Origin of the sequence: Arthrobacter sp. SAFR-044, from assembly GCF_051965175.1 — a bacterium.
Taxonomy (GTDB): domain Bacteria; phylum Actinomycetota; class Actinomycetes; order Actinomycetales; family Micrococcaceae; genus Arthrobacter.
Map to the genome: position 1 here is coordinate 114,530 of NZ_JBQCMK010000009.1, position 55,675 is coordinate 170,204.

At 66.6% G+C, this 55,675-nt stretch carries 53 protein-coding genes, 7 tRNA genes and 1 riboswitch (2 of these 61 cut by a window edge); of the genes, 22 read left to right on the top strand and 38 right to left on the bottom strand.

The features are described from left to right. Positions 1-676, bottom strand: partial view of a hypothetical protein gene (locus tag ACTHQS_RS14910; RefSeq protein WP_440170393.1) — the 5' portion only. It extends 362 nt beyond the left edge of the window; 676 of the gene's 1,038 nt are visible here — the first part of the coding sequence; its start codon is at positions 674-676; its stop codon lies beyond the left edge, outside the window. Beyond that, a complete protein-coding gene (locus tag ACTHQS_RS14915) occupies positions 673-1,161 on the bottom strand; it encodes a hypothetical protein (RefSeq protein WP_440170395.1) in 489 nt (162 codons plus the stop codon). Before ACTHQS_RS14915 ends, ACTHQS_RS14910 begins: the two co-directional genes overlap by 4 nt. Positions 1,162-1,396: 235 nt before the next feature. On the opposite strand from ACTHQS_RS14915, the gene ACTHQS_RS14920 reads away from it, so the two are divergent. Further along, positions 1,397-2,503, top strand: coding sequence for an alpha/beta hydrolase family protein (locus ACTHQS_RS14920; protein WP_440170397.1), 1,107 nt, complete (start codon positions 1,397-1,399; stop codon positions 2,501-2,503). 38 nt (positions 2,504-2,541) lie between these two features. Here the strand turns inward: ACTHQS_RS14920 and ACTHQS_RS14925 are convergent, their stop codons facing one another. From ACTHQS_RS14925 to ACTHQS_RS14945, 5 genes are all read right to left on the bottom strand, one after another. Beyond that, on the bottom strand, positions 2,542-2,826 hold the full coding sequence (locus ACTHQS_RS14925; protein ID WP_440170399.1) for a hypothetical protein: 285 nt from the start codon (positions 2,824-2,826) through the stop codon (positions 2,542-2,544). Positions 2,827-2,925: 99 nt separating this feature from the next. Next, positions 2,926-3,636, bottom strand: coding sequence for an HNH endonuclease family protein (locus tag ACTHQS_RS14930; RefSeq protein WP_440170401.1), 711 nt, complete (start codon positions 3,634-3,636; stop codon positions 2,926-2,928). Between the two features lie 125 nt (positions 3,637-3,761). Next, complete coding sequence (locus ACTHQS_RS14935; RefSeq protein WP_440170403.1) at positions 3,762-4,037, bottom strand: hypothetical protein; 276 nt, start codon at positions 4,035-4,037, stop codon at positions 3,762-3,764. Positions 4,038-4,110: 73 nt separating this feature from the next. Continuing rightward, positions 4,111-5,241 (bottom strand): tyrosine-type recombinase/integrase, encoded by a 1,131-nt coding sequence (locus tag ACTHQS_RS14940; protein ID WP_440170405.1) that lies wholly within the window; start codon positions 5,239-5,241, stop codon positions 4,111-4,113. An 87-nt stretch (positions 5,242-5,328) separates the two neighbouring features. Further along, positions 5,329-5,410: transfer RNA gene (locus ACTHQS_RS14945), tRNA-Leu, on the bottom strand. Between the two features lie 202 nt (positions 5,411-5,612). Between ACTHQS_RS14945 and ACTHQS_RS14950 the strand changes: the two genes are divergently transcribed. Then, a complete protein-coding gene (locus ACTHQS_RS14950) occupies positions 5,613-6,218 on the top strand; it encodes an ANTAR domain-containing response regulator (protein ID WP_009358190.1) in 606 nt (201 codons plus the stop codon). Positions 6,219-6,357: 139 nt separating this feature from the next. Here the strand turns inward: ACTHQS_RS14950 and pyk are convergent, their stop codons facing one another. The 11 genes from pyk to hisI all read right to left on the bottom strand — a co-directional run bounded on the left by pyk (position 6,358) and on the right by hisI (position 21,719). After that, positions 6,358-7,866, bottom strand: a complete 1,509-nt coding sequence (pyk, locus tag ACTHQS_RS14955; RefSeq protein ID WP_440170408.1) for a pyruvate kinase — start codon at positions 7,864-7,866, stop codon at positions 6,358-6,360. A gap of 77 nt (positions 7,867-7,943) precedes the next feature. Next, on the bottom strand, positions 7,944-9,401 hold the full coding sequence (locus ACTHQS_RS14960) for a glutamate synthase subunit beta (RefSeq protein ID WP_440170410.1): 1,458 nt from the start codon (positions 9,399-9,401) through the stop codon (positions 7,944-7,946). Further along, a complete protein-coding gene (gene gltB, locus ACTHQS_RS14965) occupies positions 9,394-14,007 on the bottom strand; it encodes a glutamate synthase large subunit (RefSeq protein ID WP_440170413.1) in 4,614 nt (1,537 codons plus the stop codon). The genes ACTHQS_RS14960 and gltB overlap by 8 nt, the downstream gene beginning before the upstream one ends. Positions 14,008-14,268: 261 nt before the next feature. Next, on the bottom strand, positions 14,269-15,435 hold the full coding sequence (gene lgt, locus ACTHQS_RS14970; RefSeq protein ID WP_440170415.1) for a prolipoprotein diacylglyceryl transferase: 1,167 nt from the start codon (positions 15,433-15,435) through the stop codon (positions 14,269-14,271). Positions 15,436-15,437: 2 nt separating this feature from the next. After that, positions 15,438-16,286 carry a tryptophan synthase subunit alpha gene (gene trpA / locus ACTHQS_RS14975; protein WP_440170417.1) on the bottom strand — a complete coding sequence of 283 codons (849 nt, stop codon included), beginning with the start codon at positions 16,284-16,286 and terminating at the stop codon, positions 15,438-15,440. After that, positions 16,283-17,602, bottom strand: coding sequence for a tryptophan synthase subunit beta (gene trpB, locus ACTHQS_RS14980; RefSeq protein ID WP_440170419.1), 1,320 nt, complete (start codon positions 17,600-17,602; stop codon positions 16,283-16,285). The genes trpA and trpB overlap by 4 nt, the downstream gene beginning before the upstream one ends. 121 nt (positions 17,603-17,723) lie before the next feature. Beyond that, positions 17,724-18,545: an indole-3-glycerol phosphate synthase TrpC gene (gene trpC / locus ACTHQS_RS14985; protein ID WP_440170421.1), complete on the bottom strand. Its 822-nt coding sequence runs from the start codon at positions 18,543-18,545 to the stop codon at positions 17,724-17,726. Then, complete coding sequence (locus tag ACTHQS_RS14990; RefSeq protein WP_056333411.1) at positions 18,545-18,832, bottom strand: HGxxPAAW family protein; 288 nt, start codon at positions 18,830-18,832, stop codon at positions 18,545-18,547. Before ACTHQS_RS14990 ends, trpC begins: the two co-directional genes overlap by 1 nt. A gap of 104 nt (positions 18,833-18,936) precedes the next feature. After that, entirely contained in the window at positions 18,937-19,590 is a 654-nt protein-coding gene (locus tag ACTHQS_RS14995) for a Trp biosynthesis-associated membrane protein (RefSeq protein WP_440170424.1), read from the bottom strand. Continuing rightward, the gene (locus ACTHQS_RS15000) at positions 19,590-21,152 is read right to left on the bottom strand and encodes an anthranilate synthase component I (RefSeq protein WP_440170427.1); all 1,563 of its coding nucleotides are present in this window, start codon (positions 21,150-21,152) and stop codon (positions 19,590-19,592) included. The genes ACTHQS_RS14995 and ACTHQS_RS15000 overlap by 1 nt, the downstream gene beginning before the upstream one ends. 111 nt (positions 21,153-21,263) lie before the next feature. Continuing rightward, a complete protein-coding gene (hisI, locus tag ACTHQS_RS15005) occupies positions 21,264-21,719 on the bottom strand; it encodes a phosphoribosyl-AMP cyclohydrolase (RefSeq protein ID WP_440170429.1) in 456 nt (151 codons plus the stop codon). A gap of 112 nt (positions 21,720-21,831) precedes the next feature. Between hisI and ACTHQS_RS15010 the strand changes: the two genes are divergently transcribed. Then, positions 21,832-22,476: a TIGR03085 family metal-binding protein gene (locus ACTHQS_RS15010; protein ID WP_110544633.1), complete on the top strand. Its 645-nt coding sequence runs from the start codon at positions 21,832-21,834 to the stop codon at positions 22,474-22,476. 70 nt (positions 22,477-22,546) lie between these two features. On the opposite strand, the gene hisF is transcribed toward ACTHQS_RS15010, so the two are convergent. From hisF to ACTHQS_RS15080, 14 genes are all read right to left on the bottom strand, one after another. Next, complete coding sequence (gene hisF, locus ACTHQS_RS15015) at positions 22,547-23,323, bottom strand: imidazole glycerol phosphate synthase subunit HisF (RefSeq protein WP_440170433.1); 777 nt, start codon at positions 23,321-23,323, stop codon at positions 22,547-22,549. 42 nt (positions 23,324-23,365) lie between these two features. Next, entirely contained in the window at positions 23,366-24,226 is an 861-nt protein-coding gene (gene hisG, locus ACTHQS_RS15020) for an ATP phosphoribosyltransferase (protein ID WP_440170436.1), read from the bottom strand. Positions 24,227-24,312: 86 nt separating this feature from the next. After that, positions 24,313-24,576 carry a phosphoribosyl-ATP diphosphatase gene (locus ACTHQS_RS15025; RefSeq protein ID WP_009358176.1) on the bottom strand — a complete coding sequence of 88 codons (264 nt, stop codon included), beginning with the start codon at positions 24,574-24,576 and terminating at the stop codon, positions 24,313-24,315. A 104-nt stretch (positions 24,577-24,680) separates the two neighbouring features. Beyond that, positions 24,681-25,169, bottom strand: a complete 489-nt coding sequence (gene ribH / locus ACTHQS_RS15030; protein WP_018770776.1) for a 6,7-dimethyl-8-ribityllumazine synthase — start codon at positions 25,167-25,169, stop codon at positions 24,681-24,683. 33 nt (positions 25,170-25,202) lie between these two features. Then, positions 25,203-25,937: a GTP cyclohydrolase II gene (gene ribA, locus ACTHQS_RS15035; RefSeq protein ID WP_440170438.1), complete on the bottom strand. Its 735-nt coding sequence runs from the start codon at positions 25,935-25,937 to the stop codon at positions 25,203-25,205. Continuing rightward, positions 25,934-26,641: a 3,4-dihydroxy-2-butanone-4-phosphate synthase gene (gene ribB / locus ACTHQS_RS15040; protein ID WP_440170440.1), complete on the bottom strand. Its 708-nt coding sequence runs from the start codon at positions 26,639-26,641 to the stop codon at positions 25,934-25,936. Before ribB ends, ribA begins: the two co-directional genes overlap by 4 nt. Beyond that, positions 26,638-27,306: a riboflavin synthase gene (locus ACTHQS_RS15045; protein ID WP_440170443.1), complete on the bottom strand. Its 669-nt coding sequence runs from the start codon at positions 27,304-27,306 to the stop codon at positions 26,638-26,640. The genes ribB and ACTHQS_RS15045 overlap by 4 nt, the downstream gene beginning before the upstream one ends. After that, entirely contained in the window at positions 27,306-28,445 is a 1,140-nt protein-coding gene (gene ribD, locus ACTHQS_RS15050; RefSeq protein ID WP_440170444.1) for a bifunctional diaminohydroxyphosphoribosylaminopyrimidine deaminase/5-amino-6-(5-phosphoribosylamino)uracil reductase RibD, read from the bottom strand. Before ribD ends, ACTHQS_RS15045 begins: the two co-directional genes overlap by 1 nt. A 174-nt stretch (positions 28,446-28,619) precedes the next feature. Then, positions 28,620-28,768, bottom strand: a riboswitch (FMN riboswitch). A gap of 39 nt (positions 28,769-28,807) precedes the next feature. Continuing rightward, positions 28,808-29,485 (bottom strand): ribulose-phosphate 3-epimerase, encoded by a 678-nt coding sequence (gene rpe / locus ACTHQS_RS15055; RefSeq protein ID WP_440170446.1) that lies wholly within the window; start codon positions 29,483-29,485, stop codon positions 28,808-28,810. A gap of 81 nt (positions 29,486-29,566) precedes the next feature. Continuing rightward, complete coding sequence (locus tag ACTHQS_RS15060; RefSeq protein ID WP_440170448.1) at positions 29,567-31,156, bottom strand: RsmB/NOP family class I SAM-dependent RNA methyltransferase; 1,590 nt, start codon at positions 31,154-31,156, stop codon at positions 29,567-29,569. Next, entirely contained in the window at positions 31,153-32,073 is a 921-nt protein-coding gene (gene fmt, locus ACTHQS_RS15065) for a methionyl-tRNA formyltransferase (protein WP_440170450.1), read from the bottom strand. The genes ACTHQS_RS15060 and fmt overlap by 4 nt, the downstream gene beginning before the upstream one ends. Further along, complete coding sequence (gene def / locus ACTHQS_RS15070; protein ID WP_440170452.1) at positions 32,070-32,672, bottom strand: peptide deformylase; 603 nt, start codon at positions 32,670-32,672, stop codon at positions 32,070-32,072. The genes fmt and def overlap by 4 nt, the downstream gene beginning before the upstream one ends. 77 nt (positions 32,673-32,749) lie before the next feature. After that, on the bottom strand, positions 32,750-33,604 hold the full coding sequence (locus tag ACTHQS_RS15075; RefSeq protein WP_440170455.1) for a cytochrome: 855 nt from the start codon (positions 33,602-33,604) through the stop codon (positions 32,750-32,752). Positions 33,605-33,708: 104 nt separating this feature from the next. Further along, positions 33,709-33,780: transfer RNA gene (locus tag ACTHQS_RS15080), tRNA-Val, on the bottom strand. 327 nt (positions 33,781-34,107) lie between these two features. Between ACTHQS_RS15080 and ACTHQS_RS15085 the strand changes: the two genes are divergently transcribed. The 7 genes from ACTHQS_RS15085 (at position 34,108) to ACTHQS_RS15115 (ending at position 36,419) form a co-directional block, all read left to right on the top strand. Beyond that, positions 34,108-34,180: transfer RNA gene (locus ACTHQS_RS15085), tRNA-Gly, on the top strand. 47 nt (positions 34,181-34,227) lie between these two features. Continuing rightward, a tRNA-Cys gene (locus ACTHQS_RS15090) sits at positions 34,228-34,298 on the top strand. 37 nt (positions 34,299-34,335) lie between these two features. Further along, positions 34,336-34,407, top strand: a tRNA-Val gene (locus ACTHQS_RS15095). 57 nt (positions 34,408-34,464) lie between these two features. Then, a tRNA-Gly gene (locus ACTHQS_RS15100) sits at positions 34,465-34,537 on the top strand. A gap of 33 nt (positions 34,538-34,570) precedes the next feature. Beyond that, positions 34,571-34,642: transfer RNA gene (locus ACTHQS_RS15105), tRNA-Val, on the top strand. A gap of 148 nt (positions 34,643-34,790) precedes the next feature. After that, the gene (locus ACTHQS_RS15110) at positions 34,791-35,054 is read left to right on the top strand and encodes an antitoxin (protein ID WP_440170457.1); all 264 of its coding nucleotides are present in this window, start codon (positions 34,791-34,793) and stop codon (positions 35,052-35,054) included. A 141-nt stretch (positions 35,055-35,195) separates the two neighbouring features. Next, complete coding sequence (locus ACTHQS_RS15115) at positions 35,196-36,419, top strand: benzoate/H(+) symporter BenE family transporter (protein WP_440170459.1); 1,224 nt, start codon at positions 35,196-35,198, stop codon at positions 36,417-36,419. Here ACTHQS_RS15115 and zapE read toward each other — a convergent pair. Beyond that, entirely contained in the window at positions 36,416-37,453 is a 1,038-nt protein-coding gene (gene zapE, locus ACTHQS_RS15120) for a cell division protein ZapE (protein ID WP_440170462.1), read from the bottom strand. The genes ACTHQS_RS15115 and zapE overlap by 4 nt on opposite strands. Before the next feature lie 214 nt (positions 37,454-37,667). Here zapE and ACTHQS_RS15125 point away from each other — a divergent pair, with 214 nt between their 5' ends. The 3 genes from ACTHQS_RS15125 to ybaK are packed head-to-tail and all read left to right on the top strand — an operon-like array spanning position 37,668 to position 39,598. Continuing rightward, positions 37,668-38,594 (top strand): sulfurtransferase, encoded by a 927-nt coding sequence (locus tag ACTHQS_RS15125; protein ID WP_440170464.1) that lies wholly within the window; start codon positions 37,668-37,670, stop codon positions 38,592-38,594. Between the two features lie 28 nt (positions 38,595-38,622). Then, on the top strand, positions 38,623-39,075 hold the full coding sequence (locus ACTHQS_RS15130; protein WP_440170467.1) for a SufE family protein: 453 nt from the start codon (positions 38,623-38,625) through the stop codon (positions 39,073-39,075). A gap of 10 nt (positions 39,076-39,085) precedes the next feature. Continuing rightward, a complete protein-coding gene (gene ybaK / locus ACTHQS_RS15135) occupies positions 39,086-39,598 on the top strand; it encodes a Cys-tRNA(Pro) deacylase (RefSeq protein ID WP_440170616.1) in 513 nt (170 codons plus the stop codon). 29 nt (positions 39,599-39,627) lie between these two features. On the opposite strand, the gene ACTHQS_RS15140 is transcribed toward ybaK, so the two are convergent. The 4 genes from ACTHQS_RS15140 to ACTHQS_RS15155 all read right to left on the bottom strand — a co-directional run bounded on the left by ACTHQS_RS15140 (position 39,628) and on the right by ACTHQS_RS15155 (position 45,258). Further along, positions 39,628-41,355: a multicopper oxidase family protein gene (locus ACTHQS_RS15140; RefSeq protein ID WP_440170470.1), complete on the bottom strand. Its 1,728-nt coding sequence runs from the start codon at positions 41,353-41,355 to the stop codon at positions 39,628-39,630. Positions 41,356-41,499: 144 nt separating this feature from the next. Continuing rightward, complete coding sequence (locus tag ACTHQS_RS15145) at positions 41,500-42,333, bottom strand: SDR family oxidoreductase (protein ID WP_440170472.1); 834 nt, start codon at positions 42,331-42,333, stop codon at positions 41,500-41,502. A 32-nt stretch (positions 42,334-42,365) separates the two neighbouring features. Further along, positions 42,366-43,937, bottom strand: coding sequence for a succinic semialdehyde dehydrogenase (locus tag ACTHQS_RS15150; RefSeq protein WP_440170474.1), 1,572 nt, complete (start codon positions 43,935-43,937; stop codon positions 42,366-42,368). A gap of 1 nt (position 43,938) precedes the next feature. Continuing rightward, positions 43,939-45,258, bottom strand: a complete 1,320-nt coding sequence (locus ACTHQS_RS15155; RefSeq protein WP_440170477.1) for an alpha/beta hydrolase family protein — start codon at positions 45,256-45,258, stop codon at positions 43,939-43,941. 185 nt (positions 45,259-45,443) lie between these two features. Here ACTHQS_RS15155 and ACTHQS_RS15160 point away from each other — a divergent pair, with 185 nt between their 5' ends. The 9 genes from ACTHQS_RS15160 (at position 45,444) to ACTHQS_RS15200 (ending at position 55,524) form a co-directional block, all read left to right on the top strand. Then, positions 45,444-45,935, top strand: a complete 492-nt coding sequence (locus ACTHQS_RS15160; protein WP_440170480.1) for a hypothetical protein — start codon at positions 45,444-45,446, stop codon at positions 45,933-45,935. Between the two features lie 14 nt (positions 45,936-45,949). After that, complete coding sequence (gene msrB / locus ACTHQS_RS15165; RefSeq protein ID WP_440170482.1) at positions 45,950-46,468, top strand: peptide-methionine (R)-S-oxide reductase MsrB; 519 nt, start codon at positions 45,950-45,952, stop codon at positions 46,466-46,468. Positions 46,469-46,636: 168 nt separating this feature from the next. Then, positions 46,637-48,004 carry a DUF6421 family protein gene (locus tag ACTHQS_RS15170; protein ID WP_440170484.1) on the top strand — a complete coding sequence of 456 codons (1,368 nt, stop codon included), beginning with the start codon at positions 46,637-46,639 and terminating at the stop codon, positions 48,002-48,004. Further along, positions 48,001-48,720 carry an SDR family oxidoreductase gene (locus ACTHQS_RS15175; protein ID WP_440170485.1) on the top strand — a complete coding sequence of 240 codons (720 nt, stop codon included), beginning with the start codon at positions 48,001-48,003 and terminating at the stop codon, positions 48,718-48,720. The genes ACTHQS_RS15170 and ACTHQS_RS15175 overlap by 4 nt, the downstream gene beginning before the upstream one ends. 43 nt (positions 48,721-48,763) lie before the next feature. Next, positions 48,764-49,861, top strand: a complete 1,098-nt coding sequence (locus ACTHQS_RS15180; protein WP_440170618.1) for a threonine aldolase family protein — start codon at positions 48,764-48,766, stop codon at positions 49,859-49,861. 58 nt (positions 49,862-49,919) lie between these two features. After that, entirely contained in the window at positions 49,920-50,585 is a 666-nt protein-coding gene (locus ACTHQS_RS15185; protein ID WP_440170487.1) for a DUF3000 domain-containing protein, read from the top strand. Positions 50,586-50,624: 39 nt separating this feature from the next. Next, positions 50,625-51,959 carry an HRDC domain-containing protein gene (locus ACTHQS_RS15190; RefSeq protein WP_440170489.1) on the top strand — a complete coding sequence of 445 codons (1,335 nt, stop codon included), beginning with the start codon at positions 50,625-50,627 and terminating at the stop codon, positions 51,957-51,959. Between the two features lie 122 nt (positions 51,960-52,081). Then, complete coding sequence (locus ACTHQS_RS15195) at positions 52,082-53,362, top strand: thiolase family protein (protein WP_440170492.1); 1,281 nt, start codon at positions 52,082-52,084, stop codon at positions 53,360-53,362. Beyond that, positions 53,359-55,524, top strand: coding sequence for a 3-hydroxyacyl-CoA dehydrogenase NAD-binding domain-containing protein (locus ACTHQS_RS15200; protein WP_440170494.1), 2,166 nt, complete (start codon positions 53,359-53,361; stop codon positions 55,522-55,524). Before ACTHQS_RS15195 ends, ACTHQS_RS15200 begins: the two co-directional genes overlap by 4 nt. 12 nt (positions 55,525-55,536) lie before the next feature. On the opposite strand, the gene ACTHQS_RS15205 is transcribed toward ACTHQS_RS15200, so the two are convergent. Next, on the bottom strand, positions 55,537-55,675 hold the 3' portion of the coding sequence (locus tag ACTHQS_RS15205) for an ABC transporter ATP-binding protein (RefSeq protein WP_440170621.1). 1,403 nt of this gene lie beyond the right edge of the window; the window shows 139 of its 1,542 coding nt (coding positions 1,404-1,542); its start codon lies off the right edge, out of view; it ends in the stop codon at positions 55,537-55,539.

The window sequence follows — 55,675 nt, forward strand, 5'->3', positions numbered from 1 at the left end:
AGCCGGCACACAGAAACAGCATCGCCCCGACGAAGCTCACATCGTAGGCGACTGCCAGCCTCTGCATAGTGCCCAAGTCTCCAAGCACGTGGGCAATATCCATCCCCAAAACTGCGAACACGACTACCAGAGCCAGGGTGCAGCCAATGCCGATGAGGGTGAAGGCGAGCCGGAAATGAATGGTGGCCATCCGCCGTCGAAATCTAAAGCAGACGTAGCCCGTCAAGCCCACCACGATACCGATGTAGGCGAACTGGATTGACGAGTACAAGGCAGCCGCGGGCTGGCTTCCATAGTCAAGCATGAACCGGGTCGACGATACCGGTGCTTCAATACTGAAGAAAGCAGCAGCCAGTCCCAGTACTACGAAGCTCAGGATTGTCATTCCAAGACCATCCCGGCGAACCGATGCATCATTAAACTCCGCGGCCCGGAGTATCGCCTGGGAAAGAGAGTAGATACCTACAACCATCAGGACATTCGCGCAGAGATCCAGAAGATTGCGGCCGCCGAGCAGGGCATCGCCCGCGATGTAAATCGGGTCAACGTTCAGTGACAGTGCTGTAGCAATCGCCACCGCTGCGATAAGAATGGTGTGGTCCTTCCTGTTGCGCACACCCGGCAAAATGCACAGAACAAGGCCCCAGATGACAGCAGCCGCGACTACCTGGATCACCCGAAAACCTGCTCGAATGATTTCGGTTCCAGGGCGCTGTCCCGAATCGCCGCGGCGAGGAGATCTGCGAGCGTTTCGGCGGCGGCCTCCATATCGTCCACGAAGCTGCTGCGTGCCAGGGCTCGGGACACCATCTCGCCGTCAAGGTTGGGGAACAGGCTACCCGCGTATTGCGACGAAACGCCCAATTCATCGTGACGCAGGATCATATGCCCAAGCTCATGAAGAATGAACTGCTGCCTGTGTATGAGTGAGTCGGATATCGCGTGCAGGATGATTTCCCGCGACTCGGTCGAGAGCCACAGGCCGCATACCGGCGTCCCGTTGAGGATGTCCGTGGCCTCGATCTCGATGCGGCGGCGGCGCCGAGCCGCCACGATCGCAATGAGCCCATCCAACGTCAGATGGGTGGGGAGCCGCAGAGCTTGAAAGGCTTCCGCCGCCACCTGTTCTGGTCCTGGTCCAATTGTTGTTTGCTGGTCCATACCGCCCCCTTTTGCAGCGGACAGCAAGGGTGGCTGTTGAACCACCGAGGCGCTCCGAGCGCCTCACCGTCAATTGAACGCTTCTGCTCTGGACGTGTCCAGAGCAGAAGCAGCCAAACATCAGGATCCCGCTGCGCTTGTACCTGCAACCATCCCTGACCATCCCCGGCTGGATCGAGGCCCTCGTCACCGACGCCCACGAGCAATCGGAGTGCCGAGGCGCTAGAGTACCGGTGTGAGAACCGCACTGCTGTCTGGTGCCGTGGCCCTGGCATCAGTGGCCATAATCTCTGTACACATCGCACGCACCCTGACCACCCCGTCCGGAGAACGCCTCGAGCGGGTCAAGATCCTAGACACCGGCGCCGGCACGGTCACACTCAAAGCCGATCCGGACACCCTGACACCAGGCGTGTTCAGCCTGTATTGGGGCAATCGGGCCGGGCATGCGCGCATAGGTGCCATCCTCGCCCACGACCCCTCCGGCGAGACCGTCATCCGTATCGTCGAGCAGGTTTACACGGGCAGCCTTGAGCCCGGCACCACCGGCTACTGGTCCGGATACGCATACCCGTCACCGGGCGCCATCGGACTGATAGCCGACGACGTCATCCTGCCTGGCCCTGCTCCCGCCTGGCTGATCCGGGGACGCGACAGCGGCCGATGGGTCATCCATATCCACGGCCTCGGCGGCCGACGGGCCACCGGGGTCAGAACGACCCCACTCTTCGACAGACTCGGCTTCACCCAACTGCTGATTTCCTACCGCGGGGACGGCGACGCCCCCGCAACACCCGATGGCAAGCATCATCTCGGTCACACGGAAATGGACGATGTGGAGGCAGCACTGGAATACGCCGCTTCCAACGGCGCGACCTCCATCATCCTGTCAGGCTGGTCCATGGGCGCCGCCATGGCGCTCGCAGCAACGCACACGTCGCACCACCGCCACCTGATCTCCGGCCTTGTCCTGACGGCTCCCGTCCTGTCCTGGCGCGAAACTCTTGCCTTTAATACCGCCGCAGCCCGACTGCCGGCCTTTCTAGCCGATGTGGCACTGTGGATCCTCCGCAGTCCCCTGCACGGGGTAGCCGGAACCGGGCAGCCTCTTGACCTCCGCCCGCTGGACTTAACCCAGGAGGGGCCCCTTGTTCCCGTTCTCCTCCTGCACAGCGAGGCGGACAGCAGCACCCCGATCAGCATCAGCGCAGCCTATGCAGCCCGGTTCCCGGACCAAGTACAGCTGGTGCCATTTCCGGCCGGCCGGCACACCCAGGAATGGAATGCGGACCCGCGGCTCTGGGAGGACTCTGTCGAGGAATGGCTGAGTGCCCACTCATAGTTCTCTCGCATCGAACCGCCTCTGCCGGTCGGCCGCCGTCAACCAGGCAACGTAAAGTAGCTGGCCGGATCGCCGACGCCAAGCAGCTCGTGGTGGAAGGCGATGGCGTCCACCGGCCGGGTTTCGACGAACAGAACCGCCACCTGGCGGGAGTGGACGACCGTGTATCGCTTGGGCCCGTCCAGCCAGGAATGAATGCCGGTGTATTCCTCGACGAACAACCCGTCAGCGAGCAGGCCCCGCTCCTCGAGCAGTTCGTATACAACATTCCAGGCGAGATCCATGAGTTCATGGATGGCTGCCTCAACCGTTGGAGCTGTCATACTTCCATGGTCCTCCCGGACACGGACAGGCTCCCGGAGTACCGCAAGCGTGTCGCCACGCTCGAGGTGTCAGTCGTCGTGCAGGCTGCATCAGCAGCCCTAATCGCAAGCCTTCAAGACGCCAATGATAGCGTCGTGTTCGGCTTGCGTGACCCAGAGGCTGTACTTGGCTTTAACAGCGGTTTGACGGGCAACGTACTCGCAACGGAAGGCCCGGTTTGGTGGCAGCCATGTGGCCGCATCCTTGTCGCCCTTGGCGCTGTTGGTGGGCCCGTCGGTGGCCATGAGGTTAAGCGGATCGTTGGCCAGTTCCTCGCGCTGTCCCGCGCTGAGCTGCTGGGCGCCCTTCTGCCAGGCGTCACTGAGCGGGACGACGTGGTCGATTTGGACTGCGTTACTCGTGTCCTGGCCCCGGATGAATCTGATCGTTGTTCCGGTGTACTTGTCCGCAAGGGAGCCCGTGGTGACCACGCAGTTATGGGTGCCGGGCTTGAAGGTTTCGTCGGTCAGATCGCGGGCGAGGACGTCATTGCGGGTGTCGCAACCGTTGTGGTCCGTGTCCGACCATGCCGGGCCAAACTCGTCACGGGTATAGCCGGTCTTAGGCGCCCGACCTTTCACCGGAATCCCGTCCAGCTGTTTGAGTGCAGCGGCCGCGTCAACGGCGGCCAGCCCAGTGCCCGCGTCGCCGTGAGCAGACTTTGAGGCCTCTAAAGCGTTGGCCGCCGTGTCACAACCGGCAAGGGAACCTGCCAGAAACAGGGCAGTTATAGCGACAAAAGTCCTGTCGGCGATTCGAGTGAGCTTCATGGTCCTTCTCAGTGCTGCGAAGTCTCTACGCTAGCCTTCAGAGCCGCTTAGATCGTGCATTGCGTGGCGTGGTGCTCCTCACTCGCCTAAGCGTCCTCCAACCGGTCAAAAGAGGAATGGTTGGCTCAATTAGCTGGTGCAAGCCTGACTCTTGCCCGGGTGCCGATGAGCCGTTCCTTGACCGCGGGCCCTTCGCTGACTGGAAGAGGCCTAGCCGCGCTGCCGGGTAGGATCTCGCTCAGCTTCGCAATTTCGAGAATGTGTTCGGAAGTGAAAATGATCTTTCCCTTCCCCCAGCAGGCATGGGGGAAGCGTCCGCTGGTGGCGCCATCGCGGAGCCAGGACTCGGTGCAGCGCATGAGGGCGGCTGCTTCGGCTGGCTCGAAAAATTCGATGTCCACGGAAACCTCCATCGGGAAGAGTTGGTTTCCACTTCCATGCAGGTACGAAGACCCACCGACATGACCGGTTCCATCACCGCTGGAAAGCTGTCACCGAGCGCTCAGTTGCGTCAGCACCGACCTGCAATGCCTCCGGCATCAAGTGTCCGTATACCTGCTCGGTGGTCTTTGTCGAAGCGTGCCCCAGCCGACGCGAGATGGTGAACAAGGGCACGCCATCCTGGATAAGCCAGGAAGCGTGCGTATGGCGGAGATCGTGGATCCTTGGGTTTTTCGTCAGGCCCAAGGCCTGGGCTGTGCGAACTGCAGGGATCCAGTAATCGTCCCAGTAGAGCTTGTGAACAATTCGGCCGCCCTTGGGCGTCGTGAACACTAGGTCCTTGCCAGGCCTGCTCGCCACCAGCGGGATCAGCAGCTCAACCAGCGCCGGGTTCAGACCGATAGTCCTCTTGCCAGCCCCGGTCTTGGTCGGGCCAACGTAGAACTGGTTCTGCCCATCCCGCTTCCACGCCTTGTTGATCCGTGCAGTAGGCGGTTTTGAAAGCAGATCCACGTCGGCCACGGTCAATGCGGTGGCTTCTCCAAAGCGGGTGCCGGTCATGACCAGGAAGTCCGTGAAGGCCTTGTACCGCTCCCCCATTCCCTCCATGATGAGCCTGTACTCGGCATGCGTGAGGAACATGGCCTCATCCTCAGCCTTCTCAATGTTCGGGAGCTGCACGCCACGACAGGGATTGCGGGTGATGTAGCCGAGCATCTCGGCGGTATTCATTGAAGCTGATATGAGGCCGTGGATGTTGTGGATCGTTTTGGGCGCCTTGCCCTTGGCCATCATCGACTTCACCCAATGGGCAATGACGCGGTAGTCGAGCTTGTCCACAGGAACGTGGCCGATGACCGGCCGGATGTGGAGTTCAAGCATGGTCTGGTACGTCTTGACTGTCCCGCTGGACGGGCGGACCAGCAGATCGATATGTTCCTGGATGACTTCCGCCACAGAAGGAGGGCGCTTCTCGTTTGTCAGGATGGCGTGCTGAGCGATCTCGAAGGACTGGCCATTGGCGTCCAGAAGCCTCTTCAGGGTCTCGGCTTCGACGAGACTAGCGACTGTCAGTCCCTGCTGCTCGCGGCTCTTTGGGTCCCGCCACAGCACCATGTAGGACGAGGAACCGTCCTTCTTAGTGCGTTTACGGATGCTTGCCACATCCAAAACGGTACGCCGCTGTCAACACTTTGGGCGTTTTTGTCAACACACAAAGTGGAAAGTGGCCTTCGACCTGCGGAAACACTGTGCCCGAGGTGGGACTCGAACCCACACACCTTTCGATACCGCATTTTGAGTGCGGCGCGTCTGCCAATTCCGCCACTCGGGCGCGGAATACGTGGGAGCGAAAGTACGCCCACAGCTGACTGTGAGCAACGCGATCGCTTCACGTACGCGGAATTACTCTACATGCAGATAGGCTGAATTCCAGAATCGCGCCGCCGTCGCCGCAAACGAACCCTGCAAACCAAGTACAGCCGCGGTGGCACCTAAGATAGTGATGTCCCGCCGTACCTTTTCAAGGAGATCCCGTGACTGAACAGACGGAGTCCAAGCCCACGTCCCAGCCGGCGCGCCGCGTCATTGTGGCAGAGGATGAAACCCTCATCCGCCTCGACATCATCGAGATCCTGCGCGGCGAAGGCTATGACGTCGTGGGCGAGGCGGACAACGGCGAGAAGGCCGTGCAGCTCGCCGAGGAACTGAAGCCTGACCTGGTCCTCATGGACGTGAAGATGCCGGTCATGGACGGCATTTCCGCGGCCGAGAAGATCGTCAAGGCCCGCATCGCCCCCGTGGTACTGCTGACCGCCTTCAGCCAGAAAGAACTGGTGGAGCGCGCCCGCGACGCCGGCGCCATGGCCTACGTAGTCAAGCCTTTCACGCCCGCTGACCTCATCCCGGCGCTGGAAATCGCACTTTCCCGCCACGAGGAAATCAAGGCCCTCGAAAGTGAGGTGTCCGATCTCCAGGAGCAGTTCGCCACCCGCAAGCTCGTCGAACGTGCCAAGAGCCTGCTGACCACCAAGATGGGCCTGACGGAACCCGAAGCCTTCCGCTGGATCCAGAAGACCTCCATGGACCGCCGCCTCAGCATGCGCGAGGTCGCCGAAACCATCATCAACCAGGTCAACTAGCGCCATTGGCCGGGCCCGGAGAGATTACGACGACGGCCCGGCCACCAAAAAGCAACGGTCACCGACCGACCGGTCACCATAGAAACAGCACAGCGAAAAGGACCCCCGCCAACCGGCAGGGGTCCTTTTCGTTTGAAGCCTAGTCCTGGGGGGACTGGTTCTTCTTCTTCTTTTCCGGCCAGGGGCCGAGCTTTTCGCGGTTGCTGCCGGGCTCTCCACCCTGGCTGCCGGCGTCGGCGAGGTCGCCCACCTTGTGGACCTTCAGCATGTTCGTGGAGCCGGCCTTTCCGGGAGGGGAACCGGCGGCAATGACCACCAGGTCGCCATCGTCCACCAGGTCCATTTCCAGCAGGCTGCGGTCAACCTGGGAGGTCATTTCGTCGGTGTGACCCACCATGGGGACCAGCACCGGCTGGATGCCCCAGGTCAGTGCGAGCTGGTTCCACACGTGCTCCACCGGAGTGAAGGCGAACACGGCCTTGATGGGCCGCAGGCGGGAGAGGCGGCGGGCGGAGTCGCCGGACTGGGTGAAGGTACAGATGTACTTCGCATCCAGCTGGTCGGCGATTTCGACGGCGGCACGCGTGATGGCGCCACCACGGGTCTTGGGCTTGGTCCCCAGCGGGGGAACGCGCTCCAGGCCATGAACCTCGGTGGACTCGATGATCCGGGCCATGGTCTTGACCGTCTCGATGGGATACTTGCCCACGCTGGTCTCACCGGACAGCATGACTGCGTCGGCACCGTCCAGCACGGCGTTGGCGCAGTCGGACGCCTCTGCACGGGTGGGGCGCGGGTTGTCGATCATGGACTCCAGCACCTGGGTGGCCACGATGACCGGCTTCGCCCAACGGCGTGCCAGTTCCACGGCGCGCTTCTGGACAATCGGCACTTCCTCGAGCGGCAGTTCCACGCCGAGGTCGCCACGGGCCACCATGATCGCATCGAACGCGTCGATGATCTCCGGCAGCTGCTCCACGGCCTGCGGCTTTTCGATCTTGGCGATGACCGGCACGCGGCGGCCTTCCTCGTCCATGATCTCGTGCACACGGGCAATGTCCGAAGCGTCGCGGACGAACGAGAGCGCCACCAGGTCAACACCCCGGCGGATCGCCCAGCGCAGGTCGTCCTCGTCTTTTTCGCTCAGCGCGGGAACGTTGACTGCCACGCCGGGGAGGTTGATGCCCTTGTTGTTGGACACCATGCCGCCCACGGTCACCTCGGCGACAACCTTGACGTCGTCGACCTCGATGGCGCGAAGTGCCACCTTGCCGTCGTCGATCAGCAGCGCGTCACCCACGTTGACGTCCTCAGTGAGGCTCTTCAGCGTGGTGGAGCAGATGTCCTTGGTGCCGGGAACATCCTCGGTGGTGATGGTGAAGATGTCACCAACGGCCAGGGCGTGCGGGCCGTCAACGAAGCGGCCCAGGCGGATCTTGGGACCCTGCAGATCGGCCATGATGGCCACGGCCTTGCTCAGGTCGGACGCGGCCTTGCGGACGTTCTCGTAGGTGTTGTCATGCACGGTGTAGTCGCCGTGGCTCATGTTCATGCGGGCGACGTCAACGCCGGCTTCCAGCACCGCGAGCGTGTTTTCGTAGCTGGCAATTGCCGGGCCGAACGTAGCCACAATTTTTGCGCGTCTCATATACCTACCCTATTGGTCTCTTGCATTGGTTAAGTTGTCTGCGAGGTGAACCCTCGATGCATCCCCCGGGACAGCGGTCAGAGGACGGCGATAGCGCGGTCCGTTGGCGCGACGGGCGCAGGAAGGATGGTGCTTCCCATCAGGTACTTGTCCACCGCGGCGGCGGCGGCGCGGCCTTCGGCGATGGCCCACACGATCAGCGACTGCCCGCGGCCGGCATCACCGGCAACGAACACACCCTCGGTGTTGGTCATGTAGTAGCCGTCGCGGGCCACGTTGCCGCGGCCATCGAACTCGGCGTGCACCTGCTCGGTGATGCCCGCAGGTTCAGCGCCGGTGAAGCCCAGGGAAAGGAACACCAGGTCAGCGGGGATGATCCGCTCGGTGCCGGCCTTGGGGAGCCGCTTGCCGTCGACGAACTCGGTCTCGGCCACCTTCACGCCGGTCAGCTTGCCGTTTTCGCCAACGAACTCGACGGTGGAGGCGAGGTAGGTGCGTTCGCCGCCTTCCTCGTGTGCGCTGGCCACCTCGAAGAGGGTGGGGAACGTCGGCCACGGCTGGTGGCTGGCCCGCTCCGCCGGCGGCTGCTTGCCGATGGCCAGGGTGGTGACGGACGCGGCGCCATGCCGGTGCGCAGTACCCAGGCAGTCGGCACCGGTATCACCGCCGCCCAGGATCACCACGTGCTTGCCGTGCGCGTTGATCTGGTTCTCGATGGTTTCCCCGGCCACCGCACGGTTGGCAGGCACCAGGTAATCCATCGCGAAGTGGACGCCGTCCAGGTCGCGGCCCGGCATGGGCAGGTCACGCGGAACGGTGGCACCCGTGCAGACCACGACGGCGTCGTAGCGCCTGCGCAGCTGCTCCCAGGTGACGTCGGCACCCACGGAAACGCCCGTCCGGAACCGGGTGCCTTCCGCCTTCATCTGCTCGACGCGGCGGTCCACCTGCTCTTTTTCCATCTTGAAGTCGGGGATGCCGTACCGGAGCAGGCCGCCGATCTTGTCGTCCCGCTCGTAGACGGCAACGGTGTGGCCCACGCGGGTGAGCTGCTGGGCTACGGCCAGGCCGGCGGGGCCGGAGCCGACCACCGCGACGGTTTTGCCGGTGAGGCGCGCGGGCGGCAGCGGGGTGACCCAGCCGTTGTCCCAGGCCTCGTCGATGATCGAAACTTCCACCTGCTTGATGGTGACGGCGGGCTGGTTGATTCCCAGCACGCAGGACGCCTCGCAGGGCGCCGGGCAGAGCCGGCCGGTGAACTCCGGGAAGTTGTTCGTGGCGTGCAGTCGCTCGATTGCCTCGTCACCCTTGTCCCGCCACATGAGGTCGTTCCACTCGGGGATAAGGTTGCCCAGCGGGCAGCCCTGGTGGCAGAACGGGACACCGCAGTCCATGCAGCGTCCGGCCTGGGCCTTCAGCGTGCCCTTTTCCTGCGCCTCGTAGACCTCTTTCCAGTCCATGATGCGGACGGGAACGGGACGGCGTGGCTGGGTTTCACGCTGGCGTACTTTCAGAAATCCGCGTGGATCAGCCACCGGTAACCTCCAGGATTCGAGACCATACTTCTTCGCCGTCGGGGTCAAGGCCCTCTTCGATGGCGTCGAGACGGGTTTGCAGCACGGCCGCGTAGTCGCGCGGCAGCACCTTGGTGATGCGGGCGGCGGTGTCATCGAAGTTCTCGAGGAGGCGTGCCGCCAGCTGGGAGTCAGTTTCTTCCACGTGCTTGACCAGAAGGCCGTGGACGATGTCGCGGTCCTCGGAGTCCAGCTCGCGCAGCTGCAGCTCGCCGGACTCCAGCGCCTGCTTGTTGACGCGGGTGGTCCGCAGGTCCAGGACGTAGGCGGTACCACCGGACATGCCTGCGCCGAAGTTGCGGCCGGTGCGTCCGATGATCAGCGTCTGGCCGCCGGTCATGTACTCGCAGCCATGGTCGCCAATGCCTTCGACGACGGCGGTGGCACCGGAGTTGCGGACCAGGAAGCGTTCGCCGACCTGGCCGCGCAGGAACATCTCGCCGCTCGTGGCGCCGTAGCCGATCACGTTGCCGGCGATGACGTTGGTCTCCGCCTTGAACACGTTGGTACGGTCCGGGCGGACGATGATCCGGCCGCCGGACAGGCCCTTACCCACGTAGTCGTTCGAGTCGCCGTACAGCCGCAGCGTGATGCCCGCGGGCAGGAAGGCGCCCAGGGACTGGCCCGCGGTGCCGTTGAGCGTGACGTCGATGGTGTCGGTGGCCAGGACATCGGTACCAAAGGTCTTGGTGACCACGTGTCCCAGCATGGTGCCCACCGAACGGTCGGTGTTGATGACGTCCACGGTGATCTTCACCGGGCTGCGGTCGGTCAGCGCCTCGGTAGCCATGGTGATCAGGCGCTGGTCGAAGTGCTTGTCCAGCTCGTGGTTCTGGCCCGTCATGTTCCGCAGCGGCGCGTCGTCGTCGAACTCCAGGCCGTGCAGGATCGGGTCCAGGTCCAGGCCGTCGGCCTTCCAGTGGTTTACGGCTTCGCGGGTGTCCAGGACCTCGGCGTGGCCGATGGCCTCCTCGAGGCTCCGGAACCCTAGCTCCGCGAGGATTTCGCGGACTTCCTCGGCCAGGAACTCGAAGAAGTTGACCACGAACTCGGGCTTGCCGCTGAACCGCGCACGCAGTTCGGGGTTCTGCGTGGCAACACCCACGGGGCAGGTGTCCAGGTGGCAGACGCGCATCATGATGCAGCCTTCGACCACCAGTGGTGCGGTGGCGAAGCCGAACTCCTCGCCGCCCAACAGGGCAGCGATGACAACGTCACGGCCGGTCTTGAGCTGGCCGTCCACCTGCACCACAACACGGTCGCGCAGGCCGTTCAGCATCAGCGTCTGCTGGGTCTCGGCCAGGCCGAGCTCCCACGGAACACCGGCGTGCTTGAGCGAGTTCAGCGGCGAGGCGCCGGTGCCGCCGTCATGTCCGGAGACAAGTACGACGTCGGCCTTCGCCTTGGTCACGCCGGACGCCACCGTGCCGATCCCGACTTCCGAGACAAGCTTCACGTGCACGCGGGCCGAGGGGTTGGCGCGCTTGGCATCGTAGATGAGCTGCGCCAGGTCCTCGATGGAGTAGATGTCGTGGTGGGGAGGCGGGGAGATGAGTCCGACGCCGGGGGTCGAGTGCCGCGTGCGGGCAACCCACGGGTAGACCTTCTGCGCCATCAGCTGGCCGCCTTCGCCGGGCTTGGCACCCTGCGCCATCTTGATCTGGATGTCGTCGGCGTTGGTCAGGTAGAGGCTGGTCACGCCGAAGCGGCCGGACGCGATCTGCTTGACGGCAGAGCGGCGCTTCGGGTCCAGCAGGCGGTCCACATCCTCGCCGCCTTCACCGGTGTTGGACTTGCCGCCCAGCTGGTTCATGGCGATGGCCAGCGTCTCGTGGGCTTCCTGGGAGATGGAGCCGTAGCTCATCGCACCGGTGGAGAACCGCTTGACGATGCTGGAGACGGGCTCCACTTCCTCAAGGGGAACGGAGGGGCGCTCGTTCTTGAACTTGAGCAGGCCGCGGAGGGTCATCAGGTTGGTGGACTGGTCGTCCACTCCCCTGGTGTATGCCTTGAAGATGTCGTAGCGGCGCTCACGCGTGGCGTGCTGCAGCCGGAAGACGGTCTCCGGGTTGAACAGGTGCGGCTCGCCGTCGCGGCGCCACTGGTACTCGCCGCCGCCCAGGAGCGGACGGTGCGGCTGCTCGATGCCGCCCTCCGGGTAGGCCATCTGGTGCCGGGCGGAAACCTCGGCAGCGATGACGTCCAGGCCCACGCCGCCCAGCTGGGAGTGCGTGCCGGCGAAGAATTCGTCCACCAGTTCCTGGCCCAGGCCCAGTGCCTCGAACGTCTGGGCGCCGGTGTAGGAGGCCACGGTGGAGATGCCCATCTTGGACATGATCTTCAGGACGCCCTTGCCCAGGCCCTTGATCAGGTTGTAGACGCCGTCCTGCGGGGTGACGCCCGTGACGTCGCCTGCCGCGATGAGCTGCTCCACGGATTCCATGGCCAGGTACGGGTTGACGGCGGAGGCGCCGTAGCCAATCAGGACGGCCACATGATGTGTCTCGCGGACGTCGCCGGCCTCGACTACCAGGGCGGTCTTGGTGCGGTTGGCGCTGCGCAGCAGGTGGTGGTGCACGGCACTGACCAGCAGCAGCGACGGGATGGGCGCCCACTGGGCGTTGGAGTCACGGTCGGACAGCACGATGTACTGGACGCCGCGGTTGATGGCGCCGGAAACCTGCTCGCAGATTTCGGTGAGCCGGGCTCGGAGCGCGTTTTCGCCGCCTTCGGGGCGGTACAGGCCGCGGACCTTCATGGCCACACGGTCGCCGTCGGGGCTTTCGATGTTGGCGATCTTGGCGAGCTGGTCGTTGTTGATCACCGGGAAGGGCAGCTGGACCTGCGGCTGGCGGACCTGCTTGGTGTCCAGGAGGTTGCCGTTGGGCCCGATGGCACAGGTCAGGGACGTAACGAGCTCTTCACGGATGGCGTCCAGGGGCGGGTTGGTGACCTGCGCGAAGGACTGCACAAAGTAGTCGAAGAGCAGGCGCGGGCGCTTGGACAGGACGGCCACCGGGGTGTCCGAACCCATGGCACCCAGGGGCTCGGCGCCGGTGCGGGCCATCGGGCCCAGCAGGATCTTCAGTTCCTCGGTGGTGTAGCCGAAGGTGCGCTGGCGGATGTTGACGGATGCGGCGGTGTGGACCACGTGCTCGCGCTCGGGCAGGTCGTTGAGGTCGATCAGGTTGTCCTTGACCCACTCGGCCCACGGGTTGGCCGCGGCCACTTCGGCCTTGACCTCTTCGTCGTCGATGATGCGGCCGGACTCGGTGTCCACCAGGAACATCTTGCCCGGGGACACGCGGCCCTTCTTGACCACCTTGGAGGGTTCGACGTCGATCACGCCCACCTCGGAAGCAAAGACGATCAGCCCGTCCTCGGTGATCCAGAAGCGGCCGGGACGCAGTCCGTTGCGGTCCAGGGTGGCTCCCACCAGGTTGCCGTCAGTGAACGAGACGGCGGCGGGGCCGTCCCAGGGTTCCATCAGCAGCGAGTGGTACTCGTAGAAGGCGCGGCGGGCCGGATCCATGGTGGCGTGGTTTTCCCAGGCCTCCGGGATCATCATCATGATCGAGTGCGTGATGGGACGGCCGGACAGCCACAGCAGTTCCGCTACCTCGTCAAAGGACGCGGAGTCGGAGGCACCGGGGGTGCAGATGGGGTACAGCTCTTCCGGCGAGTCGCCCAGCAGCGGGTTGGCAAGCTGGGACTGGCGTGCGCGCATCCAGTTCCGGTTGCCCTTGACGGTGTTGATCTCACCGTTGTGGGCGATGGTCCGGAACGGCTGTGCGAGCGGCCAGGACGGGAAGGTGTTGGTGGAGAAGCGGGAGTGGACGATCGCGAGCTTGGTCTTGAAGCGCTTGTCGGACAGGTCCGGGTAGAACGGCTCCAGCTGGGCGGTGGTGAGCATGCCCTTGTAGACGATGGTGCGGGAGGACAGCGACGGGAAGTACACGCCGAACTTGTTCTGCGCGCGCTTGCGGATCCGCCAGGCGCGGGAGTCCAGCTCGTTGCGGTCCAGTTCCTCGCCACTGGCAGACGCCAGGAAGGGCTGGGAGAAGTAGGGCATGCAGGCACGGGCCATCGCACCCACCAGGTCGGCGACTACCGGCACTTCACGCCAGCCGAGGACCTTGAGGCCCTCGTCGGCGGCCAGGCCTTCGATGCCTGCCTTGGCGGCGTCGGCCTCCCGCTGCTCGGCAGGAAGGAATGCCGTGCCCGCAACGTACTGGCCGGGAGCGGGCAGCTCGAACTCGGTAACGGCCCGGAAGAACTCGTCCGGGATCTGCATGAGCAGGCCCGCGCCGTCGCCGGTACCCTCGTCGGCGCCTACGGCACCACGGTGCTCAAGGTTGCGCAGCGCGGTCAGGGCGGCATCGACGATGTCGTACCCGGGTTCGCCGCGCAGGGTCGCAATAATAGCGAGCCCGCAGGCGTCCTTCTCCTGTTCCGGGTTGTACAGCCCGGCGCCCTCCGGCATGGCTGCGAAGCGCTTGAACGGCGACAGGGCAGTCTCAGGCTGATCCGGTTCGGACCAGCTGGGAGTGTTAAGAGTTTGGGTCATGGGAGACGTCCTTCCTCCTGATCGTGCGTATGGAAGGGACACCGTTGGCCCCACTCGTCGGCGCCGCTGCAAAGGGCACAACAAAGTGTTGATTACTGGAAATTGTAGGTCAGCACGGCCTGCTGAACTAACGGTTACGCAGGCCCCTGCCCGAGGCAATACCGGCCAGCATCTCTGTACTGTCCGGACTCGCCCCATTCCACGACATTGTGGTTTCGGGCTCTTCGAGCGGTGGCTCTACTGCCCTGCCTGGCCGGCGTCCTACTTTCCGGTGCCGGCCTCCGACGCGGGTCCCGTGGCTGTGCTGCCGGAGTGTCCGGCAGCCGTCGCATCCGTTCCGGGCTTTGAGCCGGCCGGTGCCGCCGCGGCTTCTTCCGTGGGGTCGGAAGCATGCCTGGAACCGCTGTGGTTATCAGGGAGATTACCACGCGAATCACTATCTGAGACAACATTGTCCGGATCACGGACCTCTGTGACGGTCTCACCATGTGGGCCCGCTGCTGCGGCCTTGTCCGGTTCGTGGCCCGCGAGGTACACCGTGTCCGGGTCCGGCCGGCCCTTGAGCCCGAGGAGGATGAACGCGGCCAGGGCTGCCAGGAACACAAAGATACTGGTCCAGACGTTGAGCCTGGTGGTGATGCCCAGGAGGCTGATCTGCTCGGCGTCGTCGATGCGCATCGCTTCAATCCAGACGCGGCCCAGCGTGTAGTACATGGCGTACAGCCAGAAGAGCCTGCTCCGGCGGAAGTTGAACCACCGGTCCAGGGCCAGCAGGATCAGGACCCCGGCCAGGTTCCACAGCGACTCGTAGAGGAACGTGGGGTGGAAGAGGGTGTCCGCGGGCATGCCGGCGGGAAAGTTGGGGTTGTCCGCGTCAACCTGCAGGCCCCACGGCAGGGTGGTGGGGCCGCCGAAGAGTTCCTGGTTGAAGTAGTTGCCCCACCGGCCCACGGCCTGGGCCAGGAGCAGGCCCGGCGCCGCGGCATCGACGAAGGCGCTGAGTTTGACTCCGCTGCGGCGGCAGCCGATCCACGCACCGACCGCACCGAGGACGACGGCGCCCCAGATACCCAGCCCACCCCGCTGGATCTGCGGGATCAGTGAGAGGTCTCCGGTGCCGTCGAAGCCCGGACCGAAATAGGCATCCGGTGACGAGACCACGTGGTACAGCCGGCCGCCGATGATGCCAAAGGGGATGGCCCAGATGACGATGTCCCAGACGCTGCCTTCGGGGGCACCGCGCTTGGCCCAACGGACGGAGGTCAGCCACAGTCCCACGACGATGCCCGCAAGGATGCACAGCGCGTAGGCGTGGATCCGCAGGCTGCCCCACGGGAGGGGAATGTCGAAGCCGGACCAGTCCGGACTGGGGATGCTGGCGGACACCATGGTGGGCGCCAGGGCGGCTGCCTGAAGGAGCGGCTGCATGGCTACGCCCCGGATTCCTGCGTGAGGCCGGCTTCCCGGATCAGGCCGGTGGCGAGGTCCTTGGTGAGGGCGCCGACGGCGTCCACTCCCCCGTCGCGGAGCGCTGCCACCAGGGCGGTGCCTACGATGACGCCTTCGGCGTAGGCCGCGATTTCGCGGACCTGGTCCGCGGTGGAGACGCCAAGGCCCACGCAGACGCGTTCGGCGCCAGCACCGTGCGCGGCAGCCACAACGTCCTTGGCCGCCGTGCTGACCGACGTCCGTGCGCCCGTGACGCCCATGATGGAAACGGCGTAGACGAAGCCGCGGCTCGCGTCGACGGTGCGCTGCATGCGCTCCGGGGTGGACGACGGCGCCACCAGGAACACCCGGTCGAGGCCGTACTTGTCAGAGGCCGCCATCCACTCGGCGGCCTCGTCCGGAATCAGGTCCGGCGTGATGAGGCCGGCGCCGCCGGCCTCGGCGAGCCGGCGCGAGAATTCATCCACGCCCATGCGGACCACGGGGTTCCAGTAGGTCATGACCAGGACGGCGGCGTCGGTCTTGCTGGTGATGCCGGCGACGACGTCGAACACCTGGCTGACGTGGAAGCCCTTGGCCAGTGCCTCGGTGGTGGCGGCCTGGATGACCTGGCCGTCCATGACGGGATCGGAATAGGGGATGCCAATTTCGATCAGGTCGGCACCGTTCTCTGCCAGGGCAATGCCGGCGGCGATGGTGTCCTCCACGTTGGGGTACCCGGCGGGAAGGTAGCCGATGAGGGCGGAACGTCCCTGGGAACGGGCCCTGTCGATCGCCGCTGCCGACTTGCTGTTCGTCTCTGCCTGGTCTGCGATGTCTGCGCTGCTCACAGCTGCTCCCCCTCTTTACCGATTTCCGATTCGGCGGAATTCTTGTCCAACAGGTCGAACCATTCGGCTGCGGTGGCCACGTCCTTGTCGCCGCGTCCGGAAAGGTTGACGATGATGATTTTTTCGCCCGCGGCGGCTGCATCTTCGGCGGCAAGCCGCTGGCCCACCTTGATGGCTCCAGCCAGCGCATGCGAGGACTCGATGGCGGGAATGATGCCCTCGGTGCGGCACAGGAGCCGGAAGGCATCCATCGCTTCGCCGTCCGTGATGGGCTCGTAGCTGACCCGTCCGATGTCGGCCAGGTAGGAGTGCTCCGGGCCTACGCCGGGGTAGTCCAGTCCGGCGGAGATCGAGTGCGACTCGATGGTCTGCCCGTCGTCGTCCTGCATCAGGTAGGAGCGTGCGCCGTGGAGGACCCCGGGCTTGCCCAGGGTAATGGTGGCGGCGTGCCGGCCCGTCTCCACGCCTTCGCCGCCGGCCTCGAACCCGTAGATCTTCACGCCGGGATCATCCAGGAACCCGTGGAAGATGCCGATGGCGTTGGAGCCGCCACCGATGCAGGCGCAGACAGCGTCCGGAAGCCGTCCTTCCTGCTCGAGGATCTGGGCGCGGGCTTCCTCGCCGATCACCTCGTGGAAGTACCGGACCATGGCGGGGAACGGGTGGGCTCCGGCAGCAGTGCCCAGCAGGTAGTGGGTATTGGAAACGTTGGCCACCCAGTCCCGGAGGGCGTCGTTGATGGCGTCCTTGAGGGTCTGGGACCCGCTGGTCACGGGAATGACCTTGGCCCCCAGCAGCTCCATGCGCGCAACGTTCAGCGCCTGGCGGCGGCAGTCCTCGGCGCCCATGTACACCACGCACTCCAGGCCCATGAGGGCGGCGGCGGTGGCACTGGCCACGCCGTGCTGGCCGGCGCCGGTTTCGGCGATGATGCGGGTCTTGCCCATGCGCTTTGCGAGCAGGGCCTGGCCCAGGACGTTGTTGATCTTGTGCGAGCCCGTGTGGTTGAGGTCCTCGCGCTTGAGGAACACCCGTACTCCCCCGGCGTGCTGGGAGAACCGCTTGGCTTCGGTGAGCAGGGACGGCCGGCCGGAGTAGTTCTTGTTCAGGTCCGCGATCTGGGCCCGGAAGTCGGGGTCGTCCTTGGCCTTGTTGAAGGTCTCTTCAAGTTCGTCCAGGGCGGCGATGAGGGACTCGGGCATCCATCGGCCCCCGTAGTTGCCGAAGTACGGCCCCGGGGCGTGGCGGAGGGATCCGCCCTGCAGGAATGCTTCCGCGGTGTTGTTGTCAGCGTTTCCCGAGGGTGCGTCAGCCATCAGTCCTGTCCTGTTCGATTGGTGTGGTCAAAAGTGTGCAGCTCCGGCTGGACGCCGGAACAGTGTGCCTGTCCTGCGGGGCCGCCAGTTGCCGGCCCCAACAGGATGAATGCCGTGTGCGTCAGGCGCGGGCGGCAATGGCCGCGGCACCTGCGGCAGTGAACTCGGCGATGCGTTCCCGCGGCGTGGCGTGGCTTACCAGGGCCTCGCCCACCAGTATGGCGTTGGCGCCGGTGGCGGCGTAATGCGTGACGTCGTCCGCGTCGCGCACGCCTGATTCGGCAACCACCACGGCCTCGGCCGGAATGAGCCCCGCCAGTGAGGCGAAGAGGGAACGGTCGACGTCGAGCGTCTTCAGGTTTCGCACGTTGACGCCGATGATCCGGGCGTTGGCAGCGATGGCCCGCCCGATCTCTTCCTCCGTGTGCGTCTCCACCAGCACGTTCATGCCGAGCTCCCGGCTCAGGGCGCTGAAATCGGTGAGCTGGGCGTCAGAAAGCGCGGCCACGATGAGCAGGATGAGGTCGGCGCCGTGGGCACGGGCCTCCCAGATCTGGTACTCGTCGAGCGTAAAGTCCTTGCGCAGCAAGGGGATGTCGACGGCGGCGCGCACGGCGTCGAGGTCGGCCAGCGACCCCTTGAAACGGCGCTGTTCGGTGAGGACGCTGATGACGGAGGCACCGCCGTCGGCGTACTGCGTTGCGAGCGACGCCGGGTCACCGATGCTGGCGAGGTCGCCCTTGGACGGGCTGCGTCGCTTGATTTCGGCGATGACTTTCAGCTGTTCCCGGGTTGGGGAGGTTCCGCCGAGGGCTGCCCAGGCGTCGCGGGCAGGTGCCGCGGCCTGGGCCAGGTCCTTCAGCTCAGCCAGGGAAACAAGCCGCTTCCTGGCGTCCATATCCTCCCTGACACCGGCGTTGATGTCGTCGAGAACAGTCGCCATCAGTGGCCGGAGTTCTTCAGCTTGCTGCCTTCGACGCCGTAGCCTGCCTTGCGCATGACGTAACCGAGGATCAGGCCGATGACCATGACCACGGCGCCGCCGATGAAGATGGGGGTGCTGGCGATGACGAAGGCGATGGCTGCGATGAGCGCACCGACGAGCATGACGATGACGCAGGTCCATGCGGCCGGGCTGTTGCCGTGGCCCAGTTCCTGGCTGTGGTCAATGGCGCCGGGGGCAACCGTGCGGGTGCCTGACTTGGAAACGGACGCAGGTGCTTTGCTCATGGAAATCTCCTCAGGATGGATACTGCTTACATTCTGCCATTTTTTGGCCGCCGTCCGCGTACCGCGGGGTCCGGCGCCGGGGCGGCTGCCGGCGGCCGCCGGCCTTAGGTGGGGTCTTCGCCGCGGGAGAGCCGGTCCCAGCTGTCGATCTCGTCCACCGGCCCTGCCGCTGCCATCGTTCCTGCGGCGCCGGGTGCGTCATATTTGGTGCGCGTCTTCCAGTAACGGGACGCGGGCAGGATCAGCAGGGCTGCCAGCGCCAGCAGGCAGCCGGCGACGACGGCGAGTAACGGAAAGGGGGTGAGCTCAACGTGCGCCTGGCTGCCGGAGATCCCCGTGGCGCCGGCAATGGTGCCCTGCGCGGCCGCGAGCGGATCTGCCAGGACAGTTGCCGCGGCAGTGACGACGCCGGCTGAGGCCAGGACGATGATGGCAGTGATGACCCACCGGGCAATCCTGCCGGCAATGGCAGCTGCCAGTCCCCCGGCAAGGGCCACCAGGGCCAAGGCCGTGACAGTGGTAGCGGCCTTGCTGCCCTGCACCTGGATGGCACTTTGGGTGGCAGCGGCCTGGCCTACCTGGTTGGGGTCAAGGGTGGCAGTCATCCAGGTCTGCGTGGTGGTGCCGAAGGCCGCCAGCGCAAGGAGCGCGATCAGCAGCACCAGCGTCGACTTGCGCGCCCACACCGGCGTGGTCCGGTTCGTCCGCGCGTTACCTGTCTTGCCGGCCTTGCCTTCAGTTGCTCCGGTACCCGGCATCAGGAATCCGCCCCGCCGGGAAAGGATTCCGCGGAAATGTTGTGCAGCGATCCTGCCGTGTGGACCGCGCGCAGCGGGGCGGCGGCCTTGTTGACGGTCTCCAGCGCCTCGGTGGGGTTCACCGAGTCAGCCACGATGCCGCCGCCGGCCTGGACGTAGGCGCGCCCTTCGCGGATCAGGGCGGATCGGATGGCGATGGCCATGTCCATGCCCCCTGCGAAGTCGAGGTAGCCCACCACGCCGCCGTAGATGCCGCGGCGGTGCGGTTCCAGTTCGTCGAGGAGGCGCAGGGCCCTGGGCTTGGGGGCGCCGGAGAGCGTGCCGGCCGGGAACGTGGCCTTCAGTACGTCGTAGGCCTTGGCCTGCGGGGCGAGCTGCCCCACCACGGTGGATACCAGGTGCATGATGTGGCTGAAGCGCTCCACCTCCATGAACTGGGTGACATCCACCGTGCCGGCAACGCAGACCTTGGAGAGGTCGTTGCGGGACAGGTCCACCAGCATCAGGTGCTCGGCGCGTTCCTTCTGGTCCGCCAGCAGTTCCTCTGCCAGGGCCTTGTCCGCTTCAACCGTTTTCCCGCGCGGACGGGAGCCGGCGATGGGGTGGGTGATGACCTCCTCGCCCGTGACCGTCACCAGTGCTTCCGGGGAGGACCCGACGATGGAGTATTCGCGGCCGTCGGCGTCTTCGAGGCTGAAGATGTACATGTAGGGGCTGGGGTTGGTGTTGCGCAGGACCCGGTACACGTCCAGCGCGGACGCCTTGCATTCCATCTCGAACCGGCGCGAGATCACCACCTGGAACACTTCGCCGTCAACGATCGCTTCCTTGCCGCGGTCCAGGGCCGCCAGGTACTCGGCCTCGTCCCAGCGCTCCTGGACGCTGGAAGCGAAGTCCAGGGCAGCAGGCGCCAGCACGGACACGGGCTGCACCACGGGAGCGCTGATCCTGGCCAGGAGTTCCTTGACCCTGGCCACGGCGTCGTGCCAGGCCTCATCCACGCGCTCGGAGCTGTTGTCGAAGTTGATGGCGTTCGCGATGAGCAGGACGGTGCCGTCCACGTTGTCGTGCACCGCCATGTCCGTGACCAGGTTCAGGGCCATCTCCGGCAGGTGGAGATCGTCCTCCGGCGGGCTGACCAGCCGTTCCCAGTGCCGGACGGTTTCCCACCCCAGGAAGCCCACCAGCCCGGATGTGAAGGGCGGCAGCCCTTCGAACCGGTCCGTGCGCAGGGCGTCGACCGTGTCGCGGATGGCGTCCACCGGGCTGCCGCTGACCGGGACGCCTGCGGGCGGCTCACCCAGCCAGTGCGCCTGGCCGTCCTTGGTGGTGAGTGTGGCACGGGACCTTGCACCGATGAAGGAGTACCGTGACCAGGCTCCGCCCACCGCTGCCGATTCCATGAGGAACGTGCCGGGCTGCCCCTGGGCCAGCTTCCGGTACAGGCCGATGGGGGTTTCGGCGTCGGCGAGGACCTTGAGCCGGACGGGAATGACGCGGCTGTGGCCGGCGAGTTCCCGGAACTCCTCAAGGCTTGGGCTGATGGTTCCGAGGTCCTGCATGGCTGTACTTGTCCGCCTGTTCTTCGAAAAGGCCCGGCCGTGCCGGCACCTTGAATGTGCTTTGCTGGATGCCCGGAGCCGGCTGGGGGCCGGCCCGGCAGCGTGTTCCGCTTAGCCTGCCTGGCCCGCCACCACGTCCAGGTCCCTGCCGTCGAAGCAGGTCCGGGTCCCTGTGTGGCAGGCGGCACCCACCTGGTCGACGCGCACCAGGAGTGCATCGCCGTCGCAGTCCATGGCCACGGATTTGACCCACTGGACGTGTCCCGAGGTGTCCCCCTTGCGCCAGTATTCCTGGCGGGAGCGGGAGTAGAACGTCACGCGCCCGGTGGTCATCGTTCGGTGGAGGGCTTCGTCGTCCATCCAGCCGAGCATGAGCACTTCATTCGTGTCGTACTGCTGCACCACAGCGGCCACCAGGCCGGCGCCGTCGCGCTTGAGCGCGGCGGCCACCTCCTTGGGAAGCGGGCTTGCCGGGGGCGCTGATTCCACGGACGACGCCGGCATGGACTGCACGGGCGCGGACACGGCGGATCCTGCGGTTTGGACGGGGGTTGGCTGCTCAGACATCGGCTCAAGTCTAGTGCCTCCGAGGCCCACCTCTCCTGTTGTGAACAACGGCACGCCACCGCCCGCCGCAGTGCTGCCCATCGCCGCACCACTCGTGCTAGTTTTCCAAGTGATGCATTTCGTCGAACCGTCCCGAGAAGTCCTGGCCGAAACCCTGCTTGCGGCCGGCCCTGATGCGCCCACGCTGTGCAAGGGCTGGCGTACCAGGGACCTTGCCGCGCACCTTTACCTGCGCGAGCGGAAGGCCGCCGTCGGGCTCGGTTTGATCATCAAGCGCCTGGCCAAGGCGTCGGACCAGGCTACTGCCAAACTGGCCGCCAAGCTCACCAGCAACGAGGACTACGCCCGGCTGGTGAACACGTTCCGCGCCGGACCGCCGGCCCTCTCGCCGATGAGCATCCGGGCGCTGGACGAGAGCGCCAACCTGATCGAGTACTTCGTGCATACGGAGGACGTCCGGCGCGCCGTGGACCGGTGGGCGCCCAGGGCACTGGACGAGGCGTACTCAGACGCCCTCTGGGACGAACTGGTCAAGCGCGCCGCCATCCTCTACCGCGGCGTGGACCTGGGCATTGTCCTGGTCCGGCCGTCCGGGCCCCGCCACGTGGCCAAGCGTGCACCTGTTTCGGTGGCCATCGTCGGTGAGCCGGGCGAACTGCTGATGCACGCCCATGGCCGCACCCGCCATGCCCTGGTCACCTTTGAAGGCCAGCCGGACGCGGTCGCCCTCCTCCAGTCCGCCGAAGTAGGACTCTAAAGACAAACTGACTCGCAGTTGTTGTCGTTATGAGCGTTCAAAACGACAACAACTGCCAGTCAGTTGGACGTCAGCGGACTTCGAAGCCTGCTTCACGGATGGCGTCCTTAACCTGGGACATCATGTTGTCCGGGCCCCAGTGGAAAATTGACGCGGCCAGGACGGCGTCCGCGCCGGCGGCGACGGCTGGCGGGAAGTGCGCCGGCTCCCCCGCGCCGCCGGAGGCGATGATGGGGACCCTGACGGCGGCCCGGACCAGTTTGATGAGTTCCAGGTCGAAGCCGTCCTTCGTGCCGTCGGCATCAATGGAGTTCAGCAGGATCTCCCCGACGCCACGGTCCGCTGCTTCCCTGGCCCATTCGACGGCGTCGATCCCGGTGCCGGTGCGGCCGCCGTGCGTGGTCACTTCGAAGCCCGACGGCGTGGGCTGGGACCCCGGCCGGGTGCGGCGGGCGTCGACGGACAGGACCAGCACCTGGGAGCCGAAGTGCCGGGTGATCTCATCGATGACATCCGGCCGGGCCACGGCAGCGGTGTTGATGGAAGCTTTGTCCGCGCCGTAGCGCAGGAGCTTGTCCACCTCGGCCACGCCGCGGACGCCGCCGCCAACGGTGAGCGGGATGAACACTTCCTCGGCGGTGCGCCGGACGACGTCGAACGTGGTCTCGCGGTTGCCGGAGGACGCGGTGACGTCAAGGAAGGTCAGTTCGTCGGCGCCGGCGTTGTCGTAGCGGTGGGCGAGCTCCACGGGGTCGCCCGCATCGCGGAGGCCCTCGAAGTTGACGCCCTTGACGACGCGGCCGGCGTCGACGTCAAGGCAGGGAATGACCCGTACTGCTACTGCCATGGGAACTCCTGGATATTCAGTGGTGCTGGGGGAAGCCGTTGATCAGATGCGGCAGGCGTGGATGCTGCTGACCAGGATGGCGCGGGCGCCCAGGTCGTACAGTTCATCCATGATCCGGTTGGTTTCCTTCTTGGGCACCATGGACCGGACGGCTACCCAGTCGGAATCGCGCAGCGGGGAGACCGTGGGCGATTCCAGGCCCGGGGTCAGGCCGGCGGCCTTTTCCACGAGTTCCTTGCGGATGTCGTAGTCCATCAGGACGTACTGGCGCGCCACCAGGACGCCCTGGAGGCGGCGGATGAGGACGTCGATTTCCTTTGCCGTGCCCTTGGCGGCACCACCGTTTCCAGTGCGGCGGATCAGGACCGCTTCGGACTTCAGGATGGGGTCACCGAAGATCTCCATGCCGGCGGCCTTGAGGGTATTGCCGGTTTCCACGACGTCGGCGATGGCGTCCGCGACGCCGAGGCGCACGGAGGATTCCACGGCGCCGTCGAGCCGGACCACCTTGGCGTTGATGCCGCGTTGAGCCAGGTAGTTGCGCAGCAGGCCGTCGTAGCTGGTGGCCAGGCGCTTGCCTTCGAGTTCGGCGGCGGAGCTGAAATCGCCCACCGGCCCGGCGAAGCGGAACGTGGAGGCGGCGAACCCCAAGGGAAGCAGCTCTTCGGCTTCCACCTCGGCGTCCAAAAGCAGGTCGCGGCCGGTGATGCCGACGTCGAGCGTTCCCTGGCCGACGTAGACCGCGATGTCGCGGGGGCGGAGGAAGAAGAACTCGATGTCGTTGTCGGGGTCCACCATGACCAGCTCGCGGCTGTCGCGCCGCTGGCGGTATCCGGCTTCGGAGAGCATGGCGGAGGCGGATTCGGACAGGGAGCCCTTGTTGGGGACGGCTACTCGCAGCATTGGAAATTCTTTCTGGGGTGGAAGGTCTTGGTTTTCAGGCAGTGCAGGCCACAGCGGGCACGGCGGAAAGTGCGCCGGGCCGGTGGCTACAGATGCTTGTAGACGTCTTCCAGGGTCAGGCCTTTGGCGAGCATCAGAACCTGCAGGTGGTACAGCAGCTGGGAGATTTCCTCGGCCGCAGCTTCATCGGATTCATATTCGGCAGCCATCCACACTTCGGCTGCTTCCTCAACGACTTTTTTGCCGATGCCGTGAACACCGGACTCCAATTCAGCGACGGTGCGGGAGCCTTCCGGGCGGGTGGCTGCCTTCTCGCTGAGCTCAGCGAACAGCGTCTCGAAATTCTTCACGCCCTCCAGCCTACTTGCTGCGGACGCGGCGGCGCTTCCCGGGTAGTTGCATGACGGGCGCGATGTGAGGGAATACACACCGCGCCCGTGCGGCGCGCCGCGGCTTAGCTGCGGTACTGCTTGAGGACGACGGCGGTGGCCAGCGCCGCCGTCACGGCCTCGTGGCCCTTGTCTTCCTTGGAGCCGGGCAGGCCGGCGCGGTCCAGGCCCTGTTGTTCGTTGTCGCAGGTGAGCACGCCGAAGCCTACCGGCACGCCGGTGGACACGCTGACGTCGGTGAGGCCCGACGTCGCGGCCTGGCAGACGTAATCGAAGTGCGGGGTCCCGCCGCGGATCACGACGCCGAGGGCCACCACGGCGTCAAAGTGCGGTGCCAGCCGCGCGGCAGCAACGGGAAGTTCGAAGCTGCCGGGAACCCGAAGCACGGTGGGCTCGGCGATGCCGGCATCCTTGGCGGCACGGAGTGCGCCGTCCAGGAGTCCGTCCATGATCTGCGTGTGCCAGCTGGCAGCAATGATTGCCAGTTTCAGCTGCGAGGTTTCAGCGGGGTTGAGGGTGCTGAGGTCAATGTCGGGGGCGCCGTGTCCGCTCATGGGTTTCTTGTGTTCCGTTCGTTCGTGAAGACGTCAGTCTTGTTCGTGGTCGTAGGGGGTTTCGGGGGCCGTCACGGGCACGGGAGCCGCCTCGGTGTCCAGCAGCAGCCGGTGTTCCATGCGGTCCTTCTTGGTGCGCAGGTACCGGATGTTCTGTTCGCGGGAGGGGACCTCTGTGGGTACCATTTCCACCACTGTCACCCCGGCCTTGGCCAGCCTGTTCTGCTTGTCCGGATTGTTGCTGAGCAGCCGTACTTCATGCAGCCCCATTTCGGCGAGGATCTGCGCCGCGGCCTTGTAGCACCGGGCATCAACGGGCAGCCCCAGCTGCTCGTTGGCCTCGACGGTGTCAAAGCCGGCCTCCTGCAGCGCATAGGCCTTGATCTTGTTGGCCAGGCCAATGCCGCGGCCTTCCTGGCCGCGAAGGTAGAGCAGGGTTCCGCCGTTGTCCCGGATCAGTTCCAGCGCGAAGGCGAGCTGTTCCCCGCAGTCGCACCGGTAGGACCCGAAGACATCGCCGGTGAGGCATTCGGAGTGCAGCCGGACAAGGGGTGCTTTTCCGTCGGTGGGAGCATTGGGGGAACTGACGGCCAGGTGTTCCACGCCGGTCACGAGGTCCGTCCACGCCTGCGCCACGAAGTCGCCAAAGGCGGTGGGCAGTTGCACCACGGGCCCTCCGCTGACGGGGTGGGGCGCCTCACCGGACACCGCGTGGGTCTTCCGGTGACCGTTGTGGTGGCTGTCGCCGCTGCCTGCCGCTGCCGTCATCGTTTCTCCTTTTCTCCGCCCGGGACCGCCCGGGCATCCTCATCCGGGGCGCCCCCGGCCCCGGCTTCAAGATACGCCACCAGGTCCTCGATGGAGATGAGGGGGCACCCATGTTCAGCTGCGAACGAACGGAGCCCGTCCAGGCGCATCATCTCACCGTCGTCGTACACCACTTCCGCGATCACCCCTACGGGTTCAAGGCCTGCGAGGCGGCACAGGTCCACAGCGGCCTCGGTGTGGCCCTGGCGTTCCCGCACACCTCCCTCAACTGCACGGAGCGGGAAAATATGCCCCGGCCGGGTCACGGATGCCGGTCCGGCCTGCGGGTCCGCCAGGATGCGCGCCGACAGGGCCCGATCGGTGGCGGAGATCCCCGTGCTGACACCGGAGGCGGCGTCACAGGAGACGGTATAGGCCGTGCCTTTTGCGTCCTCGTTGACGGCGGTCATGGGGGGCAGTGCCAGTGCATCGGCGCGGTCCCCGGTGAGCGGCACGCAGATCACGCCGGAGCTGTAGCGGATGGTCCAGCCCATCAGCGCCGGCGTGGCATGCTGGGCGGCGAAGATGATGTCGCCTTCGTTTTCGCGGTCCTCGTTATCGACCACCAGCACGGGACGTCCGGCGGCCATGGCGCGCACGGCGTCCGCGATGGAGTCCAGTCCCTCGTTGGCCACGGCCCGCTCGAGGCGTACTGCTGCGTTCACCGTGCGCCTCCCGCGATGGCGGCTTCGGTTTCGCCGCTGCCGGCCGGGGCTCCGGCGCCACGGAAGGCAAGCAGCCGTTCGGTGTATTTGGCCAGGACGTCGACTTCCAGGTTCACCCGGCTGCCGGTGGTCTTGGTGCCCAGGCCGGTTTCCGCGAGGGTGGTGGGGATCAGCCCCACTTCGAACCAGGGTTCCTGCTCGGCTGCCGGGCTGACGGCCGTCACGGTGAGGGAAACACCGTCAATGGCGATGGAGCCTTTTTCGGCGATGTAGCGGGCCAGGTTGGCGGGAACGCCGAAACGCAGCCGCTCCCAGTTGCCCTGGGGTTCGCGTTCCAGCAGGACGCCCACCCCGTCAACATGGCCTTGCACCACGTGGCCGTCCAGGCGCCCGCCTGCAGGAACGCAGCGCTCCAGGTTGACGGAGTCGCCTGCACGGAGCTCGCCAATGGTGCTCCGGACCAGGGTCTCCCCCATGACGTCCACGCTGAAGTCCTTGCCGTCAAGTGCGGTTGCCGTCAGGCAAACCCCGTTGACGGCGATGGAGCCGCCAAGTGCCAGGCCTTCGGTGGAGGACGGTGCGTGGAGCCGGACGGTGGCACTGGTGTCTCCGTCGCGCTCCACCGACAGCACCTGCCCCTGCTCGGCGATAATTCCGGTGAACATCAGTAGCCTCCCTGGGCTTGCCCCGCGCTGCCGCGGGTTGGTGGGTGATCGAGTGCAACTATCCGTTGCGGTCTGAGGTGGAGCCGAAGGTCCCGTCCCAGCGTCCGCACCGCGCCGCCGTCGGACGCGTCCCAGTCCCATTGCTGGGCGTCGGGAAGGCTGGTGATGCCCAGCCCGTTCAGTGCAGGTGTGCCGGATCCCAGCAGGGTGGGCGCCAGGTACACGATGAGTTCGTCCACCAGTCCGGCCGACAGGAAGGAGCTCAGGATGCTGGATCCGCCCTCCACCATGACGTGGCGGATGCCGGACGAGTACAGCATGGACAGCGCTTCGTGGGGGTCGCGGGTGGGAAGGTGGACGGCCAGGCCGTCGTCGCCGTGGATCGCAGCGCCCTCCGGAATCCCACGCAGGCCCATGACGGCACGAACCGGCTGCTTGGGCGCTGGGTTGCCGGCGGCGTCGCGGGCGTTCAGCCGGGGGTTGTCCACCAGCACGGTCTGGGTGCCCACCAGGATGGCGTCGATGCGGCTGCGGATCCCGTGGTTGTCCGCCAGGGACTCGGGGCTGGAAATCCACTGGCTGGTGCCGTCTTCGGCGGCGATGCGGGCGTCAAGGGTCTGCGCGATGTGGAGGGTGACGAAGGGCCGCTTGGCGGCCACTGCCTCGAACCACTGGCGGTTCAGGTCCAGGGCTTCGTCGGCGCCCAGTCCGCTGCGGACCCGGACGCCTGCTGCGCGCAATGTTGCCGCGCCCCCGGCAGCGGGGTCATGGGGGTCATCGACGGCGTAGACCACGTCCGTGATCCCGGCGGCGATGATCGCTTCCGTGCACGGCCCGGTGCGGCCCACATGGTTGCACGGTTCCAGCGTCACCACCATGGTGCAGCCAGCCAGATCCAGCCCGGCGGCGGCAGCCTGGGCAATTGCGTCGGCCTCGGCGTGTGCGGTGCCGGCGCCCCGGTGGTAGCCGGCAACGAGTTCCCGGCCGTCAGGGCTTACGACGACGGCACCCACCAGGGGGTTCGCGCCGCGCGGGCCTTGGAGTGCTGCCTGGAGGGCGTTCTCCATGGCGCGGGTTTCGGCGGCGCTGAAGGCAGTGACCATCCCGGCGGCCGGCTGAAGCTTCACGGCGCCCGTCATGCGGCTGCCCTAGTGGAGGTGGTGTTGCCTGCCTTTGAAGCAGCAGGGCTTGCGGCGTCAAAGAGCCATCGCTGCGGGTTCATCCGTGTGTCGTTCCTTCCCTGTCGAACCGCGATGGCTCCGGGGATACGACAGCAGAACGCTGCGGAGCCCAAAGGCTGCGCAGATACAGCTGTACGTGCTTCTCTCATCCAGACTTTAACTGTCGGTACCGGAATTCCACCGGTTCAACCGTCTGCCGGAATCCTCCTGGGAGGACACCGGCTCGCGGGTCGCGGACTGTCACCGCCGGTTCGGACTTACACCGACCCCGGAGCACGTATGTGTGTTGTTATTGTGCCACAACCCGGATGGGCTCCCGGTTATTCCGTCGCCGCGCGTAATGTCCGGCTGCCCTTGGCGCGCAGCAGGTCGATGGCGGCGGACGGATCGTCGGCGCCGTACACGGCGGAACCGGCCACAAAAACGTTGGCCCCGGCCTCGGCGGCCCGGGCAATGGTGTCTTCCGTGATGCCGCCGTCCACCTGGATTGCGAGCCCCAACCCGGAGCCTTCCACCGCCGCCCGGGCCCTGCGGATCTTGGGCAGCGTGATGTCCAGGAACGCCTGGCCGCCGAAGCCCGGTTCCACGGTCATGATGAGCAGCATGTCCAGTTCCGGCAACATGTCCAGATAGGGTTCCACCGGGGTTGCGGGGCGCAAGGCCATGCCCGCTTTGGATCCCCTGCTGCGCAGTTCCCGCGCCAGCTTGATGGGCGCAATGGAAGCCTCCGCGTGGAACGTCACCGAGGCCAGGCCGGCGTCGGCGAACCCGGGCGCCCAGCGGTCCGCATCGGCAATCATCAGGTGGGCGTCGAGCGGTACGGGACTGACGGCCTGGATCCGCTGTACCACCGGCAACCCGATGGTCAGGTTGGGGACAAAGTGGTTGTCCATGACGTCCACGTGCACGGCGTCGGCATTGCTGATCCGCTGCAGTTCGGCCTCAAGGTTGACGAAGTCGGCGGAGAGGATGCTCGGGTTGATGCAGCATTGCGTCACGGGGGGTGCCTTTCACTGGTTGTTCTGGTCCCACGACGTAATTCACGCCGTGGTTGCTGGATGTCACGCCGTTCCTGCTGGTCAGGCCTTCTTCTGAATCAGCGCCAGGAACATCGCGTCGGTGTGGTGGATGTGGGGCCAGAGCTGCGCCGTCAGCTCATGGCCGGCGCCGAGGCTCCCGGTCAGGCTGACCGCGTCCAGGGCTGCACCGGCGTCGAGGAGTTCCAGGTCAGGGCGCTTGCGCAGAACGTCGTCGACCACGGCGGTAGTCTCGGCGGGATGCGGTGAACAGGTCACGTAGGCCACCACTCCCCCTGGGCGGACAGCGGCCAGGGCCGATCCCAGCAGTTCGCGCTGCAGTGGCCCGAGGTCGGCAATGTCCTTGGGCGAGCGCCGCCACCGGGACTCGGGCCTGCGGCGGAGTGCCCCCAGGCCCGTGCAGGGAACGTCCACCAGGACGCGGTCATACCGCTCCGGCTGCTCGGCCCCCACTTCCCGGCCGTCGCCGGTGCGGACCTGCCAGCTGGCGTGCGGGACGGCGGACAGTGCCTGACTGACCAGCTTGGCCCGGTGCGGAGCGGGCTCGTTCGCGAGGAGCGTGGCACCATGCTGGTGTGCCAGCGCGCCCAGGAGCGCTGCCTTTCCGCCGGGACCGGCACAGAGATCAAGCCATGCTTCAGCGTCACCGCCCGTGGATACACTTCCGGCGCCGTCCGGTCCCCCGGGCGCACCGAGGTCCACCGCGGCCAGGGCCCTGGCCACCAGTTGGGAACCGACGTCCTGCACCCGGGTGGTACCGGCACGGACGGAGGCCAGGCGGCCCAGGTCCCCGCCGCTGGAAAGGGCGGAACCTTCGACCAGTTCCCCCGGGGTAGCGCCGTTTTCCAGCGCTTCGTCCAGGCTGCCGAGGCCGGGCAGGGCTACGAGGTTAACCACAGGTGCGTCATTGTCCGCTTCCAGCAGATCGTCGATCTCTGCTGCGGAACGGCCGTGGGCAACGAGCGACTGTCGCATGGCCCGGACGATCCACTCCGGGTGGGCGTACCTCACCGCGGCTACCTTGGTAGCGTCCGTTTCGCCTTCCACCAGCAGGTCCAGCCATTCCTCGAGGCTCCGGGCGGCCACCTTGCGTAGGACCGCGTTGATCAGCGTCGACGGGCCGGCGCCGATAACCGCGCGGGCGAGTCCCACGGTCTGGTCCAGTGCAGCGTGGGCGGGGACCCGCATGGCAAGCAGTTGGTGGGCACCGATGCGGAGGGCATCCAGGATGGCCGGATCAAGCTGGGCCAGGGGACGGTCCACGCACCGCGCCAGGATGGCGTCATAGGTGCCTTGGCTCCGCAAGGCCCCATAGCTCAGTTCGGTGGCGAATCCGGCGTCCCGCTTGTCCAGGTGGTGGTGCCGGATCCGTGCGGGCAGCACCAGGTTGGCGTAGGCGTCATCCGCCGCCACGGCACGGAGCACCTCGAAGGCCACCAGGCGGGCGGGATCTGCGCGTCTGGTGCGTTGGGACGGCGCCTGCTCGGTGAAGCTCCGTTGCGGCCCGCGGTTGCGTTCCCGCCCCTTGGCGTTCCGCCGGCTGGCGTCCCGGGGACCGCCGTTGCCACGGCCGCCGCCGGCAGGTCCGCCGCTGCCGGCCTGGCCGCCTGAGTTGCCTTCGGATCCGGTCATTCGAACACCACGCTCTCAAGTGAAGCCAAACCGCGCGCCCAGTCGGCGGCGGCCATCATCTTTTTCCCGGCGGGCTGGATTCGGGTAAGTTCCACCGCGTGCGAACCTGTCCCCACCAGCACGGCCTTGCCCTGCAGGGCCACGGCTCCCGGGGCGAGCCCGGAAACATCCTGCCGGAGCCGGACGGGCTCGAGTTTGACCCGCTGCCCGTCCAGCAGGGTCCAGGCGCCGGGTTCCGGGGTGACACCGCGGGCCTGCCTGCTGATGGCAAGGGCGGGGTGGGCCCAGTTGAGGTGGCCGTCCTCCAGGGTCAGTTTCGGCGCCAGTGTGACATCGCCGGCCTGTGGCTGCGGCGCCGCTTTTCCGGCATCGATGGCAGACAGCGTCTGGGCCAGGAGGACCGCGCCGCTGTGTGACAGCCGCTCCAAAAGGTCACCAGCGGTGTCCTGGGGTTTGACAGTCTCCGTCAGGGTGCCGAACACGGGCCCGGTGTCCAGGCCTTCCTCGAGCTGGAAGGTTACGGCGCCGGTGACATCGTCTCCGGCCATGACTGACCTCTGCACCGGAGCAGCTCCACGCCAGGCGGGCAGGAGGGAGAAATGCAGATTGACCCAGCCGTAGCGTGGGATGCCCAGGGCGGCAGGAGGAACCAGTCCGCCGTAGGCAACGATGGCGGCAATGTCCGGCTGCACGGCGGAGATCCCGGCAATGGCGTCTGCGTCTACGCGCGCAGCGTGGATCACTTCGATGCCGAGTTCGGCGGCCCGCTGCGCAACGGGCGACGGCGTCAGCACGCGTTTCCGGCCTATCGGCGCGTCGGGACGGGTCAGGACGGCGACGACATTGAACCCTGCATTAACAAGTGCGTCCAGGGATGGCACGGCGACGGCGGGTGTCCCCGCGAAGAGGACCCTCACCCGGCTGCGCCGAAGCTGGAGCCGGGGGTGCTGGTTCCACCAAAGCTTCCCCCGCCGAAACTTGAGCCAACACTCTTGGCGCGTTTGGCCGTGGTGCGCCCGGCGACGGCGTCGTAATTGGCGTTGCGGATGGACCGCAGAGCCGCCTTCCGGTCCTCGCCCTCAAGGCGGTCGGTGTACAGGATGCCGTCCAGGTGGTCGTTTTCGTGCTGGAAGCAGCGTGCCAGCATGCCTTCACCATCAACGGTAACCGGGTTGCCGTGCATGTCCACGCCGGTGACGCGGGTGGCACGGAAGCGGCGGACCGGGAAGCCGAGTCCCGGGATGGACAGGCAGCCTTCCACGTGGTCCGGCTGGTAGTCGTCGCTGTTCTCCAGAACGGGATTGATGATGTGGCCTTCAACGCCGTCGATCCGGTAGGTGAAGATGCGCTTGCTGACGCCGATCTGGGGAGCGGCGAGGCCGGCTCCGTCCACGTCCTCCATGGTCTCGGTCATGTCGGCGACCAGTTTGGCAAGCTCGGGTCCGAATTCCGTCACGGGATCGGCAACTGTGCGCAGCACAGGATCGCCGATGATGCGGATATTCAGAATAGCCATGCGCTGGGTGTCCTCACGGTTGGCGGGAAAGTGAACCTATCCAGTTTAGGTGCAGTGTCTCCACGTGCACCGTCGCCTTAGGCGGTGCGGGCCAGGGGCGGGGGTGCGATGGGCAGCAGCGCAGTGCCCGCGCTGATGGTGTCGGCGGACAGTTCCCAGACACGGCGGAGGGCGCAGAACTTCCACCAGTGGTGCTTAAGGACCTCCGGGTTGGCGCGGACGGGCCGGACCTCTGTCTCCCCGATGGCCACGGCCAGCAGGACCGGGTCCTCACCGTACCTCCAGGGCTCCCAGGTTCCCGCCTCCGGATCCACGAGGCTCTCTTCCGCCTTCATGCCGGCCACGAGCTGCATCACCACTTTGTCATCCAGGGGCTTGACCTGTCCGTCCCGCGTGGTGCCCTTGGTCTTGTAGTCGATCAGGCAAATGCGTCCGTTGATCCTTGCCACGAGGTCAAGGGTTCCGGCGTACCCCACCGAGTTGTTCCAGACCGTGATTTCCGGGGCGATGGGCTCCACGCGGAAGAGTTCCCACCACTCGTCGAAGCGCACGGCGAAGGCCTCCTCACCGTTGGCGGCCAGTGCGTCGCGGGCTTCCTTCACGGCATGCGGGCGTCCCAGCGCACGCAGGGCCACCTGCTCGCAGTAGTTGTGGACCCGGTCCCCGCGCCGTGCGGCGTCGTCCCGATAGGTTTCGGCAGCCTTTGCCGCACGGTTGATGGCCTGCTTAATCTTGGCGGGGCTCCCCAGGCAGTCGGAGAGCAGCGGGTCATTGGCCAGGCTGCTGGCCCCCATGTAGCCGAACCAGCCATCGAGGCCATGCGGCTGCTGGCTGATCACCGTGGTGATGGAGGGTACTGAAAACTGCTCGGACGTTGACCGTGCGTACATCCGGCCGTATTCGGTGGCGTGGGCGAGAAGCGGATCAGTCATACAAAGGACTCTTTCACAGGGGGCCGACAAAATCTCCGGCGGCAGGAGCCGCACGCAAAAAAGGTCCGTTTCCGCTGCTGATGAGCGGAAACGGACCTCTGCGGTGGGCGATACTGGGTTCGAACCAGTGACCTCTTCGGTGTGAACGAAGCGCGCTACCACTGCGCCAATCGCCCCGATGCATTTGAATGCTAGCCCACCTCTGCCCCAATTCAAAAATCGGCGGCACCGCGCTGGAAAGCGGGGCCGGCCGCCGGATTCGCCCCCCGCCCGCATGGAGGAAAGTAGGGCAGCCGACGGCACCACGCGTGGGCCGCCGCCTTCCGTACGAGCTCAAATTACATGGCTGTAACTCGAAAAATCCGCGCCGTTACGCGGCAGTACGGGTCATGTGGGCCTGGCACGTCGACGCGATTTGGAGTTTCCCAGAACCTCCTATATTGTTTTTACTCGTTGGAACGCGAGGAAATGCCGGAAACGGCAAGGAATCAAGCCTCCAAAATGCGGACGTAGCTCAGCTGGTAGAGCACCACCTTGCCAAGGTGGATGTCGCGAGTTCGAATCTCGTCGTCCGCTCGCAGGACACTGTCACAGCTAACGTTCTTCGGAATTGACGCTAACACGGTGGGTTGGCCGAGAGGCGAGGCAGCGGCCTGCAAAGCCGTATACACGGGTTCGAATCCCGTACCCACCTCGGTGAAAACCATGGTTTCCGGATTTCCGGATGCAATGGGCGATTGGCGCAGCGGTAGCGCGCTTCCCTGACACGGAAGAGGTCACTGGTTCGATCCCAGTATCGCCCACTCGGCAAGGCAACTTGCCGGCAGTGCCACCGGATACCCGGAACAAACTGCACACATGCGGACGTAGCTCAGCTGGTAGAGCACCACCTTGCCAAGGTGGATGTCGCGAGTTCGAATCTCGTCGTCCGCTCTCTTTTATCCCATATGCCGGTCTTCCGGTTCCGGGCGATTGGCGCAGCGGTAGCGCGCTTCCCTGACACGGAAGAGGTCACTGGTTCGATCCCAGTATCGCCCACACATACACAGCAGCTCTCCGGAGCTGCTTTTTTCGTTTCCGCCGCATCCGCTGCAGGCGAACGTGATTCCCTTGGCACACCTCCTGCCCGCGGATAGTATCGAATGCGCGAGGAGCGACCTGGCTCCGCGACAGAAGGGAGGTGCCCGTGGGTTTGATTGACGATCTAAAGGGCAAGGCTCAGGGTCTCATCCGCGGCAACGAGCAGGCCATCAAGGACGGCATCAACAAGGCCGGCGATTTCGTCGACACCAGGACCGGCGGCAAGTACGCAGGCCACGTCGACAAGATCCAGGATGGCGCTTCCAAGCTCATTGACAAGAACGGCACCCCGGGGCAGGCACCTGCCGCCGAGCAGGTTCCCCCGGCAGCTCCTGGAAACCCGGTTCCGCCGGTTGACAGGGCTCCGTAAAAGGATTTGGCCAGGGCTTTGCCCGGCACGTCAAGGAGGTGCGGGTCCCGCCGGGAGGCGGCGCCCGCACCTTTGGCGTTTAAGGGCGGCTTTCGCAGCCTCAATTGCCGGTTAGTAAACCTGCGCCGGTAACCTGCCGGTATGCCCAAGTCCCCCGCACCCGCAACTGCAGCCACGCCCGGACTGGCCCGGACCAATTCCCGGCCGGTCGTCGCCGGGATCGTCACAGCATTGGTGGGCTTCACGTCATCTTTCGCCGTGGTCCTTGCCGGCCTTAAGGCAGTGGGTGCTGACCCGGCCCAGGCCGCGTCCGGCCTGCTGGCCCTGACGCTCACCGTCGGCCTCGGCGTCCTGCTGCTCGCGTGGCGTTCCCGGGTCCCGGTGACCCTGGCCTGGTCGACACCGGGCGCAGCACTGCTTGCGGCGTCGAGAGTGCCCGACGGCGGGTGGCCGGCCGCCGTCGGAGCCTTCCTTGGTGCAGGGCTGCTGCTGGCCCTGGCCGGCATGGTGCCGGCGCTGGGCAGGCTGATGGCGCGCATCCCGTCCTCCCTGGCGCAGGCCATGCTGGCGGGCGTCCTGCTCCAGCTTTGTTTGGCACCCTTCAAGGCCCTCGGTTCGGTCCCGGTGTTTGTAGTGCCAGTGATCCTTTGCTGGTTGCTGATGATGAAGTTCGCTCCGCGGTGGGCGGTGCCGGCAGCCCTGCTCGTGGCCCTGGGTGTGATCGGAATTACCCTGGCGTCGGCGGGAGCACCTGCACCGGGTGCCCTCGTCCCTGCGCTGGCCTGGACCACACCCGCGTTCACCCTGCATGCCATGGCAGGCCTTGCAGTCCCGTTGTTCGTGGTGACAATGGCGTCGCAGAACATTCCCGGGGTGGCCGTCCTGAGGTCCTTCGGCTATGAGACGCCGTGGCGGCCGGCAATGCTCGTCACGGGAGCGGGAACTGTGGCGGGTGCGCCCTTCGGTGGGCACGCCATTAATCTCGCAGCGCTCAGTGCTGCCCTGGCCGCCGGCGAGGAAGCCGGCGGGGACCGAAACAGGAGGTGGGTCGCGGGCTTCACGTCTGGCCTGGCCTACTTGGTGCTGGCTGCTTTCTCGGCCACCCTGGTGTCGGTGGTCAGCAGGGCGCCGGCCGGGATGCTTGAAGCCGTTGCCGGGCTGGCCCTGCTGGGCACCCTCGCTTCGGCGGTCTCGACAGCCCTGGCGGACCCGGGCGACCGGATCGCCCCGGCCGTCACGTTCCTGATGGCCGCGTCAGGCCTGGCGTTCGCCGGGATCGGCTCCGCTTTTTGGGCGCTCCTGGCCGGGCTGGTGGTCCGCCTGGTGCTGCGGCCCGGCACCCGGTCCGGGAAGAAGTCCGCCTAGGAGGGCTCGTGGTTCTGGCCTTCACGGGCCAGCGCGGTCAGGCGGGAGACGGCGCGGAAGTACTTCTTCATGTACCCGCCGGCCATCATCTCTTCGGTGAACAGCTTGTCGAAGGGGACGCCGCTGGCCAGGATGGGCACGTCCTTGTCGTAGAGCCGGTCCGCCAGGACCACGAACCGCAGCGCTACAGCCTGTTCCGTGATGGTCTCCACGTTGCGCCACACCACGCCGTCTATGCCGTGGATCAGCTGGCGGTAGCGGCTGGGATGCACCCCGGCCAGGTGGTGGATGAGGGTGGAGAACTCATCCTGTGCCACCGTCTTCCCGTCGAACTCCGCCTTCATGTGCGCGTTGAGCTCGCTGTTCCTCAACGGTGCCGGGGCGGCCGGGAGGCCACGGTGCCTGAAGTCCTCGCCGTCGATGCGGATAACGTCGAACTGGTCCGCCAGGACCTGGATTTCGCGCTGGAAGTCCACAGCGGCGAACCGGCCATCGCCCAGGGAGCCAGGCAACGTGTTGGAGGTGGCGGCGAGTTTCACCCCGGCGTCAGCCAGCTCACGCATGAGCCGGGACATCAGGACGGTGTCGCCGGGATCGTCCAGCTCGAATTCGTCGATGCACACCAGCTGGTAGCTGCTCAGGGCATCGACGGTTTTGCGGAACGAGAGGGCACCCACCAGGTTGGTGTACTCCACGAAGGTTCCGAAGGCCTTGGGGCCCGGGGACGCGTGCCACAGGGACGCGAGCAGGTGGGTCTTGCCCACGCCGAAGCCGCCGTCCAGGTAGATTCCCGCCCTGGACTCGTCCTTCTTGCCAAACAGCTTCTTGAAAAGCCCGCCTCCGTTACCCGACCCCACGCCGTCGGCAAATCCCTCCAGGGCACGGACGGCGGCAGCCTGGCTGGGCTGCTTGGGGTCCGGGCGGTAGCTCGAAAAGGAAACCTCCCCGAACCGGGGCGACGGGTAGAAGCCCTTAAGGAGTTCATCCACCGAAACTGCCGGAGTGCGGGCGGCAAGCTGTTCGATCTGTACCAAGGTGGTCCGTTCTGCTGGTGGTTGGTCCCCAGAAAGGATACCGGCAACGCGGGCCGTCCCCGGTTTGAACGCCGCCCTGCCGTCCCAGGGGTGATGAAGGCAACATTTCGTCCTATTAACGGAATACGGACAAGCCCACGGGCGCTGGCTAGGGTGGGAACAGGTTCCAATGCATGTTCCACGGTTTCCCGTGCTCTTACTGAAAGGCCAAGCCATGCCCTACCCGGTTGAACAGAATGAGAAGTTCGCAGCCTACGCCCACCCGGAGCGGCTGGTCTCCACTGGATGGCTTGCTGCCGCCGTTGAAAGCGGCGCCGTGGCCCGCGGCGAACTCATCGTGGTGGAATCCGACGAGGACGTGCTCCTTTACGAAACCGGTCACATCCCGGGCGCTGTCAAGATCGACTGGCACACGGACCTGAATGACGAGGTCTCCCGCGACTACGTTGACGGTGCCGCCTTCGCTGAACTGGCCGCGTCGAAGGGCATTTCCCGCGACAGCACCGTGGTCATCTACGGCGACAAGTCCAACTGGTGGGCCGCCTACGCCCTCTGGGTCTTCGAGCTCTTCGGCCACCAGGACGTCCGGCTGCTGGACGGCGGGCGGGACAAGTGGGTTGCCGAAGGCCGCGAACTGACAAAGGACCGGCCTGCTCCCGCTCCCGGAAACTACCCGGTGGTTGAGCGTGACGACGCTCCGATCCGCGCCTTCAAGGATGATGTCCTGGCACACCTGGGCACCGGCCCGCTGATCGATGTCCGCTCCCCCGAGGAATACACCGGACAGCGGACCCACATGCCGGCCTACCCGGAGGAGGGCGCCCTTCGCGGCGGCCACATCCCCACGGCAGCCTCCATCCCGTGGGCCCGTGCCGCTGCCGCCGACGGCACCTTCCGCAGCAGGGAAGAGCTGGAGTCCATCTACCTGGGCGAGGCCGGCCTGTCCGAGGGCGACGACGTCGTGGCGTACTGCCGGATCGGCGAACGGTCCAGCCACACCTGGTTCGCCCTGAAGTACCTCCTGGGGTTTGAGTCCGTCCGCAACTACGACGGATCGTGGACCGAGTGGGGCAACGCGGTGCGGGTGCCGATCGTCAAGGGTGCGGAGCGCGGTTCCGTTCCCGTCCCCGTCGGAGCCTGACCAGGCTCCCCCGCGTAGACTTGGAACGATGACTACTCAAGCTTTGCCTTCCGCCCTGGCGGCAATCGTGGACGATTTCCAGGCCCTGTCCGAACCCGAGAGGCTGCAGCTGCTGCTGGAGTTCTCGGAGGGACTGCCCGAACTCCCGGACCGGCTCAAAGACCACCCCGAGCTCCTGGAGCAGGTGGTGGAGTGCCAGTCGCCGCTGTTCCTGACCATCGAGACGGAAAACGACGACGACGGCGCGGTCCGCCTGTTCTTCAAGGCACCGCCCGAAGCACCCACCACGCGCGGTTTTGCCGGGGTGCTGCACGAGGGCCTGGACGGCCTGACCGCCGAAGAGATCCTGTCCGTGCCGGACGACATGCCGGAACTGCTGGGGCTGACGCGCGCCATTACGCCCCTGCGCATGCGTGGCATGACGGCCATGCTGGGCAGGATCAAACGCAAGGTTGCCGCAGCATCGCGCAGCCAGGCGTGACCCCGCCTCCATGGCGCGCAGGAACAACTCACAGGGAACCCCGGCCACAGCGGCACTGACCGCGGCCGGGGTTCCCTTTGTGCTGCATCCGTACACCCATGACCCCGCGGCAGCGAGCTACGGCACGGAGGCGGCCGAGGCCCTGGGGATCGATCCGTCCCGCGTTTTCAAGACCCTGATGGTGGACGTGGAGGGCAGGCTCGCGGTGGGCATCGTCCCGGTCAGCGGCACCCTTGACCTGAAGGCCATGGCTGCGGCGCTGGGAGCCAAGAAGGCCGCGATGGCCGACCCCGCGGCGGCCCAGCGGCGCACCGGATACGTACTGGGCGGCATTTCCCCCCTCGGGCAAAGGCAGCCCTCCCCCACGGTGCTGGACTCCAGCGCCCTGGCACTGGATACCGTGTTGGTTTCAGGCGGCAGGCGGGGCCTGGATGTTGAGTTGGCCCCGGCCGACCTGGCCAGGCTGACGGACGCCGTCACCGCGCCCATCAGCTCCCTGGCCGCCGGGAATCCCCGGCCTTGACCGCCCGGTCCTGGTGCTGGCGCGGTCTGCTACTTGATGGTGTACCGCTGCATCATGTCGTTGTCCTCGTGCTCCAGGATGTGGCAGTGCCACACGTAGTCGCCCTTGAAGGATGAGCCAATGGCCAGGGGCTTTCCGCCTGCCGCCCCTGCACCGAACGGAACCCGGATCCTGGTGACTTCGCCCGGCAGCGCCACCACGGTGTCCTTCCAGCCCTGCTCGTTGGCGGCCGCGTCCCTGGGCCGGCCGATGAGGAAGCGCTCCACGTCCACCGCTTCTCCTTGCCCCGGTGTGACCAGGCCGGTTGCCGGATCAATATAGCCGGTCTGCTCCAGGTAGGCGTCGGCTTGGAACTTTTGCCGGTTGAGCACCTGGAACTGGGTGAAGTGCAGGTGGATCGGGTGGGCGTCCTCGGTGGTGTTGACGAGCTGCCACTCTTCCATGGTGTCGCTCTCCACTTCGGTGGTGTCCGGGCTGTCGAACATCCTGTTGTTGAGCAGGGCCATGACGGGAACGTCGTCCGCGTTGGCTACTTCCACGAGCGCCATCCGACGGGTTTTGGCCGGCGTTGCCTCCCGCAGGCTGGTGACTTCCTTATCCTCCCGCAGCCGGGCTGGCAGGGGCACGGTATAGCCGGTCCGGGAGGTGACGGTGAACTGCATGATGTATGGGAGTGGCACCGCGCCACCCGCCACTGATTCCGGCCCGTCCGGATAGGGCACCCGGGCGCTGTTGCGCAGGACCACCCGCGAACCGGCCCGGAGCCCGGCAAAGTCCACCACGAGGTCCGCCCGTTCTCCCGGGCCAATTACCAGCCGGTCCAGCAGGACGGGCGCGTTGAGTAGCCCGCCGTCGGACCCGATCTGGTGGAAGGCCAGCGCCGGGCCGCCGGCATCAAACGTGAAGTCGTAGAACCTGGCGTTGGAGCCGTTGACGACGCGGAAGCGGTACTGGCCGCGGGCGACGTCGAGGTTCGGCCGGGCTTTGCCGTTGACGGTTGCCACGTCTCCGAAGAACTCGGGCGCCCAGGGGCGGGGCGCCCCGTCCGGGCCTTTCAGGTCGGGGTTGGGCGGGTAGGCGAGCGTACCGTCGGGGTTGAACATCTTGTCCTGGATGATCAGCGGCACCTCGTACGGCGGTGGCGGAAGGTGCGTACCGTCCCCGGTGTCGATCCCGTCCCTGAGCAGGTAGCTTCCAGCGAGCCCCGCGTAGATGTTCAAGCGGGTCATTCCCAGCGCGTGGTCGTGGTACCACAGCCCCGCAGCATCCTGGTTGTTGCCATAGTGGTATGTGTAGGAGTGGCCGGGAACGAAAGCCTGGTCCGGACCGCCGTCGGACTGCGGGCTGACGTTGCCGCCGTGAAGGTGTACTGACATCCGCGGCCGCTTCGCATCGTCGCTGCCGCGGGGGACCAGTTCGCTGTCGATGGCGGAAGCGAGGGGATGGTATTCGGCGGCGTTGTGGACCTTCAGCTCGAAGGGAACTCCTTTCCTGGCGATGATGACGGGCCCCAGGCAGGTCCTCGATGAGCCGGCCTCCTGGTAGGCCAGGGTGTTCGCCGGGCCCATCTTTTCCTGGAACTGGTGGCAGGCGTTACGGACCCACAGCGCCGCACGGCCCCCGCCCCGCATGTCCAGGACGCCCAACTCGGCCAGGGTGGGCAGTTGCTCGGTGAACATGGCCTGTTGGCCGGCCGCAGGGCCGCGCGCCGCGGCTGCAGATATGCCGGGCGGGGCCAGGAGTCCCGCCCCGGCCACAGCACCAGCCTGTAACAGTTGTCGTCTTGTCATGCGCATTTCGGGGCCCCATTTCTTCGCAGGTTTCCCCCCTTGAGCAGCAGGATAGACTCCCCGCACTGGCCGGTCACAGGGTCACGGGTCCCCCGCCGAAAGGTGCGGGCCCTACCCGGTATTTCCTCCGGTGCGGCCCGGAGTGCGGCCGGTGAAGTGGTCCATGGTCCGGTTGACTCCCAGCACGTCCATGAGCCGGTCAAGGGCGCCGACCGGCAGCACCCGCAGGACCGGCAGCAGGTTCACCAGGGGCGGCAGGACCAGCTTCCGGTGCCCGGCTTCGATTGCGTCCAGGATCTTGGTTGCCACGTCTTCTTCCTCAAGGATCGGAAGCAGGAGGGGCCAGCGGGTCCGGACGCCGTCGAACATCCCCGTGTTGATATAGAAGGGGCACACCACCAGCGTGTTGACGTCCGCGTGGTCCGCCCGGAGTTCCGCGCGGAGTGATTCGTTGAAGCCGACGGCGGCGAACTTGCTGGCGGAGTAGTCGGTCTGCCGGGCGACTCCCACCAGGCCCGCGGCACTGGCGACAGTGGCCACGGTGCCGCGCCGGCGCTCCGCCATCCCGCCCAGGAACGCGCGGGTAACCCAGTAGAGGGCCAGGACGTTGACGTTCATGGTCCGTTCGATGGCGTCATCCGTGGCATCGAGGAGCCGCTGGCCGCTGACGACCCCCGCATTGTTGACCAGGACATCCACCGCGCCCGCCTCCAGCGCGGCAGCCTTGACCGCGTCCCGGTCAGTGACATCCACGCACTGGGCGTCGGCCTTGCCGCCGGCCGCCCGGATCTCGTCGCGGACCGCCGCACCGGCTGCCGCATCCAGGTCCCAGATCACCACCCGGCTTCCGCGCCGGGCGGCGGCGAGCGCCATGCGGCGGCCCAGGCCGCTTCCGCCTCCAGTGACCAGCAGGGTTGCGCCGGCAAGTCGGGTTCCTTTGGCCATCCCAGTTCTCCTCGGGTTGGGTACTGACGTCGTCAATGGTTTCGGGGGAAGCGGCCCATCAGCGTGATGGCGCCTTTCATGATCCGCGCGTAGGCGTAGTTGGACATTCCAGGGGCGGGGGCGACCGGGAGCAGCCGTTGCACGGAGATGGTCTGCGGCTCCGTGTATTTGAGGATGCCCTCCCGGCCGTGGCGGCGGCCGGCCCCGGAGTCCTTCATGCCCCCGATCGGCGCGTCATGGGAGGCCCAGGTGGCCGCGTAGCCTTCGTTGACGTTGACGGTCCCGGTCAGCAGCCTCCGGGCCACCGCTTCCCCGTGGCCGGCGGACCAGACACTGGCGTTGAGGCCGAAATCCGAATCGTTGGCCCGGGCGACTGCGGCGTCGTCGTCTTCGACCCGGTAGACGGCGACCACCGGCCCGAATGTCTCTTCCCTGGCAAGGAGCATGTCGTCCGTAATCCCCGTCAGGACAGTCGGCTCATAGAACAACGGGCCCAGGTCCGGCCGGCGCCGTCCGCCCGTGAGCAGCTGCGCGCCTTTGGCGAGCGCGTCCTGGACGTGGCGGTCCACCCGGTCCACCTGTGCCACGCTGATAAGGGACCCCATGCCAATCTCCCAGTCCGGACCGGCACCCAGGCGTATTCCTTCCACCTTGGCGGTGAACGCCGCAAGGAACCTGTCATGGACGTCAGCGTGGACGTAGATCCGCTCGATGCTGACGCACAGCTGGCCGGAGTTGGAGAAGCAGGCGTGCACAGCGCCGGCGGCCGCCTTGCCTATGTCGGCGTCAGCCAGCACCAGCATGGGGTTCTTGCCGCCCAGTTCAGCGGAGAAGCCGATCAGCCGCTCACCGCACTGCCGGGCGACGGTCTTGCCGGTCTTGGAGGACCCGGTGAACATCAGGAAGTCCACCCGCCCAATCAGGGCCGGCCCGATGGCAGTGCCCGGACCGGTGACGACCTGGAACAGGTCCGCTGGAAGGCCGGCTTCCCGGAGGAGCCTGAGCATCAGCAGGGCCGTGAAAGGCGTCTGTGAATCCGGCTTCAGGACGATCCCGTTGCCCGCCAGCAGGGCCGGGATGGCGTCCGAGACCGCAAGGGTCAGTGGGTAGTTCCACGGGCTGATGACCCCCACCACGCCTTTGGGTATGCGGTATTCGGTGGTGCGGGTCAAGACCGGCGCCGCCCCCTTCCGCCGGCGTGGACGAAGATACCGCTCAGCGTTCCGCTCGTAGTAGCCGGCGGTCAGCACAACGTCCGCGAACTCCTCGAACGCGCTCAACCTGGATTTGCCGCTCTCCGCCTGGACCACGTCAAGAATGTCCTGCTCCCGGTCCAGCAGGAGCGCCACGAACCGCGCAACCACGGCCCGGCGCGCGGCCAGGGGCTGGCCTGCCCAAAGCTCCTGCGCCATCCGTGCAGTGTGGACGGCCGCACGGACGTCGTCCTCCGTGCTGACGGGTACTTCGCCCAGCAGGGTGCCGTCGAAGGGTGCGTGTGAGGCCTGGACGGGCCGGTCCGGGGGTGACGCCACCAGGGCCGCGAGGGTTGCGGCCAGCTCCCTGCCGCGGTCGGTTACGGCTCCTGCCGCGCGTTGTTTCGGCATTTCACGCTCCCGCCGGCGTCGGCGGGACAGGCGTTTCCGGAGGAAGTCCCGCGGCCGGACCAGGCCCGGATCCGGGGTTGAGGCGGGGTGCGAGCTGCCGCCGGAGCCAGGCCTTCACCAGCCGTTCCCAGCGCTCGGGGTCCACGTTCCATTCCTTGGTATGCCGTGCGTGGTTGAAGGTCTCGAACGTCACCATGTCCGGGTTCCGTTCGGCGAGCAGGGCTGACGGTCCATACGGTACGTACTCGTCGTCCACGCTGTGGATGACCAGCGTGGGCGTCCGCAGCTCGACGGCCCGCGATACCCAGTCCATCACTTTCAGGTCCACGGGCGCCGACAGTCCCGTTAGCCGGCGTCCCAACGGGTGGCCCAGCATCAGCTGGCCGTACCTTCCCACCAGCGACGGGATCCGGTTCAGCTGGGCGTGGTGCGCCAGCACCGTTACCCAGTCGATGACCGGTGCGTCCAGCACCATCGCCCGGATCAGGTGCCGGTGGCGCGAGAGGTCCGCGGCCTGCAGGCAAATCGCTCCTCCCATGGACCAGCCGAACAGGACAACTTCCTCGGCACCGTTTGCCAGCGCGTACCCGATGGCAGCTTCGATGTCCTGCCACTCCGTTGAACCCAGGCCGTACCGCCCGTCATCGGCTGACGGCGCCAGTCCGTCATTGCGGTAGGACACCAGCAGGCTGGTCAGGCCCAGTTCCAGCGCCGGCCCCACCGCCCGCAGCGCTTCCTGCCGGGTGGCCCCACGGCCGTGCACCATGATGGCCCAGGTCCGTGCCGGACCCTTTGCCCGGACCAGCCAGGCAGGAGCCTCGCCGCGCTCAACGGGAATCAGCACGTCCTCGGCAGGAATTCCGACGGCGGCGGGGTCCGGGTAGGTGGCGCCGCTCCACCATCCCCAGCGGGCCGTGGACAGATCCCCGCTGTACACGGCTTCGACCTCCCGCAGCACCGTCCGCTCGGCAGGCGAGTAGGAAACAATGCGGCCGATCCGTGCGTGCCCTTTCCCGCCGTCGAAAAAGAAACCGTAGACCCCGTCCACAGTGGTGTCATCGTTGGCGGCCAGGATCACCTGCTGCTGCTGGCCGTCGCGGATCACCGCCAGGACTTCCTTGTCGGCCACGCGCTGCCGTGCCGGAGTAATGACCCGGCGTGCAAAGTACACGGCGAGCGCCGAGGAGCCCGCTCCCAGCAGGCTCGCCACCGAGCCACCTGCGATGGCGCCGCCAATGGCCCACTTGGCCCCCGGCGACACCCCGCCTGGTTCCCTGGTGGGTGCCGTCACTGCAGGGCGCGCTCGCCGGAAAGGTGCCATGGCACTATTCTTACCGGCCCTGCCGCAGATACCTGCATTCCGGAACGGGACCGGCACGCCGCGGCACGGCACGGCCGGCCAAGGACTGACCCGGGTGCTGTGCAAGGGCCGGTGCTGTGCGAGGGCCGGTGCTGTGCAAGGGCGGGTGCAGTGCGGGGGCCAGCGGGCAGGACTAGGCTAAGGCCATGAGTGATCCCATCGTCATCCTGACTGAAGAACCGCTTGGCGCGGACGACCGCGTTAACATCGAACGGCTCGTGGACGGCGCGGACAGCCGTCTCCTGGTCCTGGTGCCGGCGAACACGGAGCGGCACCTGCTGGTGGACTTCCTTGAAAACCTGTCCATGCTGGATGTTGCCAAGGCTTTCCGCGAGCTCGCCGCACGCAACCCTGACGCCGCCGCCGAACGGGCGCACGCCGACGAAACCCTGGCAGCCTCGCTCGCGGCGCTCGAGGGACTGGGCTCCGGTGTGGCCGGCCAGGTGGTGGACGGCAAGGCTGTGGACGGCCTGGTAGCCAAGGTCCGGGAAACCGGCGCTTCCCAGGCCGTGGTGATCACCCGGCCGCATGCCGTGGCCGATACCTTCCACACCGACTGGGCCAACAAGGCACAGGACCAACTCGGCGTCCCCGTGCTCCACCTGTATGCGGGCTCGGGATTTATCGGCGACTCCTGAGCGTTGGGAAAGCTATGAGCATCTTTGGAAACAGCATCTTCGGCAACAAGGCACCAGGCGTTGATGGCGGAACGCAGCACGGCAGCACCCAGGAGGCCACGCCCAGTGAGGCGCCGGTCCAAAAAAGTGATGCCCAGTGGCGCCAGGAACTGACTCCGGAGGAGTACCAGGTCCTGCGGCACGCGGGCACGGAACGGCCTTACACGGGCGAATACTGGGACACCCACACGGAGGGCGTGTACCAGTGCCGGGCGTGCGGCGCCGAACTCTTCACCAGCAATGAGAAGTTCGATTCCCACTGCGGCTGGCCTTCCTTCTGGGCTCCCCTGGCAGAGGGCAACGTCCGGTACATCCATGACCGCACCCTGGGAATGGACCGCGTTGAGGTGCGGTGCGCCGCCTGCGACTCGCACCTTGGCCACGTGTTCGAGGGCGAGGGCTACGGCACCCCCACGGACCAGCGCTACTGCATCAACTCGGTGTCCCTCCGGCTCGTGGAAAAGGACGACGCGAAAGACGCGGCGCAAAGCTGAAAGGACCAGGTTCGGGCCTGCACTGATCCCACAGCGGAAGGCAGGCCTCGTTCCAGTCACCAGGCCCTAAGGCTAAGTTCTCCTTACCCAATAGCCCTTTGGGCATAAGTCCTGCTGGTTGCTTGTTACGCTCACCAGAGAAGCAAGCAACCAGAAAGGCAGCCGACGATGACAGAGACCCTGACCACCGCCGTTACCGGGATTTCCGCGCAGGACCAGGACTGGCTCCGGCTCAAGGGCGCAGCTACCGCCCTTCAGGCCCTCCAGGTCCAGGACGGATCCGTTCCCGAGTCCGCGGACCACGCGGCAGCCGCCCGGTACGTGGAAACCATCGTGGACGCCATCACGGCCCTGTCCCCTGCCTTTCCCCATGATGCCGCTTACCTGGAGGCCGCGTGCGCTGACTTCCGGACCTGGACCGCCGGCGGCTTCGCCGCCCCGGACTTCCTGTCTTCGCTGCTGGCGTTCCAGCCCCAGGCGCAGCGCCACGACGGCCTGCAGCACCTGGTGGTGTTCCCCATGTACACCCAGAACGGCAGCAGCAACCGGCTGGTGGAGGCAGTGCTGGTGGAGGTCATCTGGCCCGAGTTCATCGCGGGACTGGAAGCCGGGGAGTACTCCAACAAGCTGTTTGTCCCCATCCGCTTCGTCGATTTCACGCCGGGCTATGACACCAACTCCGCCGTCCTCTTCCCTGAGACGGTAGCGGTCAGCCAGACCCCCACCTTCACGTGGGGGGCCATCTTCGCCGACCGCGAAGCCGCCCGGTTCCGCCGCGTGCTCAAGGCGGCCGCGGAGATCACCTCCCTGGAGCTCCCGGAGGGCGCAGCCGAGCTGCTCGTTGACCAGGACCTCACCGAGGCAACCTTCGTCATGTGGGACCTGATCCACGACCGGACGCACATGCGCGGCGACCTGCCCTTCGATCCCTTCATGATCAAGCAGCGGATGCCCTACTTCCTGTACTCCCTGGAGGAACTGCGCTGCGACCTCACCGCGTTCCGTGAATCGGTCCGCATCGAAAAGGACGACGACGCCGACCCCGACGCCCGGCGGCACGCGAAGCTGGTGCAGTACGCCATCATCTTCGACCGCATCTTCCGCTTCGCCATCACTGGCAGCCGGGTCCGCAACTACGACGGACTGGGTGGCCAGCTCCTGTTCGCCTGGCTGCACCAGCAGCACGTACTGCACTGGACGGACACCCGGCTTACCATCGACTGGGATGAGGTGGCGGACGCCGTGATCTCCCTGGGAGCCAGCATCGACGACCTTTACTGGCGCTCCATCGACCGGCCCAAGACCGCCCACTGGCTGGCGGCCTACCAGCTGGTCTCGGCCACCGTCACGCCCAACCCGGCCTCCGTGTGGGCCAAGGGCCCGGACGCGCTGCCACTCGCGGGAACACCCCGCGGCCTCACAGACCAGGTCCTGGACGACGAATTCCCGCTGTCCATGTTTTACGAGGCATTGGAGAAGAAGATACGCCCCGTCATTGAATCAACCGCCGGCATCACCGGCCGCTCCGCCCTGTGACCGGCTCCGGCGCTGCCCGCGTCCTGGTCACTGGCGGCAGCGGCGCGTCCGGCGTCGCCGTTGCGCGTGCACTGGCGGCGGCAGGGCACCGCGTGGCTGTTGTGGGATCGGACCAGGCCAGGATCAGGGCAGCGGCGGAAAACGCCGGCGACGGCGTTACCCCTTTCACGTGCGACCTCGCTGATTTCGACGGCGTCCGGCAGCTCCGGGAGCAGCTCTGCGCGACCTTCGGGCCGGTTGACGCGGTGATCCACCTGGTGGGTGGCTGGCGCGGGGCCAAGGGCATCGCCGACCAGTCCGACGAGGACTGGGACTTCCTGGAGCGCGGCGCCGTCACAACGCTCCGCAACGTCTCACGGGTCTTTTTCGAGGACATCGCCGCATCGCGTTCGGGCAGGTTTGCCATGGTGTCCTCCACGGCCCTGGACAAACCAACCGCAGCGGTGGCCAGCTACGTTGCGGCGAAGGCAGCGGCGGAAGCCTGGACCATGGCAATGGCGGACGGCTTCCGCCGGGCCGCCGGGGAGCGCGGAAGCCAGGCTGCTGCGAGCATCCTGGTGGTCAAGGCGCTGGTGGACGATGAACTCCGCCGCGCCCATCCCGAGCGGAAATTCCCGGGGGCCACGGACGTGGCAGACCTGGCTGCCGCCGTCGTACGGCTGTTCAACACGCCGTCCGCCGAACTCAACGGTGCCCGGCTCCGGCTGGCGGACTGACCCCCGCGGCGACTGTACCTAGACTGAAAGCGTGAGCAACCCTATGACCACCACAGCAGAAACAAGCGCGGCGCTGCGGCTGCACGATCCCAGCGTGCGCGGCTTTGCCTCCGACAACTACTCCGGCGTCCACCCCGAGGTGCTGGCAGCCCTGGCTGCGGCCAATGAGGGGCACCAGGTGTCCTACGGCGAGGACGACTACACCGCGCGGCTGCAGGAACTGATGGTTGAACACTTCGGCGCAGGCATCGAATGCTTCCCGGTCTTCAACGGCACCGGCGCCAACGTCCTGTCCCTGCAGTCCCTGCTCCCCCGCTGGGGCGCCGTGGTATGCGCCTCCACCGCACACATCAACATGGATGAAAACGGCGCACCCGAGCGCATCGGCGGCATGAAGCTCCTGCAGGTCCCCACCCCGGACGGCAAGCTGACCCCGGAGCTGATCGACCGGGAGGCATGGGGCTGGGGCGACGAGCACCGTGCCCAGCCGCTGGCCGTTTCCATCACGCAGACCACCGAACTGGGCACGTGCTACACGCCCGAGGAAGTGCGCGCCATCGCCGACCATGTCCATGCCAAGGGAATGAAGCTGCACATGGACGGGGCACGGCTGGCCAATGCGGCCGCGCACCTGGACCTCCCCCTGCGGGCCTTCACCCGGGATGCCGGCGTGGACATCCTGTCCTTCGGCGGCACCAAGAACGGCCTGCTCTTTGGCGAGGTGGTGGTGGCCCTGAACCCTGAGGCAGCCCACGGCCTGGTGTACCTGCGCAAGATGAACATGCAGCTGGCCTCCAAGATGAGGTTCATGTCCGCCCAGTTCATCGCCCTGCTCGAAGGCGGCCTCTGGCTGCGCTCCGCGTCACATGCCAACGCCATGGCCGCCAGGCTGCGGGCCGCCGTCGACACCATTGACGGCGTCCGCCCCACCCAGAAGACCGAATCCAACGGCGTCTTCGCCGTCCTTCCACCCGGCGTGGCCGATAGGCTCCGCCGTTCCTTCCGGTTCTACGACTGGGATGAGGCGGCGGGGGAAGTCCGCTGGATGTGCTCCTTCGACACCACAGAGGACGATATTGATGCCTTTGCTGCTGCGATCCGCCATGAGCTGCGCGACTACCGGGACGGCCGGGCGGGGTGACCGGCCGCTGACGGCGAGCCTTCCTGCCATGCCCCGCCCCGCACCGTAATCTGCCAAGGTGAACGCACTTGACCAGGTTCCCCCGGATTTTCTCCACGCCTTGGGAACCCTCAGGAAAGCCCGGTGCCGCAAGGAACTGCACCTGGCCGAGATCCCTGCCCCCGCCCGGTTGGCTCCCTTCGCCGTCGCGCTTGGCGCTGAGGTCATGGCCCCCGGCGCAAGCAGCCTGTCCACGCCCGTTCACGGACCGGCGGCACTGGCGTTCGCCGCCGCGTCCGGTTCCGCCGCCGCAGGAGCTGCGGACGAGGATGAGACGGAACTCGCCACCGGACGCTTCATCCTGCTGCATGATCCGGACGGCTCGGCGGTGTGGGACGGCGAGTTCCGCATCGTCACCTACATCAGGGCCGAGCTGGAACCGGAAATGGGCAACGACCAGATGCTGGGAACTGTGGCATGGACGTGGCTGGTGGAAGCGCTGGAGAACCACAAGGCGGCTTACCGGGCAGCCGGCGGCACGGCCACCCGTGTCCTGTCCGAAAGCTTTGGCACCCTGGCTGGGCGCCCGGGTTCCATCGACATCGAACTCCGGGCCTCCTGGACACCCGATTCGTCCGACGTCCAGGCGCACCTGGAAGCCTGGTCGGACATGGTCTGCACGTTCGCGGGCCTGCCGCCCCTGCCCGACGGCGTGACCGCCCTTCCGCCCCGGCGCAGGAGCTGACCGGGCTTTGACGGACCTGCCCGGTAAACTGGGGGCATCATGACCCCAAACATTCCGGAAAACACCACAGCCGGCGTCCCGGCTGCTGATGCCGCACCCCACATCACGGTGGAGGGCTTTGACAGCCCCATCCCCGAAATCATCGATCTTGACGCACCCCGGGACGGCGTTCCCCTGGTCATCGAAACCCAGTCAGGCCTGGAGCGCTGCGCCGCCGCCATTGCCGCCGGCACCGGTCCCGCCGGCGTTGACGCCGAACGCGCCTCCGGGTTCCGTTACGGTCAGCGCGCCTTCCTGGTCCAGATCCGGCGCGAAGGCGCCGGGACCTGGCTGATCGACCCCGAACCGTTCGGGAACCTGAGCATCATCAACGACGCCCTACGCGGCGTTGAATGGATCCTGCACGCCGCCAGCCAGGACCTGCCCTGCCTGTCCGAACTCGGGATGTGGCCGGACAAGCTCTTCGACACCGAGCTCGCCGCGCGCCTGGCCGGGCTGCCCCGCGTGGGCCTGGCAGCCGTCATCGAACAGCTCCTGGGATTCGGGCTTGCCAAGGAACACTCCGCCGCCGACTGGTCCACCCGCCCCCTGCCTGAGCCGTGGCTGCGCTATGCCGCCCTGGACGTCGAAGTCCTCACCGAACTGCGCGAGGAACTCATTGAGCTGCTCCAGGCGGACGGGAAGCTGGAGTTTGCGGAGCAGGAATTTGCCGCCATCCTCGAAGCCGGCATCGCTCCGCCCCGGGTGGACCCCTGGCGAAAAACCTCCGGCCTGCACCAGATCCGGGACCGCCGCCAACTGGCTGCCGTCCGCGAGTTGTGGCTGGAACGCGACTCACTGGCGCAAAAACGCGACGTGGCACCGGGCAGGCTCATTCCGGACTCTGCCTTGGTAGCGGCCGCGAAGGCCATGCCCGCCACCGTCCCGCAACTGCTCAGCACCAAAGGGTTCCACGGCCGCGCGGCCCAGCGCGAAGCTCCCCGCTGGCTGCGCTGCATCGCCGCAGCACGTGACCTGGAGGAACTGCCGCCCCTGCACCTGCCCACGAACGCCCCGCCACCGCCGAGGGTCTGGGCAGACCGCGACCCCGAAGCCGCCGCCAGGCTGGCCACGGCCCGGCCCCTGCTCCAGGCCAAGGCAGAGGAACTGAACCTGCCGCTGGAGAACCTGTTGACGCCCGACTACCTGCGGCGCGTGGCGTGGCGGCCTCCCGCAGAGCTAACCGAGGACTCAGTTGCCGCTGAGCTGCGGGCGCTGGGGGCCCGCAGATGGCAGGTGGAACTCAGTGCACCGCTGATCGCCGGCGCGTTCCTGAACCCGCAGCCGCTGCCGCCCAAGGAAGCCAAACCCGTCGCCGCGGCCGGCGGCCAGTAACCGTCCTGGACGCAGCCCTTGCGGGCTAAGTTACTCACGAGTAACATCGGTGTGACCGACGCCAGGCTGCTGCCGCCCTCCGGCATGCACCCGGCGCGCCACATCTCGATGAGGAGTTACACGTGAGCCAGCACGGAAGCGGCGCATCTACGCGCACTGTCCGCGACGTCGTCTTTGTGGACGGCATCCGCACACCCTTCGGCAAGGCCGGCGAGAAGGGAATCTACGCCGGAACCCGGGCCGACGACCTGATCGTGAAATGCATCCGCGGCCTGCTGCGCCGCAACCCGTCGCTGCCGGCGGAGCGGATCGACGAGGTGGCCATTGCCGCGACCACCCAGACCGGCGACCAGGGCCTCACCCTGGGCAGGACCGCCGCGCTGCTGGCCGGCCTGCCGCGAACGGTCCCCGGCTTCGCCATCGACCGCATGTGTGCCGGGGCCATGACCGCTGTCACCACTACGGCAGGCGGCATCGGTTTTGGCGCCTACGACGTGGTGATCGCCGGCGGGGTGGAGCACATGGGCCACCATCCCATGGGCTCAGGCGCCGACCCCAACCCCCGCTTCATGTCCGAGCGGCTGGTGGACCCGGCAGCCCTGAACATGGGAAACACCGCCGAGAACCTGCATGACCGCTTCCCCGCCATCACCAAGGAGCGCACCGACGCCTATGCGGTGGCTTCGCAGGACAAGCTGGCTACCGCCTACCGCGAGGGCATGATCCAGCCGGACCTGGTTCCCGTCGCCGCCCGGAAGCCCGGCGAGGGCTGGACTGTCCACAGCAAGGATGAACCGCCCCGCCCGGGCACCACCCTGGACGACCTCGCCGGCCTTCGTACCCCGTTCCGTGCCCATGGCCGGGTCACGGCCGGTAACGCCGCCGGGCTGAACGACGGCGCAACCGCCGCCGTCCTGGCATCCTCCGAGGCCGCCGCCGAACTGGGCCTGCCCGTCAAGATGCGGCTGGTCAGCTACGCCTACGCAGGGGTGGAGCCGGAGGTCATGGGCATCGGTCCTGTCCCGGCCACGGAGAAGGCCCTGAGGAACGCCGGCTTGGGCATCGAGGACATTGGCCTGTTCGAAATCAACGAGGCCTTCGCCGTCCAGGTCCTGAGCTTCCTGGACCACTACGGAATTTCCGACGACGACCCCCGGGTAAACCGCTACGGCGGCGCCATTGCCGTAGGCCACCCCCTCGCGTCCTCCGGTGTCAGGCTGATGATCCAGCTGGCCCGCCAGTTCGAGGAAGACCCCTCGGTCCGCTACGGAATCACCACCATGTGCGTGGGCCTGGGCATGGGCGGCACCGTGATCTGGGAGAACCCGCACCACCCCGACTACAGTGGAACCCCCGCCGGGGAGACCGCCACCGCTACCGTTTCAGAAGGAGCCATGGCATGAGCGCCGCAGATTTCCGCAAGCTGGCTGACCTTTTCCCCAACGAAACCGTCACCCACTCCTACGTGCAGGACATCGTCCTCCCGGGCACCGCGGGGAAGCCGAGCCCCGGCATTTTTGCCTTGGTCACCCTGGACAACGACCTTGACCACACCAAGCCCACCACCCTGGGCCCCAACACTTTGGTGGAACTCGGCACGGTCCTGGGAGGCCTGCGGGACCGTGCCGCACGTGGGGAAATCGTAGGCGTGGGCGTCACCGGCAAGCCGCACTACCTGGTGGCGGGTGCAGACCTCTCCGCAGTGAAGTCGCTGGAAAAGCGCGAGCACGGACTGTGGATGGCACAACTGGGCCACGACGTCTATGCAACCCTGGCAAACCTTGGCGTCCCCAGCTTCGCCTTTATCAACGGGGTGGCTCTGGGCGGCGGCCTGGAGATCGCCCTGCAGTCCACCTACCGCACCGTGTCCACCGGCGGGGGCGCCCTGGCCCTGCCGGAAGCCTTCCTGGGACTGGTCCCCGGCTGGGGCGGCGTCTACATCCTTCCCCGCCTGGTGGGGCCAGAAAACGCGGTCAAGGTCATGATCGAGAACCCGCTCAGCAACAACCGGACGCTTTCAGGAGCGCAGGCCTTCGGCATGGGCATCGCAGACGCCCTGTTCGAACCGGCGGACTTCCTGGAGCAGTCGCTGGCCTGGGCCGCGGGAGTCATCTCCGGCGACGTGGTCCCGGAGCGGCCCAACGCCGTCGACCCTTCCTCCCCCGACGCTGCCGCCCGTTGGACCGCTGCCGTGGATGCCGGCCGCAAATTCGTGGAAGGCAAGACCTCCAATGCCTCCCCGGCGCCCGCGAAAGTCCTGGACATCCTCGAAGCCAACCGCACCGTGACCGCTGCGGAGTCCGCCGCCCTGGAATGCGAAACTTTGGCTGAGCTGATGCAGACGGACGAATTCCGCTCCACCGTCTACGCCTTCCTGGACCTGGTGCAGAAGCGCGGAAAGCGCCCCGCCGGCGCTCCGGACCGCAAGCTGGCCCGGCCTGTCACCAAAGTGGGTGTGGTGGGCGCAGGCCTGATGGCCGGCCAACTGGCACTGCTCTTTGCCCGCCAGCTGAAGGTACCGGTGGTCCTGACCGACATCGACCAGGCGCGGGTGGACAAAGGCGTGGCCTACGTCCACGGCGAGGTGGACAAACTGCTGGCGAAGAAGCGCCTCAGCCAGGACGCTGCCAACCGCACCAAGGCACTGGTGACGGGATCGGTGTCAAAGGAAGCCTTCGCGGACGCCGACTTCGTGATCGAGGCCGTCTTCGAGGAACTGCACATCAAGAAGCAGGTCTTCGCCGAACTGGAGGCCATCGTGTCGCCGGAGTGCATCCTGGCCACCAACACGTCGTCCCTCTCGGTGACGGAGATGGCCGCGGACCTGCAGCACCCGGAACGGCTGGTGGGCTTCCACTTCTTCAATCCCGTGGCCGTCATGCCGCTGCTGGAGATTGTCCGTGCCCCGCGGACCGATGACGCCGTGCTGGCCACCGCCTTCGAGCTGGCCAAGGCCCTGAAGAAGACCGGGGTGCTGGTCAAGGATGCGGCCGCGTTCGTGGTCAACCGCATCCTGCTGCGGCTGATGGGCGACGTGACGGCTGCCTTCGACGAGGGCACCCCCGCGGAAGTGGCGGACACCGCGCTGCGGCCCATGGGCCTGCCCATGACGCCGTTCACGCTGCTGGCCATGGTGGGCCTGCCCGTGGCCCAGCATGTCCAGGAATCGCTGAATACTGCCTTCGGCGACCGTTTCCCGGTCTCCGCCAACCTGAAGAAGCTCATCGACAACAACGTCAAGGCACTGTGGGAGACCGCCCCGGACGGTACCCGGGCCATCCCGCAGTCCACGCTTGACCTGATGTCCTTTGGCTCCAGCCCTTCCACCCCGGAGCAGGTGCTGCACCGCGTCCAGGATGCCCTCGCAGAGGAAATCGGCCTGATGCTGGACGAAGGCGTCGTCGCCGGCCCCGAGGACATCGACCTCTGCATGATCCTGGGCGCGGGCTGGCCCATGTTCCTGGGCGGCATCACGCCGTACCTGGACCGGGTGGGCGCATCGGAGCGGGTCAACGGCAAGCGCTTCCTGCAGCCCGGCGTCGCGTCAAGCCGCTCCCAGGGGTAGGCGCGCCGGCGGTCAGGCCGGAACCAGCCGGCCGCCGTCGAGCGCCAGGACGCGGTGCGCCGCCGCGCGTGCGTAGCCCAGCTCATGGGTGACCAGCACGACGGCGGCGCCCGCCTCCGCTGCCGACCGTACGGCGGCGTCGAGCAGGGCC

What these genes read in the sequence shown, in the direction of transcription:
- ACTHQS_RS14915 (WP_440170395.1), bottom strand. Translation starts at nt 1,161, where the DNA reads ATGGACCAGCAAACAACAATTGGACCAGGACCAGAACAGGTGGCGGCG.
- ACTHQS_RS14925 (WP_440170399.1), bottom strand. Translation starts at nt 2,826, where the DNA reads ATGACAGCTCCAACGGTTGAGGCAGCCATCCATGAACTCATGGATCTC.
- ACTHQS_RS14930 (WP_440170401.1), bottom strand. Translation starts at nt 3,636, where the DNA reads ATGAAGCTCACTCGAATCGCCGACAGGACTTTTGTCGCTATAACTGCC.
- pyk (WP_440170408.1), bottom strand. Translation starts at nt 7,866, where the DNA reads ATGAGACGCGCAAAAATTGTGGCTACGTTCGGCCCGGCAATTGCCAGC.
- gltB (WP_440170413.1), bottom strand. Translation starts at nt 14,007, where the DNA reads ATGACCCAAACTCTTAACACTCCCAGCTGGTCCGAACCGGATCAGCCT.
- lgt (WP_440170415.1), bottom strand. Translation starts at nt 15,435, where the DNA reads ATGCAGCCGCTCCTTCAGGCAGCCGCCCTGGCGCCCACCATGGTGTCC.
- trpB (WP_440170419.1), bottom strand. Translation starts at nt 17,602, where the DNA reads ATGGCTGACGCACCCTCGGGAAACGCTGACAACAACACCGCGGAAGCA.
- trpC (WP_440170421.1), bottom strand. Translation starts at nt 18,545, where the DNA reads ATGGCGACTGTTCTCGACGACATCAACGCCGGTGTCAGGGAGGATATG.
- ACTHQS_RS14990 (WP_056333411.1), bottom strand. Translation starts at nt 18,832, where the DNA reads ATGAGCAAAGCACCTGCGTCCGTTTCCAAGTCAGGCACCCGCACGGTT.
- ACTHQS_RS14995 (WP_440170424.1), bottom strand. Translation starts at nt 19,590, where the DNA reads ATGCCGGGTACCGGAGCAACTGAAGGCAAGGCCGGCAAGACAGGTAAC.
- ACTHQS_RS15000 (WP_440170427.1), bottom strand. Translation starts at nt 21,152, where the DNA reads ATGCAGGACCTCGGAACCATCAGCCCAAGCCTTGAGGAGTTCCGGGAA.
- hisI (WP_440170429.1), bottom strand. Translation starts at nt 21,719, where the DNA reads ATGTCTGAGCAGCCAACCCCCGTCCAAACCGCAGGATCCGCCGTGTCC.
- ACTHQS_RS15010 (WP_110544633.1), top strand. Translation starts at nt 21,832, where the DNA reads ATGCATTTCGTCGAACCGTCCCGAGAAGTCCTGGCCGAAACCCTGCTT.
- hisF (WP_440170433.1), bottom strand. Translation starts at nt 23,323, where the DNA reads ATGGCAGTAGCAGTACGGGTCATTCCCTGCCTTGACGTCGACGCCGGC.
- hisG (WP_440170436.1), bottom strand. Translation starts at nt 24,226, where the DNA reads ATGCTGCGAGTAGCCGTCCCCAACAAGGGCTCCCTGTCCGAATCCGCC.
- ribH (WP_018770776.1), bottom strand. Translation starts at nt 25,169, where the DNA reads ATGAGCGGACACGGCGCCCCCGACATTGACCTCAGCACCCTCAACCCC.
- ribA (WP_440170438.1), bottom strand. Translation starts at nt 25,937, where the DNA reads ATGACGGCAGCGGCAGGCAGCGGCGACAGCCACCACAACGGTCACCGG.
- ACTHQS_RS15045 (WP_440170443.1), bottom strand. Translation starts at nt 27,306, where the DNA reads ATGTTCACCGGAATTATCGCCGAGCAGGGGCAGGTGCTGTCGGTGGAG.
- ribD (WP_440170444.1), bottom strand. Translation starts at nt 28,445, where the DNA reads ATGACGGGCGCCGTGAAGCTTCAGCCGGCCGCCGGGATGGTCACTGCC.
- ACTHQS_RS15060 (WP_440170448.1), bottom strand. Translation starts at nt 31,156, where the DNA reads ATGACCGGATCCGAAGGCAACTCAGGCGGCCAGGCCGGCAGCGGCGGA.
- def (WP_440170452.1), bottom strand. Translation starts at nt 32,672, where the DNA reads ATGGCTATTCTGAATATCCGCATCATCGGCGATCCTGTGCTGCGCACA.
- ACTHQS_RS15075 (WP_440170455.1), bottom strand. Translation starts at nt 33,604, where the DNA reads ATGACTGATCCGCTTCTCGCCCACGCCACCGAATACGGCCGGATGTAC.
- ACTHQS_RS15115 (WP_440170459.1), top strand. Translation starts at nt 35,196, where the DNA reads ATGCCCAAGTCCCCCGCACCCGCAACTGCAGCCACGCCCGGACTGGCC.
- ACTHQS_RS15125 (WP_440170464.1), top strand. Translation starts at nt 37,668, where the DNA reads ATGCCCTACCCGGTTGAACAGAATGAGAAGTTCGCAGCCTACGCCCAC.
- ACTHQS_RS15130 (WP_440170467.1), top strand. Translation starts at nt 38,623, where the DNA reads ATGACTACTCAAGCTTTGCCTTCCGCCCTGGCGGCAATCGTGGACGAT.
- ybaK (WP_440170616.1), top strand. Translation starts at nt 39,086, where the DNA reads ATGGCGCGCAGGAACAACTCACAGGGAACCCCGGCCACAGCGGCACTG.
- ACTHQS_RS15145 (WP_440170472.1), bottom strand. Translation starts at nt 42,333, where the DNA reads ATGGCCAAAGGAACCCGACTTGCCGGCGCAACCCTGCTGGTCACTGGA.
- ACTHQS_RS15150 (WP_440170474.1), bottom strand. Translation starts at nt 43,937, where the DNA reads ATGCCGAAACAACGCGCGGCAGGAGCCGTAACCGACCGCGGCAGGGAG.
- ACTHQS_RS15155 (WP_440170477.1), bottom strand. Translation starts at nt 45,258, where the DNA reads ATGGCACCTTTCCGGCGAGCGCGCCCTGCAGTGACGGCACCCACCAGG.
- ACTHQS_RS15160 (WP_440170480.1), top strand. Translation starts at nt 45,444, where the DNA reads ATGAGTGATCCCATCGTCATCCTGACTGAAGAACCGCTTGGCGCGGAC.
- msrB (WP_440170482.1), top strand. Translation starts at nt 45,950, where the DNA reads ATGAGCATCTTTGGAAACAGCATCTTCGGCAACAAGGCACCAGGCGTT.
- ACTHQS_RS15170 (WP_440170484.1), top strand. Translation starts at nt 46,637, where the DNA reads ATGACAGAGACCCTGACCACCGCCGTTACCGGGATTTCCGCGCAGGAC.
- ACTHQS_RS15180 (WP_440170618.1), top strand. Translation starts at nt 48,764, where the DNA reads ATGACCACCACAGCAGAAACAAGCGCGGCGCTGCGGCTGCACGATCCC.
- ACTHQS_RS15190 (WP_440170489.1), top strand. Translation starts at nt 50,625, where the DNA reads ATGACCCCAAACATTCCGGAAAACACCACAGCCGGCGTCCCGGCTGCT.
- ACTHQS_RS15200 (WP_440170494.1), top strand. Translation starts at nt 53,359, where the DNA reads ATGAGCGCCGCAGATTTCCGCAAGCTGGCTGACCTTTTCCCCAACGAA.